General features: G+C 33.9%; 32 protein-coding genes and 2 pseudogenes (2 of these 34 cut by a window edge). 22 read left to right on the forward strand and 12 right to left on the reverse strand.

What is annotated here, in order from left to right; translation table 11 throughout:
- Positions 1–79, reverse strand: partial view of an oxygen-dependent coproporphyrinogen oxidase gene (hemF, locus tag AAGD84_RS03245; RefSeq protein WP_264723038.1) — the 5' end (the start) only. Its footprint begins 746 nt before the window's first position; only the first 79 of its 825 coding nucleotides appear in the window; it begins with the start codon at positions 77–79; its stop codon lies beyond the left edge, outside the window.
- 160 nt (positions 80–239) lie between these two features.
- On the opposite strand from hemF, the gene AAGD84_RS03250 reads away from it, so the two are divergent.
- The 6 genes from AAGD84_RS03250 (at position 240) to AAGD84_RS03275 (ending at position 5965) form a co-directional block, all read left to right on the forward strand.
- Complete coding sequence (locus AAGD84_RS03250; RefSeq protein WP_264723039.1) at positions 240–2720, forward strand: response regulator; 2481 nt, start codon at positions 240–242, stop codon at positions 2718–2720.
- Positions 2721–2810: 90 nt separating this feature from the next.
- Positions 2811–3653, forward strand: a complete 843-nt coding sequence (locus tag AAGD84_RS03255) for a ParA family protein (RefSeq protein WP_006280226.1) — start codon at positions 2811–2813, stop codon at positions 3651–3653.
- Positions 3650–4501, forward strand: a complete 852-nt coding sequence (locus AAGD84_RS03260; RefSeq protein WP_265029912.1) for a ParB/RepB/Spo0J family partition protein — start codon at positions 3650–3652, stop codon at positions 4499–4501. The genes AAGD84_RS03255 and AAGD84_RS03260 overlap by 4 nt, the downstream gene beginning before the upstream one ends.
- Positions 4502–4822: 321 nt before the next feature.
- Positions 4823–5682 (forward strand): IS630 family transposase gene (locus AAGD84_RS03265; RefSeq protein WP_341817957.1). Its coding sequence is split into 2 segments (ribosomal slippage): positions 4823–5147 and positions 5147–5682, totalling 861 coding nucleotides; the frame shifts between segments, so codons are not numbered across the junction.
- Positions 5679–5825: a hypothetical protein gene (locus AAGD84_RS03270; RefSeq protein WP_264722807.1), complete on the forward strand. Its 147-nt coding sequence runs from the start codon at positions 5679–5681 to the stop codon at positions 5823–5825. Before AAGD84_RS03265 ends, AAGD84_RS03270 begins: the two co-directional genes overlap by 4 nt.
- Before the next feature lie 11 nt (positions 5826–5836).
- The gene (locus tag AAGD84_RS03275) at positions 5837–5965 is read left to right on the forward strand and encodes a hypothetical protein (protein WP_341818140.1); all 129 of its coding nucleotides are present in this window, start codon (positions 5837–5839) and stop codon (positions 5963–5965) included.
- On the opposite strand, the gene AAGD84_RS03280 is transcribed toward AAGD84_RS03275, so the two are convergent.
- Positions 5942–9199, reverse strand: a complete 3258-nt coding sequence (locus AAGD84_RS03280) for an ankyrin repeat domain-containing protein (protein WP_341818141.1) — start codon at positions 9197–9199, stop codon at positions 5942–5944. The two genes, AAGD84_RS03275 and AAGD84_RS03280, sit on opposite strands and share 24 nt — an antisense overlap.
- A gap of 689 nt (positions 9200–9888) precedes the next feature.
- On the opposite strand from AAGD84_RS03280, the gene AAGD84_RS03285 reads away from it, so the two are divergent.
- Together AAGD84_RS03285 and AAGD84_RS03290 are read left to right on the forward strand one after the other, a co-directional pair.
- Positions 9889–11160, forward strand: coding sequence for a hypothetical protein (locus AAGD84_RS03285; RefSeq protein ID WP_264723279.1), 1272 nt, complete (start codon positions 9889–9891; stop codon positions 11158–11160).
- 24 nt (positions 11161–11184) lie between these two features.
- Positions 11185–21384 (forward strand): ankyrin repeat domain-containing protein, encoded by a 10200-nt coding sequence (locus AAGD84_RS03290; protein ID WP_341818142.1) that lies wholly within the window; start codon positions 11185–11187, stop codon positions 21382–21384.
- Between the two features lie 3 nt (positions 21385–21387).
- Here AAGD84_RS03290 and AAGD84_RS03295 read toward each other — a convergent pair whose 3' ends face one another.
- A complete protein-coding gene (locus tag AAGD84_RS03295) occupies positions 21388–22311 on the reverse strand; it encodes an Rpn family recombination-promoting nuclease/putative transposase (protein ID WP_265037930.1) in 924 nt (307 codons plus the stop codon).
- Between the two features lie 393 nt (positions 22312–22704).
- Here AAGD84_RS03295 and AAGD84_RS03300 point away from each other — a divergent pair, with 393 nt between their 5' ends.
- From AAGD84_RS03300 to AAGD84_RS07515, 6 genes and pseudogenes are all read left to right on the forward strand, one after another.
- Positions 22705–23622 carry a helix-turn-helix domain-containing protein gene (locus AAGD84_RS03300; protein WP_341818143.1) on the forward strand — a complete coding sequence of 306 codons (918 nt, stop codon included), beginning with the start codon at positions 22705–22707 and terminating at the stop codon, positions 23620–23622.
- Between the two features lie 170 nt (positions 23623–23792).
- On the forward strand, positions 23793–24458 hold the full coding sequence (locus AAGD84_RS03305) for a RadC family protein (RefSeq protein ID WP_341818144.1): 666 nt from the start codon (positions 23793–23795) through the stop codon (positions 24456–24458).
- Positions 24459–24608: 150 nt separating this feature from the next.
- Positions 24609–25772, forward strand: a complete 1164-nt coding sequence (locus AAGD84_RS03310) for a hypothetical protein (protein WP_406833383.1) — start codon at positions 24609–24611, stop codon at positions 25770–25772.
- A gap of 89 nt (positions 25773–25861) precedes the next feature.
- The gene (locus AAGD84_RS03315) at positions 25862–26794 is read left to right on the forward strand and encodes a helix-turn-helix domain-containing protein (RefSeq protein ID WP_265037936.1); all 933 of its coding nucleotides are present in this window, start codon (positions 25862–25864) and stop codon (positions 26792–26794) included.
- A 43-nt stretch (positions 26795–26837) separates the two neighbouring features.
- Entirely contained in the window at positions 26838–27836 is a 999-nt protein-coding gene (locus tag AAGD84_RS03320; RefSeq protein ID WP_265037938.1) for a helix-turn-helix domain-containing protein, read from the forward strand.
- A 109-nt stretch (positions 27837–27945) separates the two neighbouring features.
- Positions 27946–28062: pseudogene (locus tag AAGD84_RS07515) on the forward strand (transcriptional regulator); the annotation flags it as partial.
- Positions 28063–28113: 51 nt separating this feature from the next.
- Here AAGD84_RS07515 and ligA read toward each other — a convergent pair.
- The 4 genes and pseudogenes from ligA to AAGD84_RS03340 form a co-directional block, all read right to left on the reverse strand.
- The gene (ligA, locus tag AAGD84_RS03325) at positions 28114–30093 is read right to left on the reverse strand and encodes an NAD-dependent DNA ligase LigA (protein ID WP_341818162.1); all 1980 of its coding nucleotides are present in this window, start codon (positions 30091–30093) and stop codon (positions 28114–28116) included.
- Positions 30094–30256: 163 nt separating this feature from the next.
- Positions 30257–30613: a hypothetical protein gene (locus AAGD84_RS03330; RefSeq protein WP_341818145.1), complete on the reverse strand. Its 357-nt coding sequence runs from the start codon at positions 30611–30613 to the stop codon at positions 30257–30259.
- Between the two features lie 267 nt (positions 30614–30880).
- Positions 30881–31478 (reverse strand): annotated as a pseudogene (locus AAGD84_RS03335) (patatin-like phospholipase family protein); the annotation flags it as partial.
- 111 nt (positions 31479–31589) lie between these two features.
- A complete protein-coding gene (locus AAGD84_RS03340) occupies positions 31590–35777 on the reverse strand; it encodes a lipase family protein (RefSeq protein ID WP_341818146.1) in 4188 nt (1395 codons plus the stop codon).
- A gap of 426 nt (positions 35778–36203) precedes the next feature.
- On the opposite strand from AAGD84_RS03340, the gene AAGD84_RS03345 reads away from it, so the two are divergent.
- Together AAGD84_RS03345 and AAGD84_RS03350 are read left to right on the forward strand one after the other, a co-directional pair.
- The gene (locus AAGD84_RS03345) at positions 36204–39731 is read left to right on the forward strand and encodes a DEAD/DEAH box helicase (RefSeq protein ID WP_265037844.1); all 3528 of its coding nucleotides are present in this window, start codon (positions 36204–36206) and stop codon (positions 39729–39731) included.
- A gap of 342 nt (positions 39732–40073) precedes the next feature.
- Positions 40074–43949: a DEAD/DEAH box helicase family protein gene (locus AAGD84_RS03350; protein WP_341818147.1), complete on the forward strand. Its 3876-nt coding sequence runs from the start codon at positions 40074–40076 to the stop codon at positions 43947–43949.
- Here AAGD84_RS03350 and AAGD84_RS03355 read toward each other — a convergent pair.
- Positions 43936–45261 (reverse strand): IS4 family transposase, encoded by a 1326-nt coding sequence (locus AAGD84_RS03355; protein WP_341817859.1) that lies wholly within the window; start codon positions 45259–45261, stop codon positions 43936–43938. The two genes, AAGD84_RS03350 and AAGD84_RS03355, sit on opposite strands and share 14 nt — an antisense overlap.
- A gap of 110 nt (positions 45262–45371) precedes the next feature.
- On the opposite strand from AAGD84_RS03355, the gene AAGD84_RS03360 reads away from it, so the two are divergent.
- Positions 45372–45815, forward strand: coding sequence for a hypothetical protein (locus AAGD84_RS03360; RefSeq protein ID WP_341818148.1), 444 nt, complete (start codon positions 45372–45374; stop codon positions 45813–45815).
- 529 nt (positions 45816–46344) lie between these two features.
- Here AAGD84_RS03360 and AAGD84_RS03365 read toward each other — a convergent pair.
- Positions 46345–47204, reverse strand: a protein-coding gene (locus tag AAGD84_RS03365) for an IS630 family transposase (RefSeq protein ID WP_341817957.1) whose coding sequence is annotated in 2 segments (ribosomal slippage) — positions 46345–46880 and positions 46880–47204 — 861 coding nt in all. Because the reading frame shifts where the segments join, the coding sequence is not laid out codon by codon here.
- A 417-nt stretch (positions 47205–47621) separates the two neighbouring features.
- Here AAGD84_RS03365 and coxB point away from each other — a divergent pair.
- The 5 genes from coxB (at position 47622) to AAGD84_RS03390 (ending at position 54578) form a co-directional block, all read left to right on the forward strand.
- On the forward strand, positions 47622–48386 hold the full coding sequence (coxB, locus tag AAGD84_RS03370; protein ID WP_264723432.1) for a cytochrome c oxidase subunit II: 765 nt from the start codon (positions 47622–47624) through the stop codon (positions 48384–48386).
- Positions 48387–48401: 15 nt separating this feature from the next.
- Positions 48402–49952 carry a cytochrome c oxidase subunit I gene (gene ctaD, locus AAGD84_RS03375; RefSeq protein ID WP_341818149.1) on the forward strand — a complete coding sequence of 517 codons (1551 nt, stop codon included), beginning with the start codon at positions 48402–48404 and terminating at the stop codon, positions 49950–49952.
- A gap of 1 nt (position 49953) precedes the next feature.
- Positions 49954–50841, forward strand: coding sequence for a heme o synthase (locus tag AAGD84_RS03380; RefSeq protein ID WP_174515960.1), 888 nt, complete (start codon positions 49954–49956; stop codon positions 50839–50841).
- Positions 50842–51016: 175 nt separating this feature from the next.
- Complete coding sequence (rnhA, locus tag AAGD84_RS03385; RefSeq protein ID WP_151807582.1) at positions 51017–51454, forward strand: ribonuclease HI; 438 nt, start codon at positions 51017–51019, stop codon at positions 51452–51454.
- Positions 51447–54578 (forward strand): AsmA-like C-terminal domain-containing protein, encoded by a 3132-nt coding sequence (locus tag AAGD84_RS03390; RefSeq protein WP_341818150.1) that lies wholly within the window; start codon positions 51447–51449, stop codon positions 54576–54578. Before rnhA ends, AAGD84_RS03390 begins: the two co-directional genes overlap by 8 nt.
- 105 nt (positions 54579–54683) lie before the next feature.
- Here AAGD84_RS03390 and AAGD84_RS03395 read toward each other — a convergent pair.
- The 3 genes from AAGD84_RS03395 to groL all read right to left on the reverse strand — a co-directional run.
- Positions 54684–55543, reverse strand: a protein-coding gene (locus tag AAGD84_RS03395; protein ID WP_264705388.1) for an IS630 family transposase whose coding sequence is annotated in 2 segments (ribosomal slippage) — positions 54684–55219 and positions 55219–55543 — 861 coding nt in all. Because the reading frame shifts where the segments join, the coding sequence is not laid out codon by codon here.
- Between the two features lie 174 nt (positions 55544–55717).
- Positions 55718–57043: an IS4 family transposase gene (locus tag AAGD84_RS03400; protein ID WP_341817859.1), complete on the reverse strand. Its 1326-nt coding sequence runs from the start codon at positions 57041–57043 to the stop codon at positions 55718–55720.
- A gap of 489 nt (positions 57044–57532) precedes the next feature.
- On the reverse strand, positions 57533–57671 hold the 3' portion of the coding sequence (groL, locus tag AAGD84_RS03405; protein WP_264723435.1) for a chaperonin GroEL. 1511 nt of this gene lie beyond the right edge of the window; 139 of the gene's 1650 nt are visible here — the last part of the coding sequence; the start codon falls outside the window, past its right edge — the gene reads right to left on this strand; the stop codon is at positions 57533–57535.

The raw sequence follows: 57671 nt of genomic DNA on the forward strand, positions 1-57671 counted from the left end.
CAATTAATAAGAAAGATTCTATGATCTTATCTCTTAGTGCACAGAACCATTTAAATGCTTGTGTTTTTTGTTTTTCCATAATATCCTCTTACTAGCTTATTAACATTGTTGTATCTGATATTTAAGGAACTTAATTAGATTTGGATGATAATTATCTATCAAAGACGTTAATAAATCTATAATAATTAAATCAATATAATAGAACATTTTCGTATGTACAACAATGCCAAGTAACAATAATGAATAAGAGATACATAGATAACAAAAAAGAGAACAGGGTTGATTTCATACTAAGAAATTATGGAATGTCAATTGTTGTGATGGCAGTTATTATGCTCTTACCACCAGTAGCAATATCGATACTCTACTTTTTTGATATATATAGTCAGCATATTAATATAGAGATTAATTTATTAGTTAGCATTCTAACAACTCTCTTTATGATGTATAATGTAAAACGCTACAGATACCTACTTAATACTATAGAATTTCAAAATGCAATATTTGCAAATGCACTAAATCATAATACAGAATTTTGCCTTATTTTACATAAAGATGAAGGTATTATTTATGCTGATGCAAGGTTCTACGAAAGGTTTAAAGATCATATAGATGATGACATTACGTTAGGCAAGATTCTTGAAATAGGAGATGTTTCAGAAGCAGACAAAAAAGTACTCTATCATGCACTAAAAAATAACTCTTCTGTACAGGTATGCATTTCCTTAAACAAGAAGAATAGAGTATCTAACTTTCTTTTGCTCTTTGAGCCAATACCAGATAATCCCCAAATTGCTATAAATAGTAATAAGATTTTAAATTTATCATTAGTGCCAATAGCAAGGCCAGATGGGTATTTTGTGTTAAAAGCAACACAGATAAACAAGGAGCAGATATATGAAGAGTTAATAGAAAAACACAGTATAGGAACTTACATTGCAAATGCCAAAGGAGTGATTTTATCTGTAAATAAAAGATTTTTAGACATATTTGAACTGAAAAAACTGGAAAAAGGTAGCTCAATCAGTGATTTTATATCTCAATCTAAATATAACAATACAATAACCGATAATGAAATTTTGTTTTTTACTATAAGTGGTATTCCATTCAAGGCTTATATGAGCACTGCTATATTTTGTGATAAATACAACCATAGCTATATATATGGCTTTATAACACCAACCGAATCAAATCTTGTTGATTATCAATTACACCCTTGTTTTGCAAATTCATCAATTGCTATTGCACAATGTGACATAAACGGCAACTTTGTAAAGAAAAATACGGCACTAATAAAGCTTGCAGGGTCAGATAATAATTCAATCTTTACATTGATATTGGATAGTTATCATGTAAAAATACGTGAATATTTTTCGAGTAATAGAATAAATAATGCGTCCTTTGATGTACAGCTCAACGGCGGTAATAACATAAAAATATATTTCAATAAGTTTCTTCATAATAAAATGATCTTCATACTTTGTTATTTTATTGACAATACTGAACACAAAAACCTAGAGATAAAGCTTGAGCATTATCAAAAGATGCAAGCTATAGGGCAGTTAGCAGGTGGTATTGCGCATGATTTCAACAATATATTGACTGGGATAATAGGATTTTGCGATTTGCTTTTACTCCAGCATTCAGCTGGTGATCCATCTTTTGGAGATATAATACAGATACAGCAAAATGCAAAGCGTGGATCAAATTTAGTAAGACAATTGCTTGCTTTCTCAAGAAGACAGACCTTGCAGCCAAAAATTATTGATGTAAATAATACTATAGCTAATCTTTATGAAATGATAAAAAGATTAATAGGTGAAAATATAAAATTTAATATTTATTATGGTAGAGACTTGGGTGCTGTTAGGGCTGATCAAGGGCAATTAGAGCAAGTTATACTTAACTTAGCAGTCAATGCTAGTGCTGCTATGGAAAAGGGCGGAGAATTAACTATACGAACCTTTAATCAAAAGATTGACTCATTAAATTCTACACCTCAGGATATGTTTTCTCCAGACAAGGAAGCGATTGAACATGGAAATTATGTTGTGATTGAAGTAATTGATACTGGATGTGGAATGACGAGTGATACAACTGAAAAGATCTTTGATCCATTTTTTTCTACTAAAGATATTGCTTCCGGTACAGGTCTTGGCCTCTCTACTGTATATGGCATTATTAAACAAACTGAAGGATACATCTATGTTGCTAGCAAAGTAAATCATGGAACTAAATTTAGCATATTTTTGCCCATGGTTTACATATCAGATGAAAATGATAGAGAGGAAGATAGTGAAGAAACAGAAAAACCGGTAGTAAGTGAAATTAAAGGTAATGGTATAATTTTATTAATCGAAGATGAAGATTCAGTAAGGGAATTCATCTCTAAAGCACTCAAAAGAAAAGGATTTGATGTAATAGAAGCAAGCATAGGCAGCGAGGCGCTAGAAATAATCAGTAAAAAAAGTCAACATATAGATCTTATAATCACTGATGTAATCATGCCAGAGGTGAGCGGCCCAGAAATAGTTAAAGAAGCATTGATCCATAGGCCAAGTATCAACGTTATTTTTATTTCTGGGTATGCAGAAGATGCTTTTTTAAAGAGTGATGACATCAATATAGAAGATTTTCACTTTTTGCCAAAACCATTCACTCTGAATGAATTAGGAAACAAGGTTCAAAGTGTGTTACACAAAGCAAAAAAGACAGTCTAATTTTAGTGTGATTAGCAACAAAAAAATTTTCTAATGCAAAAGTTTCTTGCATATATACAATAGAATTATTTTATACATAAGATAAAAGGCGTGAGCAAGATTATTGCAATAGTAAATCAAAAGGGTGGAGTTGGCAAAACCACAACTAGTATAAATTTGTCGACAGCCTTTGCTGCTGTGGGAAAAAGCACTTTATTGGTAGATCTTGATCCTCAAGGAAATGCTAGCACCGGACTCGGGATTTCTTATCGTAGTAGGGAAGAAAAAAACATATACAAAATACTACTAAGCAGCGAAAATAAATTGATAGAATCGGCAATTTTCAATATAAAGGAAATTCCGAATTTATCGCTAATTTCGTCAGTAGTTGATTTGTCAGCTGCAGAAATTGAATTATCGCAACTTGAGCGAGGAAAATTCGTACTAAAAAGCGCATTGGAGAAGATACGCGATAATTATGAGTATATAATCATCGATTGCCCTCCATCACTTGGGCTTCTGACCATAAATGCTTTGACTGCTGCTAATTCTATTATTGTTCCTCTTCAGTGTGAATTTTTTGCTCTGGAAGGATTAAGCCATTTAGTTAAAACTGTGGAGCTAATAAAAAGGAATAACCTAAACCCTTTTTTGGCAATAGAAGGGATAGTGTTAACAATGTATGACAGGCGCAACAAACTCAGTGAACAGATTAAAAACGATATTTGCCAGTATTTAAATGATAAAGTATACAAAACTATCATCCCATTGTATGAGACTGTTATTCCACGTAACGTACGGTTATCAGAAGCGCCTTCTCATGGAAAACCCGCTATTGTGTATGATCTTAAGTGTCCTGGTGCACAAGCATATATAAGTTTGGCAAGGGAAATTTTAAAAAAGCACGCGAGCAGTTGTAAGGAGAAGAAGCTAGTAAGCGAGGGCGTAGTATGAAGGATGATAGACGCCTCGGCAGAGGTCTTGCCGGTCTCATAGGCGATAATTATGATAATAAAGAAGATCGACAAGAGTATTTGCCTATTTCATTACTGCACCCAAGCAAATTTCAACCGAGGAAACATTTTGACGAGGAATCATTAAGAGAGCTTGCAAATTCGATAAAGAAAAGTGGCATTATACAGCCTATCGTGGTACGCAAAGATTCAAATGATGATGGTTACGAAATAATAGCTGGGGAACGTCGTTGGCGAGCAAGCAAGATTGCAAATCTTGATAGTGCACCGGTTATCATAAAAGATCTGAGCGACAAGGAATGCTTGGAAGTATCCATTATTGAAAATATACAAAGGCAAGATATTAATCCAATAGAAGAAGGTGAAGCTTACAGAAAACTGATAGATGAGTTCTTCTATACACATGAGGAATTAGCTTCAGCTATAGGCAAAAGCCGCAGCCACATAACCAATATGATTCGGATGTTGTCACTTCCCTATAGTGTAAAAATGATGATCAATGAAAAAAAATTGTCTATGGGCCATGCAAGAGCGTTGATTAATGTTGAAAATGCGGAAGATATTGCAGAAAAAATAGTTTCTCAGGGCTTAAGTGTTAGACAAACTGAAAAATTGATAAAAGACTTACACCAAAATAATAATCAAAAAGAACAGAAATATACTAGAAATCAAGATATGACGGTAATAGAAGGCGCTATATCTTCTCAACTTGGTTTAAAGATCAAAATTAATGACAACAATTCTAAGGGTAAAGTTATGATACGGTATAATAATCCAAATGAATTGGATCTAATATTGAAAGTTTTGAATAGGAAACTTGAGGCATAGCTAGTAGCTGCCAGTAAAGCAACAAACCAATATCAACTGTTGGTGTCATGAAAGTAGCTGACACTGGAATCCAGGAATTTTATTAAGTTGGTAAGCATAAAAGTATAACCTCTACGTCATACCGCCGCGGTATCCGCTAACAAGCAGCGGGATGACGATTGTCAGGGTAGCTGTCATCCCAGTGCCCTGACTACTTGGATCCAGGAAAAAGAATGGTGTCATCCCAGTGCGTGACACCCTAGTAGAAATCGTTTTTGTATAGCTCTTTCCATAAAAGTCCGGATGTGATAGGATAAGGGTAGATGATGATAAGGAGGTTGAATGCCAGCAGCATATAGTTATGATTTAAGAAAAAAAGCAATGGAAGCGCTAGACGAAGGAGAAAGCAGAGAAACAGTGGCAGCAAGATTTAAGATTGGACGAACTACTTTATGGGAGTGGCAGCAAAGAAGAAAAGAAACAGGAGACTTTCAATCAAAAAAACTTGGAAATGGGGGTTACAATCACAAAATTACCGACTGGGATACCTTTGCCAAATTTGCCAGAGAACACGGAGGAAAGACTCTATCGGAAATGGCTAAACTTTGGAACAACATTAGTATCCAAACGATCTATCGAGCCCTTAAAAAAATTGGATTTACGCGCAAAAAAAGACATATGGATACAAGGAAAGAAACGAAGAAAAACGTGCTGAATTTTTGAAAATTATAGCGACAAAAGAACCTAAAAACTTAGTGTATATAGATGAGTCTGGCATTGATAACACCGAAGACTACCCCTACGGATATTGCCAGAAAGGACAGCGGTTTTATGCCTTAAAATCTGGAAAGAAAACTCAACGAATCAGTATGGTTGCAGCCTTAAGTGGAAGAAAGATAGTTGTTCCGTTAACCTTTGAAGGCCACTGTAATATGGATGTTTTTAATGGATGGTTTGAGCAATTTTTGACACCGATCTTGGAACCTGGACAGACTGTCATTCTTGACAATGCTACTTTTCATAAGTCTGATAAGATTATCGAGCTTGCTAAAGGGGTTGGTGCAGAAATTTTGTATCTGCCGCCTTATTCTCCAGATTTCAACAAAATTGAGCATCATTGGTTTGCTATAAAAAACAGAGCCAGGAAAAACATTCCTCTATTCGAATCCTTTCGTCGTGCTGTTGATTCTGCCTTCCTATGACCTGTTCGGACTATTATGAGAAATGCTATAAATGGATAAATCGGCGTAGTCAGAAAAAGAGTATGACCTGGGAACAGTTTGTACACTACGTAGAAGTAAATCCATTACCAAAGCCAAAAATACATTTTTCTTTATATGCATAAGAGGGACGACTGTGAAAACTAATATTGATGAGCCGTGTGCGGGAAATCTGCAAGCACGGTTCTTTAGGGGGAGTTGTAGTAATAAAACTCAAACGAGAGGAGTAAAGCTACAGCTTCTACCGAACAAACCTAATAGATGAGGCTACTGTTTTTTTATTTTCACCTTCACTACTGTTGCTTTCAGTTACTATAACTTCAGAATGTGCTTTACTACTATCACCTTGCGCATTCGACCCAGTTGTATTGTCTAAAGAGTTACAACCTAAACTCAAATCTTCCATTTTAAGATCTTTATTCTTCTTGCTCAACTCTTCTGAAAACTCTTTTGCTTTTTTAACTTGATCATACAATATTTCCTTGAAATACTTACTAAGCTCATCACCTTGATCAGTAACGAATACACGATGTTTAGCATTATACGAAAAAGTCTCATTGAGAATGGAAAATTTTATACCGTGATGTGCACTTAGAGCCTTGTTTAAATCTCCTACTTGTTTGTCTATTAATTGCTCAATCAGTGCTTTACTTTCTTCTAAGAATTTGCACATATTACCCAATTCTTCTGACAATTTACCATCATCTACTAACTCTGCTAAAACTTCTTTCAACAAGCCATCTACTGCTGGATGCCCGTGCTGTTTTCTTTCTTGCAAATAAAACTTCAAAATCCCTAGACAATCACTTGATGAACACTCCTGATCAAAGCGCTGATATTCAAATGACAAGCCATGATCAATTTTTGCCCATTTTCTTTCTGCTATGCCTGTGTCATTTGTTTCCGTCATTCCAAAATTTCCTAAATGAAAATCAAATTCCCTAAATATTAAACATGCAGCTAAAAACTTAGCGAAGTATTTGGAATTTTCTACGCTTTTTTGCAACTCCTCTTTGAATTTATGTTGAGCTTCATCTGAATATTTTTCTTGTTTGATATTGCTTTTGTCACGTGCTTCTATATATAGATGGTTAAATGCATTAAAGTTAGGCAGAAATTCCGAACCCAAAAAGATTTGATCCTGATCGTCTTCAATTAGCCAAATTTTTGGTGATTTGCCAAACAGTGCTAGTCTATATAGCGGACCAGCAATAACTTCTGTTACAAATGATCGTACAGAGTCGTCATTGTCAACATTCAATGGCTTAATAAAAAAATCTACTCCTTTGCGCATAGCAAACCACCCACGAGAAGAAGCCTTAATATCTCTGCTTTCGATTGCTTCGAACTCTGAGTATTTGTGAGGGATTCTACTTTCTAAACATTTTTCTAAGGCCTTTTGTATTTCCTCTCTAGGTTCAACGTCACGTGGCACTTCTGTAAACTTAGTCATATCTTTATACTTTTGTAATTGCTCAACAGTTGTAGGAGAAGCATTTTCTGAAATAGTAGCAAAACTTTCACGAAAAGGCTTTGTATTACCTTTAACTAAATTCAATACTTTTCCTAAAAATATAATGTTATCAGCACTCGATGCAGTTTTCAACATTAAATCGTAAATTTCCCTTCTACCGCGAGTTCCTATGCTTTTCAGGATTTGTTTCTTTAACGTCTCAATAATCTTATCATCTGTAAATGCTTCTTTGTAGATTGTTTGAATTGCTTCATTTTTGTCCTCAATACATTTTTTGCATAAGTATTCAACAATCGGGAAACACTCTTGACTTATTGCAGCTTCTAATAAAGTAATACAACTCTCCTTCAACAGAGTTTTGGTAGCTGGATCATTGATATTCTGTTTAGCATCTCTTTCAAACACATCTAATACTTTCTTGATAAATTCCTCATTTTGTACTAATGACGCTGCTTCAAGTACACCATACGTAGGATCAGAAGTATTATTTTTCAAAATTTCTTTTAGATTTTGAAGAGTATCTTCATTAGCAAAAACTTTATCCAGTAATTCTTGTTCTTCCCTTAGCACTATAACTGAGAAAAACCCAACTTCACCATTTTCAAGTCGGATTGCTTGATTTTTTAAACTTTGATAAAGATCGGGAAATTTCCCTATAAAGGTTTCAATATACTTTTCACCACCAACAAGCAGATGTAAAAGATTCAAGTTTCCTTTAGCAAAAAGCATATCATGGTATTTCTTTGTTAGCTCATCATTAGCTGCGATTGCCAGCAGTAACAATTCTTTTACTGAGTACCTGCTACCATTTTCTTGAGATTGAAGCACCATTAATATACGGCTTAGTACATATTGGTCTCTAACTTGCGATTGTAAATTCAAAACCTTCTTAGAGAATCCCACGAAAAGCCCTGCTTCTTCTGGATCATCAAAATTGCAAATCACCTGACTTTCGTAATCCTGAATATTATTTACAACCTCAGTCAATTTTGCATCATCATTTTCATTTGCTGCTTTATCTAGAATGTCCTGTATTTTATTCAAAGTTAAATTGTCAGGAATAATGACAAATGAATCCTCTAAACTTTTAGACTCTCTTCCCAATTTTTGATTAAATAAATTCATAAGCTCAATATTACCTTTATCGGTAGCAATTTGCATTGCATCAGGTTCTCCTATATTAGGATCAGCCCCTTTATCTAAAAGCAACTTTACAATTTCAGTACTTTCCAGGGTTACATTGCTTGAAAAATGTTTTAGCATCTCGGTATTTTGTTCAGGAGAAGTATGCTGCAACAGAATCCCCATCGTCTCCTTTTCATATTCGCTGTAGCTATCAGCAATAATTGCTTGTTCTAATTCAGGGGTAACATCAATTTTTGCTCCATATCGAAAAAGCAAACTTGCTAGATCGTGGTCATTGTTTTTTAGAGCAATAAGAATTGGTGTTTTACCCGACAGGGCACTCACTTTATTAATATCAGTTCCATGCTTTAATAGTAATTCTGCAACATCTTTGTTCTTTTCTCTGCATGCATAACTTAAAGCTGTACCACTAGAACAAACATCGGCATTAAGATCAATTTTACCACCTTCTGACAAGACATCTTTGTAAAATTCGAACCAGCCAGCATCTTTACATGCGTTTGTAACAAACAATCTTAATAAGAGTAGTAGTTTGACACCCTGTACCCGATAAGATATATTAAGGTTCTTCATCTCCCTTACTAGCTCTTTTGCTGATACCAAATCTTCACCTTCAAAAGCTTTTAGTAATTTAAAGTACAAATCTTTTTGCCCTGTATTAGCTTGCCTAAGCTGTTTCTCTATTTTGGTGAATTTCCTTGCATCTTTACACGCTCTTCTTTTTCCTGTAGATGGAATGTCTTTAACTTGAACTTTTGGCTCAAATTTTAGCTTTCTTTTTTGTTCTAATTCCTCATGAATAGAACCCTTTAATTCTTCATAGCGCACAGGCAAACTAGTATTAACTTGTTGATTTTCACTATTAGTACCAAGAACCATATTTCTCACTCATTGCAATTAATTTAGTCTATCACTAAAAAAAGATTATGTCAAACAAATTACGAATTTTGGTAAAATGCTAATACCAACCTTCGTTATTGGTTTTGCCCTATTACCTACGAGATTTGGTATTACCTGTCCATTTTTCCATATCCTACAATACAGGCAACATTTTTTAGGCAAAACATTGCAATAACTAGTAGCAGCAACAATTTAATTGTTTACTCTTTATGAAAAATCGTAAAGAAGGTACGTATCTTTGTGAGAACTTTTTACGTAAAAGCGGTGTTTCAAAAATAAAAACGCAAAATTATTACAACAAAGTTAGGCAAATTAGTTCATATGTAAATTTAGTTAAAGTAGGCTAAAATAGCTGCTTTTACAATATAGTAGAATTATTATAAAGAAAAGTTCGAACAGGTTATTTGGTAGACCAACTGATTCCAAAACGAACAGTTCTCGCGCTAGCTGGTTTTGGTTGCTGAAAGTGGTTGGATTATTTAAGTTTTTAACAGCATGTATTGCCAAATTAGTAATAGCTTATCATTAAAGACTTCCATCAAAAATTATTTCAAAAAATTTTAAATTAGGGGTTGACAAGTTTTAAAGATGGAGTAGCATGTCCAAAATACATTAAACCTTTATGGTATGTAAGGGGTTAAAGTCTATTCATTTCAAGGGGGGTAGACATGTTGCGTTCAGACATTCCGCAAGTTTTATTTTCTTGCATTAAAGAGGATGATCCTTATAGGGCATCTAAGGTCTTTCAAATTGAACGTTGGTGCTATGCAAATTGGGATTTACATGAAAGAAGTGGTCAAAGAAGGCATAATTTTCTTGCACAAATACTGTCTAGTGAAGATTGCTGGAAAAAGGTAGATGGTTTACATGGAGTCAAGCTTGATAGACAAATGGTAGGCAAGAAACTGATTATGCCACCAGATTCAGATAATCCTTTTAGCACTAAGAGATACAATATTGCTTGCCGGTGTTGCTTAGAAGAAGATATCATTGCCTTATTTGAGGAAAGAAAAAAAAGGTTATCAGCCCAAGGTAAGGCTAGTTTGCTAGAGTATAACCACTTGGTTAAGTGTTTAACAGGTGATCCTTTAATAATTTTTTGGTCACATTTTGTTAGTGGTTACATTTCTAAATTAAATTTAAATGGTCGTCATCCATATGAATATGGGCTTGACTGTGCTATGGGTTTGAAACAAGCAGAGGCAGTGGAATTCTTCTGGAATAAGATAAAATCATTACCTGAAGATGAATTAAGTGCTCAGCAAAAAGATGAGATCTTTATGAAAACTGCAGTGCGTGCAGCAGGAAGTCGTTGTAATAGTTATCCTGAGATATTTGAGTTTTTCTTTAGTCAAATAAGTCCTGATAAATACCTAGAGCTTCTAAAAAGAGATTTGGCTGAAAATCGTTATTACGGTAGCTTAAATGCACTACAGGGTGCGCTTTGCTTTGATCAATTCCAGAAATTATTTGATTGCTTAAAGCCAAGTAGTATTTCAGAAGATTATTATTGTATTTGGTTAAAATATATAAGAAAAGTGGAAAATTATTCAGAATGTTGCGTAGATGAAGGAGTAAAGCTTTTTATGCATATGTGGATGAAGGAGGGATTTGATAGTCATCGTGCCTTATTATTAAATGAAGAAATGACGAGTAATCCAGTACTTCAAGGGAGATTATTAGTGCCTCTAGTTAATAGAGGTTGTATGGAACCAGTATGGGCAGTATTGGACAAAGCTGGTTCTGATCAAATTAAAGAATTTATGGATTCTAGACACGCAAACCACATCTGTTCTATATTAAAGGGAAGAGGAGATGAAGATTCATTAAATAAATTTTTATCATACGGTAAGCCCATAGTTGAAGAGCTGGATAGAGGGGATTTAAGTACTGACTTAACTAAGGTCAAATTAAGTAAGGCTATGGGGTTAAGTAAATAAACTGTATATCACAAAGGAGGGCTTATGCCAAATCCAGAAGAATCATTTACAAAAATTGGTGTACCAGAAGATGGTAGTTGCTTATTTTGGGCTGTCACTCTGGCTTATTTAACACCTGTTAAAAACGACGATGCTTTATTTCGACAAAGATATGAAACTTTGTTTGGAAATGAAGAAACCGCAACACAAAACTTGAATCATAATAGAAATTTGGTTCAGAATTATAATACGTACGATAATACATTTGTAGGCTTAGTGAGAAATACATTTCGTAACCGGGTAGCTGATCACATACGCTCCAATGAGAACGAACTCAGGGCTTTTGTTGAAGGTGAAAGTGGACGCAGTTTCGACGATTACTTACAAAATATGAGAAACCCTAATACTTGGGGAGGTGAACCTGAAATAAGAGCAATGAGTGAGATGCTTGGTGCAGACATTAGTGTCTCTGGAGCATCTAATACACGCTATGCTAATGGTGATGTTCAAATACAATTATTTCATGTTGGCACTTTAGGTGTACGAAATCACTACAATTTTGGTCTAGAGCAACATATTGTTAATGATAATGAGGTGGGTCGGTTGCAAAACAGTTTAAAAGAATCGATAAAACATTATCAAGGAGGACCACAAGATTTTGAGCTAATACAGCTACTTATTCAAGAAACAGATTCTTCAAAGGCAAGCACTTCAACTCAGCAAAGGAAAGATTTTGAATCTTTTCAAGCAAGGTTTCAGTCATATATTGACCAGATTCCATCCTATTTACATTCTGTAAAAAAGCCAGGATTCTTTTCACACTTCTTTTTTGGAAGCTTTTCTGTTTTGCTTGATACAGAGATTGCAGAGAAGTTAAATATTAAAAAGATTTATTTTAGTTTTGCTAATTCGAAAACTTTAAAGGTAGTTGTTATTAAAAATGGTCAAATTGGAAATGGTGAAGATGCTATTAATAATATAAATTTATTTTCCATTTCAGAAGGTGAGCTTGGCCATCAATTTACTCCTGATGAGTTGGAGAAAATATTAAGGGAGAACATAGATAAGAGTAAGATTAAAGATCAAGATGTTGAGAATAAGATCCAAAATATTAAGAATGAAATTCAAGGTGAAATAGAATCCAGGTTAGTACAGATCTTTAAAGAAAAAGATGGTATTTTTGTTAATATGGAAGTTAAAAAAATACTTGATTCTGCTGCTGGCCAAGAATTTCATGAAATAAAAAAGGGACTGTGGAATAATCCGGAAGGTGATATAGCTGGGCTAACTGGCTCTGATAAGACAATAGTTGAAAGATCTCTTGAGAGAATTCTTGGGGAGGTTAGTAAAGTTCACTCTAAATACGAGAAATCACTTCAGTATGGTAGCAAGGCACGTGAAGCAGCACATCATGGGTTTGTAGCAGGTGCTTTGAACAATTTCCGCTATAGACATAACCTTAGAGTTTACTTAGAGCAATTTGCAGAAAGAGGTTATGCGGATATTGTATTACTGCCTCGTGGCCCTAACCGTGCGCTGGATTCCATTCCTATTATCATCGAGTTAAAGGCAGGGAAGGGTCCTAACCTTACTCCGGATAAAGCCTTGGAACAAGCAGAAAAATATGCACAAGGTTTTCAACCAAATGTTCAGCGAGTTTTAACTACTTCTGATGATATTCTTTGTGTTGGTGTAAATCTTGATTATCCATCTCCTATTTCCAATATTAAAGCACCAAGTCGCAAGACAAAAATTGTTCCTTTTTTGCAAGATATGTTAGAGTCTACTGATGAATGGAATAAGAACGATATTGATAAAAGGATATTAAAAACACGGATTCTGGATAATATGGAACGTATTTATCATACGTTTCCTGGCACAGGAGAGAAGGGAGATAATCATTATTTTAGTAGATTTTTACTAGGACAATCGTTGTTGTTAAATGAAGTTTTAGGAATCGGCTTTGAAAAGCATATTTTCATTTACAAAGAAAACATATCTACTGAAACTCATCCTAAACCTAGTAAACCTCAACGTCCGGTAGCTCAGAAAGCCAAAGATGAACTGTCAAAAGGTCTTGACAAAAGCCATGCAATTGTATCAATGGTGCTTATCCCAGAAAGTACTGAAAAGTTAGTTTATGTGATAAATATTGTTGAAGCTAACAGAAAAGATGTGCTGGAAAAAGTGCTTCCTCTTGATAGATTAAATCAGAAAATAGGGGATAGAGAAATAGTTGAATTAGATCTTAATTTTGATACTAGATACAAGTCAAACTTTCAAAAATACCTTACTGTAAAAGCTAGTGATCCTGTTTCTCTAGAACAGTATAGTCACAGAGTAATTGATGAGTTTCAAGGTACTTTCAGAGAAGTTCCTTATCCTGATCAGTTAAAAGAAACATTTGATAGAGCATTAGATTCTCAACTTACTTCTGCTCAGTCTTCATCAATAAATGAGTATAACGAATTGTTTAAAAAAATTGGAGAAGGAATATGGTCTTTTAAGGCTCTTATTAATAACGAACCTCATCTCCAGGGGGTATTGAATGGAGTGTCTAGTTATTATAGTGATTTAAAGTTACAAGAATCACCAGAAGCTAGAGCATTAGTTTTAACTGAGTTTCAAACTGGTAGAGGGGAACGTATTGATATGCTGGTTCACGGTATTAAGTTTGAAGGTGATGATAAAAATGCTAAAGAATATACTCCTATAGGGTTGGAGCTTAAGGCATCAAGGCAGGGCAAAGGAGCTCAAGCATTATTAAAAGAAGCAAATGATCAAATAAATAAAGAATATAAAAAAGGCGTTACTTATAAAACACTTACAGATGGTGATGAGGTGAAATTTATCGGTGTTGTTTTCGACAAAGGAGCTAAAAAGGCAGATTCTCTTATTCTAACAAGCGAAAAATCTATTCCTGTTAAAGTAGTTCATAGCTCAACACTCGTTTTGCCTACTGTAGGGCAATGTTCTAAAGAAAGGGAAAAACGTAATATAGATATGGCCTGCGTAGACTCACGTGATGAGGAAGATATTACAAAGGAAGAAAAAGAACGACGTATTAAAGAGCTGCTTAGTGATCAAATGATGATGAAGATCAAGCTCAAAAAATTAGAGAGTGAAATAAGTGATGAGGTTTTAAGTAGACATGAAGAAATAGAAAGTGTTGCTACTTACGATGTAAATAAGAGTGATGTGTTAAGTAACGCGTTACAGTCTTTAAAACTAAGTAAAATGCTATTATTGATGAGCCAAAAAAGTGAGGTATCTACAGAATTACAAGAAAAGGCATATTACAATGCATTGACTGATCTTGGTGCACTCATTCATGATCACAAAAATCATGTTCATGGAGATCATTTGAGTGCACTAGAAAGTAGGGTTCATGGTAATCAGTTATTTAGTGTAGCACATGACTTATATTACTTATCGAAAAGTGAAGGTAATGTTGATCAAGATAAACTGTATTCTGACCAAGTAAAAAGTAAAATTAGTTCCTATGTGGAAGGTGAAAATGGATTAGACGATATATATAGTGAATTCAATATCATAGACATAAAGGGTTACTTTAGCGATAGTGATATTAAAGACTTTTACGCAGAAGCTGAGGCTTATGATAAGGAAGTAATAACTATACATTCTACTCAGGTATTTGCTGATGGGGTTGAAGTATATGTGGAAGTGAAAGATAGTAATGGCGATTACCAAAAAGTGGTGATAGGTGATGTTGCAAGCATACAAAACACAGAAAATTATATATTAGATGAGGAAACCTCTGAGATCAAACTCAGAATAGATGATGATAAAGAGTATACCACAACACAAGAATTAGAAGAAGGGCACGTTAAACATTATTTGAGTATTCCTGGAGGGTATAAAGTAAAGGTTGGTAATATAATTAGCAGCTTTGCTGAAAATATAAAAAAAGCGATTCATAGTAAATTACATAGCCTAGAGTTATCGGCAAGTAAAAAAGATGTTGAAGAGATAAGCAATGCTGAAATAACTGACCGGAATTACGATAACGTTGTAGGTGAGATTAAACAAAATTTATTACAAAAAGGAGTAAGTGAAGGTACTTTCAACCAACTAAAAGATCATCTTGACAGCCTGGGTAAGAAGGTTTTTGCAGAGTACATTAGCGATGTAGAAAAAAAACTTGAGGGACATGAAATTGAATTTGATCGCAGTAAGTTTGCTTTGGCAAAGGCAAATATGTCTAAGGGAGGAAAATTCTTCTTTCTCATGGCTATCTATGATCTTTTTGACAGTATAAATGATGTACCAACACTTGGACGACATGATAATGATGCTTTGAAAAAAATATTTGGTATAAACGGTATACTGGATGCTATGGATGACGTAAGAGAAAGCCTTAGTGCTAGCTACATACGTTCTGATGGTAAGGCGGTAACAAAGATTCCTCGTGATAGCGCAATAGGGAAGGTAATTAGTAAAATACCAGACTCTACACGTAAAACTTTCGTTAAAATTATCAATAATCCTGTAGTTCAAAGCATTACATTTGCAACCATTGCTTATCAATTTGGATATAGCATAAATGAAATAGTAAAAGGTAACCATCACCCATTAAACTATTATTGGACAGCTAGTAGCGGTATAAAACTAGCAAGTATGAGTATAAAGCCTATAAGTGTAGGAGTTAGTTCTGCAATGAAGGGTATCAGTTCTGCTACTAAGATTTTAAGAGGGTTATCTACTGCAAGCAAAGTTTTAGGCAAGGTAGCAGTAGTCACTATGGTTGCTGATGTATTTATAACAATTGGTGTAGAAATTCATGAAAGAATGGAGTATACTAAAGCAATAGCAGAACAAGTACCTCTACTACCTGGTAATGAGCAGGCAGTAGTGTTTTTTAATTGGAAAGATGCGGGACAGAGGTATGAAGGCATAATAAGGGTAAAAGGGTATCTAAATTATATAAAAGATAGAGCTGTTCATCTGTTAAGTGCATATAATATAGCTGCAGTCGTACAACATGTAGCTAATATTAAGGAAGGATATTTTATCACTTTTGATATTAATACCCGCAATTGGGAAAAAAGATATTTGAATATCTCTTTTGATAGTATTGGCATGAATTTTGGTACATGGGTCAATTTATCTTCACTTGATATATCCAAAACGTTACCTATGACACTTCATGCTCTAGTTATGGATGAAGGTTGGGAAAGGTTTAAATGTGAATTCGCCTTTAGTGCCAGACTTGAATGCCACCGAAAAATTAATGAAAAGGTAGTTTATATTGTAAATACAGATGCAAAACATGTTCCTCATCTAACTAAATGTGAATATGAAAACCTTGGTTTAAGAATTGTAAGTGCACCATTAGAATGCCAAGTACGAAAACCTCAATGTGATCCTCAATCTGCTGCTGCAAAAGATTCAGCAATCAGTAAGGCAAGACGTTTCATGGTTAATTATAACAATGAGGCTTATACGGATTGTACAAATACTTTTACTCTTTCAAGCGAACCTTTTATTTTCACTAAAACAACAATAGGTAGTTCTTCTCCAATACTGTATCTATTAGGGCCTAATCGGTTAACAGCAGCAAAAAACTATCCAGCAGTGATGGTTGTTCCGGAAGGTGGGGTAGATTATAGAGGTTCAACAGATCATGATAATGTCTTTATTATCAATTATGATACTTATGGTCATCTTATTGGAGGAACGAAAAGCAATAATACTGTAGTAATGAATTATAATGCCTCTACCATTTCTGTTGCATTACATCAATATGGAACTATTCGTGTAGAAGATTCAGTAATAGGATTACTTAATATACCTAACTACATTTCTCATTCTACAGCCAATCAAAACATTACTACTGGTTGCAAAACAAGGCGCGTTGATGCAGGAGAAGGTGGAGGAAATAATTCAATACAACATTATGATGTTCACTGCCAAGACGAGGATTATGAAATAAGAAAGGTTAATAAAAAGGATACACACTTTAGAAGCGCAAAACAGACAACATTTATTGTTGATAAAAACAGTGGTAATGGTGCTAGTATAATAAGTTCTAATAATCTTGAATCAAAGAAGAATTTAGACACTATTTTGATAAAAAATATTGACATTGCACAATTAAAAATAAATGAGCATCAAGCTGATTACAGTTTAGAGCTTTTAACTGATGATAAACGAAGCACAGTTACAAGCACTAAAATAGATAGTTTTGAAAATTTAGTAATTCAAGTAGAACATTATGGAATAAGAAAAACAATTACAGTACAGGATAAATCTCTGTTTGATATAATAAAAGATATGGAATATCAGAAGCTGAATCACTCAGGAACTGGTGTTAGTAACAAAATTATAGAAAACAGTAAAAAAAGATCAAAAGCGGTGATACTTACAGATATTACAGTTTCAGAGGGCCTAACGGCTTATGGAGTTGCAAAGGATATTATTAATAACAATAACCTAGATATTCCAATATCTTTAGTACAAGTAAAAAAAATTACGGGCGATGTTGCTCATGAAGCGGTAGTTGAAAGTATGTATTCTGGTGAGATAGTAGCTGATTTTAGTCATGAGAATATTGGTTGTAAGAAAATTATTACGATAGAAGCTGGTTCACACGAAAGTAAATGTGTTGTTAAGTTTCCTCAGGCTTACAAATGTGATTATCCAGTTGATTTTACACTTAGAGTAACAAATAATCCAACACCTTATGCTAACAACGCATATGATAAGATGGTTGATCTTACTGGGTGTGATATAAATCCAGAAGATGTTGAATACAGAGCAGATGATGGATGTGCTGCTGGAATAATACTTAGTAGTCGTGTTAACCAAGGATCTTTCCAAATTGTTTTAGATAATTATTTACGAGGTCCAAAATATCAACACGTTGCTTTTCAATTTAACAAAGGTGGTGAATTTTACAAAGTTAACAGTGTAAGTCTTAAGCTTGAGCCTGTATTGTATAATTATGAAAAAAAGGCAGAGGTAGACTATGATTATTTCAGATACTATGACCCTGATAAACAAGGATTAAGAATTTATCGTAATCAACTTGACAATGAAAATAAAATTGGTTTTATAGATTTAAGAGATAAGTCTATATTAGATTCTAATGTGGAAATTATTGATGATAGTTTATTGCTGTTGCACAAAAATAACACTCTTGCAAAAGTAGAGAATTGGAATACTTATCAGCATGCAAGAAAAATGATATTTGCTTTTAATAATACTATAGTCTCGAATGCAAAGTGTGTAATTTCTGCTTGTGACTCAGAAGATATTGTAGAAGAGTTCATGTTCATAAAGGAGATAAAAAAACTTATGAATAAAAAGGGTGGGTATGGTTACACACTACTACACTATGCTGTTCAAGAAGGTAATTTGAACTTAGTCACATTTCTTCTTGATAGCGGTGCTGATGCTAATGCTCAAGATGAAAGCTCTTATGGTAAAAAGCCTATACATATTGCCGCTGAGAACAATGACAAAGATATTATAGATCTTCTTATAAAGAAAGGAGCAAGAGTTAATGATACTGATAAAAATTGTTGGACACCATTGCACTATGCTGCATCGGGAGGTCAATTAGAAGCTGCTAGGTTTCTTGTCGATAGAGGGGCTGATATTAACGCTGTAGAGGCTTCAACTGATGGTAAAAAGCCTATCCATGTTGCTGCTATGGAAGGCCATGAAAATGTTATAGAGTTCTTCATCAGTAAGGGTATAAATGTTAACGATGTTGCCACTGGAAATGGACGGACACCACTACACTATGCTGCTTGGCAAGGTAAGTTAGATGCAGTTAAAACGCTTGTAGATAAGAGCGCTAGCATTGGAGCTAGAGATAAGGATGATTGTACTCCTTTGCACTATGCTGCATTGGGAGGTCAATTAGAAGCTGCTAGGTTTCTAGTTGATAAAGGGGCTGATATTAATGCTGTCTGTCATGCCGATCGCGGAAAACCTATCCACATTGCTGCTATGGAAGGCCATGAAAATGTTATAGAGTTCTTCATCAGTAAGGGTATAAATGTTAACGATGTTGCCACTGGAAATGGACGGACACCACTACACTATGCTGCTTGGCAAGGTAAGTTAGATGCAGTTAAAACGCTTGTAGATAAGAGCGCTAGCATTGGAGCTAGAGATAAGGATGATTGTACTCCTTTGCACTATGCTGCATTGGGAGGTCAATTAGAAGCTGCTAGGTTTCTAGTTGATAAAGGGGCTGATATTAATGCTATCTGTCATATCGATTGCAGAAAACCTATCCACGTTGCTGCTATGAAAGGCCATAAAAATGTTATAGAGTTTTTCCTTAGTAAGGGTATGAGCGTTAATGGTGTTGCTACTGAAAATGGTTGGACACCACTACATTATGCTGCTTGGCAAGGCCATTTAGAAGCTGCTAGGTTTCTTGTTGATAGAGGGGCTGATATTAATGCTGTAGAGACTTCCGCTGAAGGTAAAAAGCCTATCCATGTTGCTGCTGAAGGCAATAATAAAAACATCATAGAGTTTCTTCTCAGTAAAGGAGTAAGTGTTAATGATACTGATAAAGAGGGATGGACACCGCTACACTGGGCTGCATGGAACGATTGTTTAGAGGCTGCTAGGTTACTAGTTGATAGAGGAGCTGATATTAACGCTGAAAGTAGTGGAGGTACAACACCTCTAGAGATGGCAGAGACATGGAGTGGATCAGAAATAGTAAACTTTTTAAAGGCAAAAAAACAAAGTGAGTATGATTACAGATTACTTGCTGCTGTAAAAAGTGGAAATGTTAGTGAAGTTACAGATCTTCTCAATAGGGGAGCTAATATTGAAGCTAAAGATGAAGAGGGATGGACACCGCTACACTGGGCTGCATGGATCGGTCATTTAGAAATTGCTAGTTTCCTAGTTGACAGAAGAGCTAATATCAGTGCTGCAGATACTTCCTTTAATGGTGGAAAGCCTATACATGTTGCTGCTCGAGGCAATAATAAAAACATCATAGAGTTTCTTCTCAGTAAAGGAGTAAGTGTTAATGATACTGATAAAGAGGGATGGACACCACTACACTGGGCTGCATGGAGCAGTTCTTTAGAAGCTGCTAGTTTCCTAGTTGATAGAGGAGCTAATATTAACGCTGAAAGTATTAGAGGTACAACACCTCTAGGGATGGTAGAGACATGGGGTGGACAAGAAATAGCAGACTTTTTAAGGGGAAAACAAAATGAGTACAACCTCCTTCTATTTGATGCTGCGAAAAACGGGGATTTTGATAAGGTTAAGGACCTTACTGCTAGGGGTGCTGACGTTAAGGCTAAGGACAACAACGGTAAGACACCACAAGATGTTGCTGCTGATAAAGAACACAGTAATATTGTGAAATATTTAGAGGAAAAACTCAATGAGGAAAGAGGAAAACCTGTACACCGTAAGCGTCGTCATCACCATGGAGATCACCCTCGTCACTACAATCGCTCATCGCGTAAGCTTCCTGCTACAGATTTAAGTAATCAACCTGAGGTAGCAGCAAGTAGTGGAGCAAGGCCATCTTCATGGATAAATGATTTGTTTAGTTGGGCAAGAGAAAAAGGTAGTTTATTGGTGTCAGGAATAGTGAATTCGGTATGGCCTGCTTCTGTGGCTAAATTGTCCAAAGAAACATCTTATGGTTCCACAACCAAAAATAACTTAGAGCCAATAGATTATTCGCAGATCGATATGAATGGTACAATACTTCTAATTGATACATTTATAAGAAAGATTACAGGGCAAAAATATGTTTCTAGCAACACAAGAAGTATCCCTGAACAAGAAGTATTAGGTTATGTGCTCAGTATTACAGAGGGATTTGAGAAGGTGGTAGAGCAAGCTGCAAAGGATAGTAAAATATCGATATATCGATTAGGTATTGATTTTATGGGAATGCATAAAGAGATTACTGGAAAAATCATGGGTGGTAAATTTGATGAGGTTTCAGGGATTTTAAACTCATATGTAGAGAAAGCATGTCCTGACAGAGAAGCAGGATGTCCTGGTAAGTTAAGTTCGAAAAAGTTTGACAAGTTTATGAATGCACTTAACAACAGGCTAGATTTGGTGCTAAATCAATCAATGAAACAGATATTAAGCAGGAACAGTAGGTTAGAAGCGAGTGACGTAAAAGAACAACAAATAAGCTTAGAGCCTAAAAGTTATTTAAATAATACTTCTGTTCAAAGTTATTTAACCCAAGCTAGAGATTCAAGATTAAGGTAAAATTTAATTCCTTAATTTTTGAATTTCGTTGAGGGGAAGGCCGGTAATTTGAGCGATAACATCTATAGAGACACCGGCCTTAAGTGAATTTTTAGCCACTGCTATTTTAGCCTGTTTTTCGCCCTTTTCTTCGCCAATTTGAATACCTTCCGCTCTGCCTTTTTCATGTCCAATTAGGATGCCTTTTTCAGTAGCATCATCAAGTTTTTGAGCGAGGATGCCTTCTTCTTTCCGCAAATCCATTATCCTTTCTTCGTACGCTATCAGATCTTTCTCATTCCAGCGAAACTTGTCTAACTCATCGTATGCTAGCTTTATTATTGGCGATTTTTCTGCAATATCTTTTAGGTCTTCATCTGTAGTATCTTCTGCGTACTTGAAAAAAAAGCACCAGCGCTCTATTGTACTTTCTAGCTGCTCTACTTTGTTTTTTGCGAATTTAGGCAACTCAATAAAGACAAATTGAAAATCTTTTAAGTAATGTCCGTTAGTCTTTATATCACGTATATTGTGAGTGGAAATATACTCAACCTCCTCAGGAAATAGCGTATTATCGGAAATAGCAATAAAGAATACTGTTTTTAAATCGATGTACTCGCCACCTTTTCCAACCTGCCTTGAATAAGCTTTAGCAGCATATAGCTGAGCGCGTTTCTCAAAGCCTCTATCACGAGCGAGCTGCATCTCGATCACATATCTGAACCCACTAGAATCCTTGCAAAGGACATCAACGATGCTTTGTTTATCAGAGGCGACTTCAGGATCCATATAGGTGCTAAGAAACTCAACTTCTTGTATAGTATCTATCCCGGTAAATCCTAAGATATCATTGAGGAAGTGAATAAGAATGTTCTTATTTTTTTCGGTACCAAAGACTTTTTTGAAGGTTAAGTCTAATTTTGGATTGAGAAATTTAGAGAGAGCCATAGTAAGAGTACCTAAAAAGCATTAATAATTATACACAATTCTGAAGAAATATTCAAGTTTTTTATTTTTAGTTTATTTTTTAAGTTTTGAATGTGTTGATGAAAAAAATGTTTCCCATAGATGGCCCTAGAATGCTACTACGCACCTTAAATATCCTTTTATACATCTTTTATCAACCCTTCTGTAAAGTACCTTTAAAGCCCAGGAAATGGATATCACGAGTTTGGTGATCTCAAACATACCTATTTTAGATGTGAATTTTTAAAACTTACCATTTTAGCTTGTCACAGCATAGGCATTTAATATACTAGTTTTCAACAAAGGTAACAATATGCTAGTAAAATTTCTATCTAAAACTTCTAAAGGAGATTTTATGGCAGGTTACGAAAAAGAATGACCGCTAGCATACTAGACCACAAAGTAGGAGAGAAAGTAAGAAATCGTAGGTTAGCAAAGGGATATACTCAAAAAGATTTAGCAAAAGAAATCAGTGTAACATATCAAGTAGTACTACAATATGAAAAAGGAACACGAAAAATTTCGATTGAGAAGTTGTACGCTATAGCAGAGGCGTTGTCGATTGGTATCATAGATCTCATTCCTGTATCAAATAAAAAAATTTGCTTTGAAAGCGAAGAAGAAGAGATACTAAATCTAATAAGAAAATATAAAAAAATGAACGATCAAGAGTTACGTAAGATGTTTTGTTTATTAACCAAATTTGCCCGAGTGGGTGAAGAAAATAGTAAAAAAACAGAGAGAATAAAAATTGCAAATGGTCTGGTTAAAGCGGGAATTTCTGTTGACGTTGTTTCGAAAATAATTGGCATATCTGCTGATGAATGTGTTGAAGAAAAAATAGGTTCTATCTACTACCAAATAGGCAAAAAGATAAAAGAATGGAGGCTAGTGAGAGAGTGTACTCAAAAGGATTTAGCAGAGAAAATGGGTACAACACGTGACGAAATAAGCAACTATGAACAAGGAAGGACTGCTGTTCCACTTGATAAATTATATGAAATGGCAGAAGCATTATCGATTAATATTACAGATCTGCTAATAGAAGAAGATGAAGGTAGTAAAGTAGAAAATGAGCTACTTAATTTAATTGAAGAATACAAAAAGATTGAAAGCCAAGAACTACGTAATGCATTAATAAAATCTCTGTTTGAAGGCATACGGATTTGCGAGGAGAAAGTGAAAAGAGCAGAAAAAGTAAAAATTGCAAAAGATTTAGTAAAAGAAGGAATTTCTATCGATATTATTTTACAAACGGTAGACATCTCTTTAGGCGAAATTCAACAAGTTTAAAATAAAGAAATCGTATCTATTAATATCTTTACCACTTCATAAAAAAATAAATAAAAAAGATTGAAAAATTGATTTGACTTCACCCAAAAGCTATGGCTTTATGCCAATACTGCTAAAAAAACAGTAGTAAATATTAAAAAAAAGTTTGTTGTTAGTGAAAGGTAAATTATATGAATAATAATAAAAGTAAAGAAGAAATCGAATTCAGAATATTAGAAAGCAAAGGCAAAGCTCTACTTGATCGTGAAATAATGGAAACGTTTCTAAGTGCAGTACATGAAAGGCCACAAGCTCAAGAAATTGCTAAAAATCTGGTGAATACTTATACAGGAGTAGGAAGGATTTTAGGTCGAGAAATGTATGACCTGAAAGTTATAGAAGGAGTGACTGATTCTGCAGTAGCAATAATTATGTGCGTTAAGGAAACGCTAGAAAGGGTATTGAGAGAAAAGCTCAAGGGTGAGCCAATAATGGATAACTTACAAGGGCTAGTAGAATATTTAAACGTAAGTATAGGACACTCAGAGAGGGAATGTGTAAAAATACTGTATTTAAATAGAAGGCGTCAACTAATCGGAGAAGAACTCTATATTGGTGAAATGGAAAAGGCACCAGTATACATAAAGGAGATTACAAGAAAAGCATTAATAAAAAATGCAACATCAATAATAATGTCACATAACCATCCTGGAGGAAGTTTAGAGCCATCAGAAGAAGATCAAGCAGTAACGAAGAGCTTAGCAGCAGCGTGTAGTACTGTAAGCGTGAGATTATTTGATCACATTATCATCACAAGTGCAGGCTATTTTAGTTTTAGAGAAAGCGGATTGCTATAGCAGAAAGAAAGAATGAGCAGTTTTAGCTTCTAAACTGATTGAGCAGAAAGTATTTGCAAATCTGCTCACTATCATTTATAATGAGTAATAGAGTGTATAATAATAAAGTCTATTGTACGCTTGAAAGGCATTTTTAATATGGGGGTTCATATGGCTAGTAAAAAAAATACAATGGTTCGTAAAGATCCGAATAAAAAGACTAATATTAATCGCAAATTATTGAGCAAAATATTTGGTGCTCTTGAAGGTGTTGTTGTAAAAGGACTAGAGCCTGTAAGCATACCTTTCCTGCAACAAAAGGGCCTCGACAAGCCAATTAACTTCGGGAAAGGGTTTGATTACGTTTATGGCATAAAACCTGTAAGTGATCAAGAAGATAAAAATCCATTTGCTTCAGCCTTGAAAAAAATAAAGCCAAGTACAAGCGAAAGTAAAGAATTGAGCTGGTTTAAAAGTGCTGTAGTAGAGGCAAAGAACGTAAATGAATTACACAAAACTATAGACCAAGTACTAGCTGCTGGAGCAAGGCTAAATGCATGTAATGATGGGGAATGGAGCTTCGCAGAGTATATGATACTGGGCACACATTTTCACAAATTAGATAAGGGTAATCGAAAAAAGATAATACGAAAGCTAATGCTAAGTGGTGCAGAGTTTCATGATACTCTACTGCAGAATAAGCTTATAAGCGAAATCTACAACGAATTGCAACCAGAAGTTCAGCCACAGATAGATAAGCAACTAGAAGAACTTAGAAAAGCTGGCAAAAGTGCTGTTCAAGAAGGAGCCTTGGTAGATCTTGAGATAGATAATACAACATCGTATATGGAATTTTCTGAGGATAGTAAAGTAGAAGTTGCCAAAATACTGGAAGGTACGGGTCTAAACAGAGGTATAGGAAGTAACATTTTAAGAATGGGCAATAATGCAGTTGAGGTTAAAAGTGAGAAGGGAGGCGAGAGACACTACATCGATATGTCAGATGGCAGCTCTATTGTGTTAGAATTTCCTACAAGCGTTGGTAAGCTAAATATTATATTGTACCATGATGTAAAAAAATATGATCAAGTACAAGTGAGAGTAGCAAACAAGGAAATGTGGGCTGAATTACAAAAAATAGGAGAAGAAGTGGGCAAAGATTGCCTTTTTGGGGGAGTAAAACTTGAAGAAGTAGTAAAAAGTGGAAGCTTTACGAGATGCGGAATATGGAGTAGCAAACAGCTTATGAAGGAAGTTGATAGCTCAGGTGAAAAACTGTCTTCATGGGTAGATAAAGTACGTGAAAATAGTAAAGAAACTTTTAGGGAACTTTAATTCATCTATAGCCAATTTTAAGGTTCCAGAGTCTGCCATTATATCTGGAGCCTTAACAAAATTGAGCTATAGTAGAAAATATTATATGTATGGTTCTTTTTGTGGAAAGAAGTCTAGACTATGAAGTAGGGCAAAAAGTAAAAAGTTGGAGGTTAGAGCGAGGGTATACTCAAAAGGGTTTAGCAGAGAAAATTGGTGTAAAGTACTGGGTAATACTGCAATATGAAAAAGGGAATCGTAGAATTTCGATCGAAAGGTTATACTCTATAGCAGAGGCATTGTCAGTAAGTATTGCGGATCTTATTCCTGCATCAAAGGAAAAAAGCTGCTTTGAAGATGAAGGGGAAGAAATACTAAATCTAGTAAGAAAATATAAAAAGATTAATGATCAGGAGTTACGTAGAATGTTTTGTTTATTAACAAAATTTGTCCAAATGAGTGAGAAAAGTAGTAAAAAAGCAGAGAAAGTAAAAATTGCAAAGGGTTTGGTTAAAGCAGGAATTTCTGTTGATGTTGTTTCACAAACAATAGGCCTCTCTGTTGATGAATGTGCTGAAGAAAAAAAGGGTTCTATCTACTACCAAGTAGGAAAAAAGATAAAAGAATGGAGACTGGTAAGAGAGTACACTCAAAAGGATTTAGCAGAGAAAATGAGTACAACACGTCACGAAATAAGCAACTATGAACAAGGAAGGACTGCTGTTCCACTTGATAAATTATATGAAATGGCAGAAGCGTTATCGATTAATATTACAGATCTACTAATAGAAGAAGATGAAGGTAGTAAAGTAGTACCTGATTTGATTAAAGAATACAAAGAAATTGAGAGCCAAGAACTACGTAATGCACTAATAAAATCGTTGTTTGAAGGCATACGGATTTGCGAGGAGAAAGTGAGGAAAGCGGAAAGGATCAAAGTTGCAAGAGATTTAGTGAAAGGAGAAATTTCTATTGATATTATTTTGCAAGCGGTAGGTTTATCTGTTGATATAGTTTTAGATGGGCAGCAAAACATTTCGTGAAAAAATTATAGCAATAAAGTTTGTTTTTTAAATTGAGGTATATATGTTTGTTTCTGTAAGAGATATTGGTTCTATAAGCTGCAAAATAGGGCAAAAAATAGAAGATTGTAGATTAATGCAAAGGTGTACTCAAGCAGAGTTGGCAAGTAAAATCGGATTAGCATATCAAGAAATAAACAATTATGAAAATGGCTATAGCGCTATTCCAGCTGAAGTATTATATATAATAGCAAAAGCATTATCAGTTAGTGTTACAGATCTACTACCTGAATCAGTAGTAGTAAGGGAAAGTGAAAATGAAGACGAGGAAATACTATATCTAACGAAAATATACGAGGATCAAAAGTTAGGCAAAATAGTACCTTCATTAGTCAGGTTTGTTCATATTAGTGAAAAAATTAATCAAGAAGAGGCAAGATTAGAGGTAGCAAAAAATCTAGTTAAAGAAGGAGTTTCAGTTGACATAATTTCCCAGGCAACGGGCTTATCTATTTACGAATATAATGATACAGGGCAAGAAATTTGCATTGATTCTATATACTACAGAATAGGGCAAAGAATAAGAGAATGGAGACTAATAAGAAGATATACTCAAAAAGATTTGGCAGATAAAGTTGGTGTAACACTTAAGGAAATACACGAATATGAAAGAGGATACGCTACCATACTATTTGATAAATTATATGGAATAGCAGATGCATTATCAGTGAATATAAAAGTTCTGCTACCTAAAACAAGAGAAAGTAAAGAAGAGAATAAGCTATTGAGTTTAATAAAAGCTCTGTTGCCTAAAATAACAGAATGTGAAAATGAGGATAGCAAAAAGCTATTGAGTTTAATGAAAAAGTACAGAGAAGATGAGGATCAAGAATCACTGGATGCGGTAGTCAGGTCCTTATCTGAAGGTATGAAGACTAGCAAAGAAAAGGTTAAAAAAGCAGAGAAAATCAAGGTTGCAAAAAGTCTACTTAAATTAGGCGTTTCTATCAATATTATCTCACGAGCAACTGACTTAACTGCAGAGGAACTTGAAACCAAATAGGCATCCATAGCAAGAATTTCATATAGAGCTTATGGATACGTGGAAAAAAATAATAGACTTTGGTAAAATTTTATGATATAATGTGTGTAGTTGTTTTTGTAAATAAAGTATGGTTTCAAAAAAAGCTAACAATAACACAAAGTGTACTACAAGGTGTGAAATAGCACAAAAAGTAAGAAGCTGTAGGTTAAAGCGAGGATATACCCAAAAGGACCTAGCAAATAAATTCGTAGGTGCCATTCTTAAAAAGTAGATACAAGAATTGATCGAGAAGGGCTTATTCTTTTCTAAGGATTAGTTTATTCCATTCCTCCTCGGTTAAAATTTTAACGCCCAGTTCTACAGCTTTTTTATATTTCGACCCAGGTTTTTCACCGGCAATCACAAAATGCGTTTTATCCGATACACTAGAGCTAACTTTTATACCTAAAGATTCAGCTTCTGCTTGCATCTCCTTTCTCTCCCTTGACAGCTTGCCAGTAAAAACCACTATTTTTCCGCTAAGAGGGGAATTACTAACATTAGCACTTACAGGCTCAATCTTTAGTTGAGAAGCAAGGTCATTTACCATTTTGATGTTGTCTTTCTCGCAAAAGAAATCTCTTAAAGACTCTGCCTTCTTTTCGCCAATACCACTAATTTCAGCTAACTCAGAGAAAGTTTTGCCATCGCTCACCACGCTTACGGTTAGCGATATCGTGATATCATTGTTAGCAGAATCTTTGGTAACAGGATTTAAGGAAATCTTACTTGTTTTAGATACACTAGATGATAATTGAGCCATGGCAGATTGCCAATTTTCATAAGATTGATAATGCTTTGCTAGTAATTTTGCTACGTGTGGTCCGACGTATCGAATCCCTAGAGAACATATAAATTTATCCAAACTCACAACTCTTCTGCTGTTAATGGATTTGAGTAAATTAGATATTGATTTTTCATCCCATCCCTTCAGCTTACTTAAGTTGAAATTTTTGAGTTTTTCTTCGAGAGCAAAAATGTCAGATATTTTCCTTATCAAACCAAGGTCATAAAAGAACTCTATTTGCTTATCACCAAAGCCGGTAATGTCAAAAGCTTCTTTCGAAACAAAATGTTTTAGTTTTTCTATTATTTGGGCTTTACAGGTAAATTCATTAGAACACCTTATGGCTGCTCCTTCAATCTGTACTTCACTTCCGCATTCCGGGCAAGTATTTGGAAATACAAACTTTGGTGCATTTGGAGAACGAGCATTTTTATCTACTGCCACAATCTTAGGAATCACATCGCCTGCTCGTGCTACGACTACCCCTCCTATATTTATCTCAACTAATTCAGCGACTGGAGTGAGTACACCAGTTTTGCCCACTTGTACTGATATCTTCTTTATCTTGGTTTTTCCTTGAGCTGCAGGAAATTTATGAGCTATGGCCCATCTAGGAGCTTTGTTGGTATTTCCGAGACGATTTTGTAATGTTAAATTATTTACCTTTAAGACAACTCCATCAACATCATAACCCAATTCATGGCGATTATCATATATTCTATTATAAAACTCCAGGATTTCGTCAACGTTTTTTGCTAAACACTGATGCTCATTTACGCAGAATCCAAGCTTTTTCAGCTTATTCAATACTTCAGATTGGGTCCTTTCTGTTCCGCCGATCAAAGAATAAGCAAAGTACTTCAGTGGTCTGCTAGCAGTAACTTCTGGATTTAGTTGTCTTAATGAACCGGATGCTGTGTTGCGCGGATTTGAAAATTGATTATCCTTATTTAACTTCAGAAAGTCATCATTTCTGATATAGACTTCCCCTCTGATTTCCAATCTACCCTTTATGTCAGGTAAAACTTGGGGAAAATCCTTTATGGTTGAGATATTGTGAGTGATGTCTTCTCCCACAAAACCATCACCGCGCGTTGCAGCTTTAATGAGCACACCATCTTCATAAATTGCAGTGAAAGCTAAACCGTCTATTTTCAGCTCACAAACTATTTCCAGTTCATGTACATTTAGAAGTTTTCTAAGGAATTCTTCAACTTCTTTTTTGTCATAAGCGTTAGCCAATGAGAGCATAGGCACGACATGTTGTACTTCTGAAAACCTTTCATCAGGTGCAGCACCTACAACCTTTATACCTGCTTTTCTTACCAACTCATCGTACTCTGCATCAGTGATTTCTGGTTTGTTTTTCCGATAGTATAGCTCGTTGTGGCGTTTTATTTCCTTTTGTAATTTTAATGTATTTTCAGTCATAATTTTTACCTCAACCACTGTTTCAGTATACAGCGTCAGTGATAAATTAATTATTAACTTGCGCACTCACTTTCGTATTATTTTGCAAATAAAATTCCCGCTTTGCTAGTGTTTTTTATTAAATATATAATATTTAAGTAGAAATAGAAAGATATTTAAGCAAATCTATTAATATAGAAATCTATTCTTTGGAAACTTGCTTGGATTCTTCTTTTATTGATTCGACTGATATATCTTGAATTTCTTCTTCCGGCTTGTTTGGTTCAGCTACTTCTTTAGATTCTGCTGCTAATTTGCGTTGTTTGATAAACTTCTTTAATGTTTTGACTGCAATAAAATTAATACTGAAAACACATGCCGAAGTTATTGCTAGTGCTGGCAAGGGAGCTAAACTGAATGTTGGTAAAATTGCCACAATCGTACTAGCTGTCAGTAAAAATGCTAATCTTTTGCTCCCGATTATCTTATTTTTCTTAACCTTTATGGGGTTTAATTTTTTTACTTTTCCTTTTAGCTTTTTGAAGCCTTTTTTGAACACGTTGCCCTTTTTCAGCTCTTTCTCTACGGGTTTTGCTTTCTTTGTTTTTAAGCTTTTTATTTTTTCTTTTATTCCTTTTTTATCTTTTTTGACATTTTCTGCTTTAGAGGAGCATAGGTTAGGTTTCACCACAATTTCAGAGAGCGGTTTTGGCTTATCGTTTGAAATTTTAGCTTCTTGCCCCTTAGTACGTTTTTTGGGCGAAACTATGTTTTTTAAACCTTTCTTTGCTTTATTTCTTTAGTTTGCTTGGCATTTTTATGTAAATTAAGATACGATATCGCAAAATTTATCGATTACTTTTTGATTACCTTCTATCATTGCATTTGCCTCCTGCTGCAGACATTTAATATTTTTAGGTGTTACATTATCCATCTCAGCCGACGCTATTGTCAGTTGTGATTGTATTCTTACGTATCTGTCGTCCATTACGTTACCTAGCTGGTAATTTACTACATCAAGGCTCGATGCAAACATCACATTTAATAGAGCAGGCTATCTTTCCTAATTTTCTGTATTTTATTCGATTAGATAGCCGACCTGTGCCAATTGATACCAGCACTATTTCTTCATTAGGGAAAAGTTTTTTGCTATTTGCATATGCACAAGCCGCTGGGTTATTGGCAAATACCCCTCCATCGACTAATACTCTTTTTTCTTGGCTAACTTCTAAGTACTTAGGTGCAAAGTATGTTGGTGCTGCTGTTGTGGCTCTGAGTGCATCTTTTAACTTGATGAAATTCCTGTTTTCTCTCCAACTTTTAAGGAAAAATGGACAGTTGTTGTGTATATCATAACTGGTAAGCAGTAGATTACTTGAAACATCAGCAATAGTACTTTCGCCGAAGTATTTATCGAGTACGCATTTTAAATCAGGCTTTGGTTCTTATTTTATGATAATTAACATAATGATAATAAATTATTAAATGGTAAACTATAATATTTATTCCTTAATTTACCGTTGTGTAATAAGCCCTTACACAGTAAGCTCTTCGCGATCTGTAAATTTATTAACACTACTTTCTTCAAGTGAATTTAAAGGTTTATTACAATAGTATATGACCGCAGCAGCAACTAGACAACAAGCTCCAACTGCTATTCCCACTGCTAGCATTTCCAAGTAAACTGCAATAGCTATCCCTATAGCAACTCCGGTTATTGCTAACATAGAAGCAGCTATCACAGGCAACTTACTTTTTGCATTTTGTAGAGCAGGGTTGTTTTTGCCTGGATAACTAGGTTGTTTGCTGTTACCTTGAACATTATTTACTCGGTTAGAGTCTTTACTAGCTACTAAAGGTACCCCTGTTGGTATTAGTTTTGGTTGTGTATCTTTTTTACCACTATTCTTATCTACACTTTTAGGTGGAGCTAGTTGAACAGATGGTGCAGTAACACCTCCATTGTTTGGATTAGTAGACTGCTTGCTGTTGGTTTGGGTATCACTTTTTTGTTCTAGAATTGGCATTTTAACATTTTCATTTGTAACAGCTATATTATTAGGATTGCCATTGAGCACTATAGGTAAAACTTCTGGTTGTGGATCTTGTTGATCACTTTCAAGCTTAGAATTACCCTCACTGAGAGGAGCTTGCTCATTATCCATTTTTGTTATATGTCCGGTAGATTGATTGGATACTTGATCGCTACCAGTTCGTGATTCATCTAACTGAATTTTACTTGAATCACTATGATTATCATCGCTACTAATAGAAGCTACTACATTATCATTCTGAATTGGTTGATCACTTTCGTTTACAAGTTGAACATTATTATCCCTAATATTTACTAAACTTTTCGGCTGTACTACTTGTATGGAATCCTCTCGTATTACATGTCCAGCTAATTGAATAGGAGCTTGTTCATTCTTACCACTTTTTTGTTCTAAAATTGGCATTTTAACAGTAGAAAAATCATTAATAGCATTAGCTAGAACTGAATTTTCTTTATTAAATAGTACTTTTAGACTTTCTTCATTAATCAAATGCAAATTAAGTTCATAGGTATTACCATTAGAGAAAGAAAATTCGACCTCTCGATCAGACTTTTTAAAAATTTGAGCAACACTCTGATCATTAAGGAGAAAAATTTTGATTGTTCTGTTATTAGGCAAATTCTTTAATGCTTCAATAGTACTAACAGTCCCTCCACGAGGAACAACCTGTTGAGCACCCAAAGTCGCAACACGCAAATCTCCTGCATTTCCTGTTTTGGTAATGACATCTCCCATACCGTAACCTGTACTTGCTACAAGCTCTTTTTCATTACTTGGTACAAGTATTTGTTCAGGAATTCCTGGAGTGTTACTGCTACCAGCTTTTTCAGAATTCATTTGCTGATTCTCATCACTCTGCACTGCGATTTGTACATTATTATTGCTATGATCACCTAAAGATGAATTTGTTGAAGAAACTTCAGCTATTGTTAACGTTGAGATAGCTGCGGTAGAAGAAGAACCTCCATTAAGTTTATTACTCTTTTTTTCTTTCTTCATAAGTGCCAAGCTTCCTGGATAGTTATCAACTAAGGTTTTCAATAGCCTCAGACTAATAGTGTCTCCACTGAGATAATAATTATTGTTAACAAAAAAAGCAATATCAGGAACGTTAACTTTTAACCCTTCACCTCTTCCATGTCTAGGTAAAGATAGCATCATGGCTAACAAGTTATCAAGTGTGTGAAAGATTATAAACCCATCTCCACCAGGTTTAGAATCCTCATAAATTACTACTTTCTGTTCATTACTAGATCCAGAATATTTCATCATTTCAGAAAGTGAAGCATTTTTATGTTTGTTCTTTACTTGTTTAAAATATTGCTCATCACCATTTGAATGGGTATTTGGAATGAGGTAACTTGGTGAAGTGAGTACATTATACAATACTGTAACAGGGTAAGAAAAATAATAGTATATAGATACACTATTATCAGACTTAAATTGGCCAGGTTCAAGATTTGCAATAAGATTGCGATACACGTCCAATGAATGAGCATAAGAACTACTACTTATTCTTAATTGTTCACCCACGTGCTTATAACCCATAGAACCAAGCGGTAATGAAGGTATGAAATCTGATTGATTAACTACTCTAATAGTTTTCTTTCCAAGGCGCTCTTCATAAACCTCAGCAACAGAAGAGTCGAAAACCCTTGGAGAAGCAAAAGTTGCAACATGCAAATCTTCTGCACCCTCTCTTACACTTAAACATAGAGCAGCTATGTTGGCAATAGCACCTCCCATACTATGACCTGTAAGGTTAATTTTAAAATCTTTAATTTCTAACTGTTGATCATTAGCATATCCTTTTAATATCTTGTAAACACTTTCCCAAGAGTCTTTAAATAAAGAGTAAAAACCTGAATGGATTTTTCCACCTTCAGGCAAAAGCTCACCTGAACTAGTCAAAATCATTTCAGCATCTTTCATGTAGTCAAACCAATTACGACTACCGCGGTAAACTATAGTTATTTCCTTATCTTTTATAAAAACATAACCAGCATGTCGATATGGTTGTTCATTATCACGCATATTATAGAATTGAATTATTTTATAACCTTCTTCCTTAAGTTTAGCTGGAACTCTATAAGATCTTTCCTCTAACTCAGAAAATTTTTTATTATTAAGGTTACAATCACTAACATAATAGCCTATCTTAACAAAATTGATGATTTCTAATAACTTCTCTTGGCTAAATCCTGCAATTTCAGTTTTATTTGGTCCTAAAATACCTGGCCTTTGCTCTTCTTGAATATCAGTTATTTCAAATTCATTTTGTTCTAGACTTGAATCATCTCCATTAGGTTCCTCATTAAACTGACTGGCGACATTATTATTTACACTTATAGAAGTATGACAAGCGTTTCGATATCTTTGTTGGATGGTTAAAAACTCCACTCCTGAATTTTCAGCGAGTTTCAATATAAAATTTGTGTACACATTTTGAATAATTGAGAAATGTTTTTCACGTATAACATTGTCTAAAATAGTAACTAGACTATTTTGCAAGAAGGTCTGCCTATCCGTATCACTTAAAAATTTGGGATCATCTTTAATTAAATTTAGTACTTTTATTATAAAATCCGTACTGCCAGTGTGTAAAGCAGCTTTTAAAATTAGGCCGTAAATCTTTTGTTTTTTCTCCTTACGTCCCACACCAGCACTATGAATATTTTTCAAAATTTGTTTATCAATCTGTGCAACAATTTTCTCATCTGCAAATGCCTCTTTATAGGTTTCTTGAATTATTGGACCTTTCTTTTCAATACGTTCTCTGCACAAGTACTCAACAATTGAATCATGCTCCTGACTTATTGCAGTTTCTAAAAAAGTAACAATACACTTTTTTAATAGATCTTTTTTAGCCTGATCATCAATATATCTTTCAAGTGAGTCCAGTACTATCTTCATAAAGTTTTTATTTTTAGCAAGAGATGCTGTTTCAAGAATATCATATGTGTGATCAGGGCTAGTTGTTTTTAACGCTTGTTCAAGATCTTTTAAGACGTACTCAACAAGAACTGTATTTAGTAATTCTTGCTTTTGTCTTAGTGCTATAACTGAGAAAAACCCTACTTGACCATTTTCAAGTTGGATTGTTTGATTTTTTAAACTTTGATAAAGATCGGGAAATTTCCCTATAAAGATTTCAATATACTTTTCACCACCAATAAGTAGAGGTAAAAGACTCAAGTTCCTCTCAGTAAAAAGTATATCTTGATATTTCTCTGTAAGCTTGTCATTAGCTGCAATTGCTAAAAGTACCAGCTCTTTTACTGGATAATTACAGTGGTATTCTACTTGATCAAAACTATATCGTGACAGTATATTTGAATATATATGCTGGTGATCACTTCTATTTTGTAAATCTAAATTAAGTTGATTTAAACAGAAGTCTTTGAGATTTTCATTATCTAATGTAATAGATTGGCCTTCATAATCTTCAATGTCTTGTACGATCCTATCTAATTCTTTATAATTATTACGCTCTATTGCATTATTTAGAATATATATTATTTTAGTAAAAGTTAAACTTTCAGAGATTATAACAAATGAATCTTCGACTTCAATACCCGAATCCCCAGAATTTTTCCTACTTTTAACTTTATTTTCTTCTGTGGTACCTTCTTCTGATGGCGTAAGCCTGCCCAATAAGTTCCTAGCCATCTTTACCTCATAAATATAAATTACTAGAGTATAGCACTAAACATTAATTTTGCCAAGCAAACCTTTTAACCCCAATTTATGTTGTATGGTCCCAGAGAGTGGTGAATTGTAAATAAATTAGGAGCACTGGTTACATATAAATTCATAAGGTTTTGAGAGTTTTAAGTCTTTTTGTATAGTCTTGGTTGCACTTTTATGCAGCTTAACATAAGTAAATTTGATCTATAGCAACAAACAAATGCTTATTTTAACTTATTTCTGTTGGCGTTTTATAGTAGTAATTGATGTTAATTCGTTCTAAAATTGGTAGCTTGCTCTGAAGAAACACTATAGTTGTTTTCTCTAAGGTGGGTTTGATATATTTAGAAAAATTATCTATAAGATTAATATTCAATTTATTTATATTGAGATATACGATTTTATAAAATGGCTATTTATGGAAGAACATGGTGGGGAGAGAAATGGCTTCAGTGCTTCAATAGAATTGATTATGATAACCGTCTTCCACGTGGCAGAACTTGTGCTAATACTGGTCGAGCTTTTGGTATTAAAATTAATGGTCACATAGTTACAGCTAAAGTTCATAGCTCAGGATCTTACCCATATCGTGGTTCAAAACCTCAACCATATAAAGTCAAAATTATACTCAATGAATTAAGCTCATCAGAACAACAGACCATTCGTCAAATTATTGAAACTTCACCTTCTATACTATCTAAATTAATAAATAGGCAATTACCAACCAGCTTGTTTGATAAGCTTAATGATCTTGGGATTAAATTGTTTCCTTCAAATTGGGAAGAGATGAATGCAAATTGCAACTGTCCTGATTGGGCTATGCCTTGTAAACATATTGCTGCTGTAATTTATCTTATTGCTGCAGAAATTGATAAAAACCCCTTCATGATTTTTAATATTCATAATTGTAATTTGTCAGCACTTATCGATGATTTTGGGAATGGAAAATTAGAAAATGCTCAAAACATTTTAAAGATAGATGATATATTTAAGGCATGTTCTAAAATTAGAATACATAACCAAGCAATTTTAAATGATATTGATTTATCAACTATTCCTAACCTTTTTGATTGTATCAGTAGTATTTTAACAGATAATCCACTTTTTTTTGAAAAAAACTTCCATAATATTTTACAGATAGCTTATAAGCACTGGCAAAAGTATCCTGCAGGAAAGTTAGTGTACTATCCAGCTTCTAAGAAGGAACTATCAGAAGAGGAGCTATTTATTAAAAGATGGGGAAATATTGAGAATTGGAAAACATTTCAACTATTCATTGATGATCAGCATTACCTTACTCAAGTGAGCAATGGTACAACTAATGTATTTATGCTAAGTAGAAATGTATTGAAAGATATAGCGCGATTTTTAAACGACATTCCTAATTCGTTACTTCACAGGCTTAATCCTGAACTTCGCTTCATGCATATGATTTCACAGTTTGCACATATGCTGATGGAAAAGTCAGCGCTAATACCACAAGTATTACAAAACAAAAGAGGAGAAATTATAATTAGGTGGATTCCGGCGTTGTTTAATGAGTCAGTTAAGGAAATTCATAGCAAGATATCATCTATTTGTCCGCCTCTATTGATTAAATATCAAGAAATCGCTATGGAACCAGAGGAACAAGTAAATGTTGCTATCTCTTTCATCCTTTTAGGGTATATAGAAGATAACTTTCCTGCATCTCTGGATAAGTATGGAGATAAGGACATCTTTGAATTATTCTTTACTGGAAGACCATACAAGTTTACTGAGTTTAGCAACAAGGAAATACCGCAAGCAATTAATCTCTGGCTTTCACGTCTTTATTTAGCAGATAAGCCTTACAAATTCTATCTAATGATAAAAGATCACCATGAAAAATTTGAACTTGAGGTACAGTTATCACTGGATGATGAGAAGTCATTCATAAAGCTGGAAAAAGCATTTTCTAATCAAAACGTAAAGCTTAGTATTTTATCTGATCTTGCACTCTTATCTGAATACATACCTGAATTAGAAAGATCGATTGATAGCAATAGCAAGTTATCATTTAATTTAGATGATTTTGCACCTTTATTCCTGGGTATTGTACCAGTACTAAGAGCAATAGGTATAACGGTTATCTTGCCGAAATCTTTGCAAAAAATCTTCAAACCACAATTAAGTCTTAGTTTGTCTGCCAAGGATAAAATAAAAGAAGATCGCGAAAGTTTTTTAACGCTGGAAAATTTATTGAAATTTGATTGGAAAGTAGCAATAGGAGATAAAAAATTAAGCGTTACAGAATTTAAAAAATTGCTAAAAGATTCCCGAGGGCTTGTGCGAATAGTCGATCAGTATGTGCTTTTGGATGATAAGGAGGTAGAAGCTTTATTAAAAAAACTTGATAAACTGCCTGATTATTTAAGTCAAGCAGAGCTTATGCAAGCTGCTCTAACAGGAGAAGTAAATGAAACTAAAGTAGCATTTGACCAGCAGCTTACAAGCTTATTTAATAAACTTAATACTTACACACCTGTTACTACACCAAATAATCTAATAGCACAACTACGCCCATATCAAGAACGCGGATTTAGTTGGCTTATACAGAACATAGAAAACGGGTTTGGTAGCATAATTGCTGATGATATGGGTCTTGGTAAAACATTACAGGTTATAGCAGCTATTCTGTATTGCAAAAATATAGGGTTTTTGGATCGGGACAGAGTCTTGGTAGTAGCTCCCACAAGCATATTAAGTAATTGGCAACGAGAGATGGAACGTTTTGCACCAGAATTAAAGCTTTTCGTCTATCACGGACAAAATCGAGAATTGGCAAGTGATTATGATGTAGCTCTAACATCTTATGGTCTTGCACGTCGTGATAAAAAAGAACTTAATAAAATTCGCTGGTTTTTGCTCGTGATTGATGAAGCACAAAATATAAAAAATCCTAATACCGAACAAACCAAGGCAATTAAAGCTATTGAGGCAACGCATAGAATAGCAATGAGCGGTACTCCTGTTGAGAATAGGTTACTTGAGTATTGGAGCATTTTTGACTTTATCAACAAATCTTATCTTGGTACTCCTAAGCAGTTTAAAAGCAGCTTTGCAACACCGATTGAAAAAGCAAGAGATAAAATTTGTCTAGAAAGGTTTATGAAAATCACTAGCCCTTTTATGTTACGTAGGCTTAAGAGTGATAAAAGCATTATTCAGGATTTACCAGATAAAATTGAGAATAATCGTTATTGTTCCCTCACTTCAGAGCAAACAGCGCTTTATCAAAAGGTTGTTGATACAACTATGGAGAAGATAGAAAAAAGTGAAGGGATTGAACGTAAGGGACTAATCTTTAAACTTATCAATGCTTTAAAGCAAATTTGTAACCATCCATCACAGTTTGGCAAGAAAAAGCGTGCGAGTATTGAACAATCCGGTAAAATGCAGATGCTTGAGGAAATATTGATTAGTATTGGTGAAGTTGCAGAAAAATCATTGATATTTACTCAATACACTGAAATGGGTGAGATTATAGCTAGGCTACTTGAAGAAAGGTTTGAATCAAAAGTGCCATTTTTACATGGAGGACTGTCCCGTAAAGCACGAGACGAAATGGTTGATGACTTTCAAAATTCATTCCAATCAAATATTCTTATAGTATCTTTAAAAGCTGGTGGAACAGGGCTTAATTTAACAGCAGCAAACCATGTAATACATTACGATTTATGGTGGAATCCAGCAGTGGAAGCACAAGCAACAGATCGGGCCTATCGTATCGGGCAAGAACGTAATGTCATGGTGTATAGGCTACTTTCAACAGGTACATTTGAAGAGCGTATTGATGAGATGATTCAAAGCAAGAAGGAATTAGCAAACCTAACTATAAGTAGTGGCGAGAGTTGGATTACAGAATTTAACAACGATCAATTAAGAGATTTAGTTAATATAAAAAATGCACTATAGAACTTATAAAGTTTATATGTTGCTGTATTCAAAAAAAAATCAAAAATTTTCTGTTTTTTCTACTTACAACAGGTTATACAAAACTTAAGTAGAGAAATTTTTTTATGATGTACGAGATGATTTTTTGACTGATTTCAATACTGTAAAACCATAGCAGTTAGATGTATACACCCTATTATTGCGGCCTGTTTGTATGAGCTTATACCATATATTTATGCCTTTTCCTCTATCGAAGCGGTCTTGAATAGCAATGATTAGGATATTCTGTAGTATTAATTGACTTTTTATACTATTTGCATATAATTGTACATAAATAATGTTGTTAATTATATAAAATCTATTATGAGTATTGAAAAGCAGAAGCTAGACATTGAAAATATTGTTAAAGCGGGAAAAAAAGTATATCTAGGATACCTTTTGCTAGATATAATTAATGATAAAAAAAACAGTTATTTTACTATAAATAACAAGAGGGGCTTATCATTAAATGAATACGTAACAGAGTCAATTAAGGAAGAAAAGGCAGATAAATTTTCTAAGCAAGTAAAGATAGGAAAAAAGAATTGCAAAATTCATATAGAAAAAAACTCTGATGATAAATATGATGTAAAGATTACTGGTACTATAGTATCTGACCGTGAAGATTCAGGTTATGAAAGTGATAGCAGTCAAGGAACTCAGACTCAAAACATTGAGTTTAAACCGAAAAATAAGTATAATGACGATGATTTCCTTGATTTATGTAGTTCACATGAATTGACGTTTAGTTGTGATAATAACGGTAATTATGCTTTTAATACTAAAATAGATGAGCATATTATCGGTGGACCAGACAAAATTGATCTCTATCCAATACATATATCCAACCTTTATCAAATGATAAATTATGTAAATGGTGATACAAAAAATCCTGATGTATTAATTGCTATGGCAACAGGATCTGGAAAATCATTTACACAAGCACTATGGACTTTTGTATTAGATTTAGCAGGTTATCATGGAGTCTGTGCAGTTCATCAGGATGCTTTAGCACATCAACTAAGAGAAGATTTTTGTAGGCTATTACCAAAAAGTATCACTGATAAAGTCAAATTAGGTGATAAAGGTAAAATTGATAATATAGATCCTAATTCACATATCATCACTACTCATGATATTCTATTCAAAGAAAAATCAAGTGAGTTTGAAACTATATTCATTAAAAATAATAAATGGTGGATTAGTGTTGATGAAGCACATAAGGCAACTGAGATAGAACTATATAAAAGAAATATTGAAAATTTAAAAAATCCTATCGCATTTTTAACTGCTACACCTTCAGAAGTCATTGCTAAACGAGTTGGTTGTATTATAAATCTTTCTCTTAAAGAAAAAGAAGAGCAGGGTATTTCTAAATCACCTGCTGTAAAAACTAGAACAGCAAAAAGCCGTATCCAGGCAGCTAAGAAGAGATCCAAATTTAATTTTGGAGAAAGGATAGCACTATGGTTTGCTAGTATTATCGAGAAAGAAAGATTGAGCTCAGCACATGAATGCATTGGTAGCATTGAGGAATGTGTAATCTATAGAAAAACTACTGATCCTTTTTATGTATCAGATGGTAATGAAGGTGATATTAGAAAAAGCATAAGATGGAATGTTCATCTTCCAATAGGGGAAAAGTTTCTAGGTTTGGTCGGACGCGGTAGTCATGACTCAGTAGTAAATTTTCATCTTATGCTAAATGGTAATGAGGTTGGTAGTGCATACGAAAACGGAAATAAAGTTTCTCGTGAAAATGTATATGATTTTTTCGGATTAAGTCTTTTATCTTCTCATGGAGCAGAGTTAGATGAAGCTATATTTAAAAAATATGAAGAATCAAAACAAGAATTGAGAAAAGCAGGCTTACGTAATTATTTGATTGATTATCATGGGTATGATTCAAATAAAGCAGAAAATTTTATAGAAAGTAACGTAGATTATTCCAGTAATGCTGCAAAATATCAAGAATTTCATGTTCTACATGGTATCATTGAAAATACTATCTCATATCTCACTGGTTATGATAGTATTACTTTAGATTACAAAAGACGCCACGATTTAGACTCATTAGTTAAAGAAGTTAAGGCAAAATTATCATCCAAAAATATCGGAAATACTGAAGAGCACATGGATCAAATATCAAAAGATCTGATTAGTGAAGGTATTCCACAAGATATAGCTGAGAGTATAGCAACTCAAGAAATAAGAGTTTTACAGGCTTTATTACAAACCAGGAATGATGACGATGAATTCTTTAAAATGATTGTTGATAATTGGGCACTTGATAAAAGAATTCATAACCAATATTTAGGGACAGATAACTGCTCCTATAGTCCTCTTTTAGCATTACAAGAATTTTGTCAAAAGCATAAAACTATCTTTTTAGTTAATGGTTTACAAAAGAGTGCTACAAAAGTTGAGGATAATAAGCCATTTTTTAACTTAAAAGAAAAAAGCTTTAAACTATCTGATGATAATCATGATAAAGAGAAGAATCTTACAAAACATAAATTAAGTACTATAGAGGCGTTAGATGATACAACGAAACAATATTATTATGAACCTAATTATTGTTCTGCAGAATACACTGAAAAAGTAGTTGATAAGCTATGTAAGAAGGGGCTTATAGGCTCTTATATTACTAGCGAAAAGACTACTGGATTTAATGATCTAAATTTATGTAGTGTTGGCCTTATCACAGACAAAACAGATGACAATATTAACGATCCTGCTGAAATTATACAGGCTTTTGGTAGAAATAGAGGGTTAAATTGGGCAAAACAGCCAATTTTTTATCTTGTTACAAAATCAGGAGTAAAAGTAAGTTTTGATGTTAATGAGCTAACAAGAAATGGCTACATTAAAGCTCTAAATAAAGCTGATAAGAAACATCATAAAGAATTAGTGAAAAGACTTGGATCTAAGATTGCAAAACAAATACAAGATTATATTGATATAAATACTGAGCCATCAGGAGAAATTCATTCTAATCATTTAGAAAATAAATTAATTGAAATTATCTGGAATGAGTATGAGGATTTATACAATCAAAATAATCACGATAATCAAAAGACAAAAAACGATTTTATTGATGTTCTAAATGATACATATAAGATACTTTATTCTTATAGAGATAATATAAAAAAGAATTATCATCTGCCTACTTCAGCTCACGTGATAACTTTCATTTTAGAATTTATCACAAAAATTGTCTACTGGTTCAAAACGCATTCTTCATACAAAGAGTTTAAACAAGAAGTAAAAAAACTAGAAAATAACGAAAAAAAAGATGAATTGATAAATGAAAGAACGTACGCACATATAATTCAAAATTATAAATATAAAGATATTATTAGCAATGGATTGGCATTGAAGAAAATCCTTTCTTTAACAGGAGATAAGGTTAAAAGTAGCACAGATTTTATAATGGAAAATCTACATGAATTCGTAAAAGAAGAAAGAAAAGAAGAATTGAACCAACTAAACCAGACTATAAAAACTTTATTAAATAAATTAGTTGTAACTACTGGTCTAAGTAAAGAGCAGAAAGAACAAATAACTCAGTACATTAATGAGAAAAATTCATGGGCTAAAGAAGTATATGATCACGCACAGTCATTATTTTCGAATGATCAAAAGATTGGTTCAAATGATATATCTAGTATAATATTTAATCTGATTTCAAGTGACTCTACAATTAAGCAGTATTTAGAGAAGGAAAAAATTACAAAAGAGAAATTTTATGTTAATGTTCTTAATGACCTATCTATTTTTACAGAATTGCAAAATTCTCCTCTAATAAAAGAGTTAACTAGTTGTAATTATGAAAATGTTATAGATAAAGATAAGGCAGAACAATACGCTGTAAATAGTATAGCTCATTATTTTCAGTCTAAAGTTTACCAAAAATTACTTAATGATTTCATATCACCGCTTAAAGAAGGGCACTTACTTGCTATTTTAAATGCAGTTTATCCAGAAGATAATGCTAATAAAACAGAACTAAATAGTGAAAAATTGAAAAAAATCTTGGAGTTTAAGAAAGGTATAGATGATGAAGAACGATTTAGAGAAGTAGTTAAAAAATGTGGAGATATAGAAAAAATACAGGATATTCAAGAGAGTATATATAAAGTATGCTTTGAAATTCTACACTGTTATTGTTACCATACGCGTCAAGTTAAGAGATTGTGAGCAAATTTAGAGAGGTTAAAGTGGATACTCTAGCCCTTCTACGTTTGTCTTTTAATGAAAATCGCGACCAAGTTATAGTGAGTTTTTTAAGAAATACTTTTAAACTATTAATCTTGGTTAATACTAAAAATAACTCTCTAACCCGTCTTTTTAGCTCAATAAATGCCTTTGTTAAGCTAAGTTCTGTATTCTTTTTCACTTCTGTGCAACCAACTATGCCGTGAAATATAAGAATTGCGCACAATTTAGCATATAGTTCACATAATACTCTGCATGGCTTTCCTTTTAGCTTATCAAGTCTGATATGGCTTTTATACAATTTAAATAATAACTCAATTTGCCACCTTACTCTGTAAATCGTTAATACTTGCTCAGCACTAATTTTATTTTCTGGAACATTAGTTATAAATATTGACCAGTTCAACAATTTTTGATTTCTTTTAGAGGATGTATATCCCTGCGATCTTGCTAATCTATTAGCTTTCCTTCTTCTGGCTATAGACTGTTCTTCAGTTAGTTTCTGACATATAATTCTTACTCTAATTTTTGCTTCTTTTCCTAACAATACCTCGTTTTCTAAAAATAACTTATCCTCTAAACATTCTAATAACTCCATTTTTTGATTTGTTTCTACATCATATACGTTGGTATCGGATTTATAACGACTTATGAAATAAGCTCCTATTTCATTGATTTGTTTAAAAGAACTTGGCACAAAATAACCGAGATCAGATATTAGCAAATCATTGCTTGATATATTACTTAAATGTTTCCTATATCCCTGGTCTGATCTTATTCCCTCCGTTAAATTAAGTTGGTCTATTATCTGATTCATGTAATCGAAAACTAATTGTAACTTTATTCCAGACTTAGTATTGCTTTCATAGCCACTGTAGCTAGTACCATAACCTTTATACATCTCTTCCATACTGTTAGGTAGAGTAATATAGCTACTGTCCAATAATTTAACACTATTAAATTGCTGTAAGATTTTGCAATCAACTTGCAAGATATTTTTAAAGAGAACCACAGATTCATTATACATCCTTTTCATAAATTCCACTGCTTCTTCAGTAAATCTAAAATCCAAACCTTGTTTTGTTATATCTATCGAGTCCTCGTTTAGTAATTGACACATTGTTTCTACGCTACAATTATCAACTCCTATATTACCCAAGACCATGGCTTTTACGAATGATGAACCTTTTAGCTTTCTCTTTCTTTTTATAAACCTTGTTGTAATTGAGATTTTCTCTGCTTTTTCATTAAAAAATTCTTTGAGCTTTTTTGATAAGCAAGTTATTTTATTCATTGGTTCTCTCACTAAAAGTATATCTGGGAGAACTTATACCTTATTATTCTATCTCTTTCATACCTTTATTTCCTTAACTTGACGCGTATGGTTATTGTTACTATCAAAACATGTCTGAAAAGGGTGATCTGTATTGCAGTGATAAAAATGATATTATTCCTAGAGACAAGAATTTGGCAACACCGGAGTTATATAAAAGAACAAATAATAAGAAAAATTCAATATGGAGTTATAGCAGTAGAGGCTCTGATTTTGATATAGGCATGATGTGCAATAAGATTCAATTTATCAGTGGTAGTCTTAAGTCATTTGATGATACTAGTGAAATAGATCTTTTAGATCAAATACAGAAGGTTCAGCATGGACAAGAGGCTGCAGATAATCTTCAACTATTTAATAGAGCTCTTAAGTATCCTAAAAACAATACGACTAGTACAAATAGAGAAATAGAAAAAGTAGCATCAAAACTAGGTGATTTGAAGCCATTAACAAGTAAGGATTATGACAATGCTGTGCAACAGGTACGTTCAGCTTTTTCTCCCCCAGCTACTTAACTTGATCACGAAAAGTGTTCAATAAACCGTACGCGGCCAAGTTAAGGAAAAGTGTGACTTAAGGCTGAAAAACCAACCTTTGTACTCTTGCCGCGCTCTGCAATACCGGAAAAACTTTGTTTCTTATGATCTTTTTGGCTGGCAAACTGCAATAAAAGTTGAATCTATTGCATTTTTAGTATTCGAATAAACAGCATTAATTTTGATGAAGTAGATCTAATTTTAAAAATAAACGTTTTCGACCGGTAATTGCGTTTCTAAGACTATTCTGTGATTTTATGTACTCCCTTATTTAATGAACGGATGTGGCATACCTTAAACCCTAGCAAAAGGCGCTTCCAATTAACTCTTATTACAACAAACCTCTATGGTCTCTTGTGAACCCAAAAATAATCGTTGTTTTGTAGAGTGCAAATTTATATAGAAGTTAGATTTATGTAAGTTAGTTGAAGAAAATAGGAGATTACCATTAAATCCTTAATAGGTAGGCCAAAGATATTATAGCATTTCTCATAATAGTCCGAACAGGTCATAGGAAGGCAGAATCAACAGCACGACGAAAGGATTCGAATAGAGGAATGTTTTTCCTGGCTCTGTTTTTTATAGCAAACCAATGATGCTCAATTTTGTTGAAATCTGGAGAATAAGGCGGCAGATACAAAATTTCTGCACCAACCCCTTTAGCAAGCTCGATAATCTTATCAGACTTATGAAAAGTAGCATTGTCAAGAATGACAGTCTGTCCAGGTTCCAAGATCGGTGTCAAAAATTGCTCAAACCATCCATTAAAAACATCCATATTACAGTGGCCTTCAAAGGTTAACGGAACAACTATCTTTCTTCCACTTAAGGCTGCAACCATACTGATTCGTTGAGTTTTCTTTCCAGATTTTAAGGCATAAAACCGCTGTCCTTTCTGGCAATATCCGTAGGGGTAGTCTTCGGTGTTATCAATGCCAGACTCATCTATATACACTAAGTTTTTAGGTTCTTTTGTCGCTATAATTTTCAAAAATTCAGCACGTTTTTCTTCGTTTCTTTCCTTGTATCCATATGTCTTTTTTTGCGCGTAAATCCAATTTTTTTAAGGGCTCGATAGATCGTTTGGATACTAATGTTGTTCCAAAGTTTAGCCATTTCCGATAGAGTCTTTCCTCCGTGTTCTCTGGCAAATTTGGCAAAGGTATCCCAGTCGGTAATTTTGTGATTGTAACCCCCATTTCCAAGTTTTTTTGATTGAAAGTCTCCTGTTTCTTTTCTTCTTTGCTGCCACTCCCATAAAGTAGTTCGTCCAATCTTAAATCTTGCTGCCACTGTTTCTCTGCTTTCTCCTTCGTCTAGCGCTTCCATTGCTTTTTTTCTTAAATCATAACTATATGCTGCTGGCATTCAACCTCCTTATCATCATCTACCCTTATCCTATCACATCCGGACTTTTATGGAAAGAGCTATATAATGAAATAAAGAAACTTGTAAGACTTTGATCTTACAGATTATAAACTTGTCATAAAGTTTAATAGTGTCTGTTACTGCTTTTAGGTGTGAGGCTAGAGGGTTATTAGCAGTAACAGACACTATTAAACTTATTATAGAATTTACTTAAAGTAAATACTTAATTTAAAATATTATAATATTTTTACTTACAATAGATTTATGTAAATGCTTTTTTCCTCAATTAGTATTGTACTATTATACTTGTTGAATGCTAAAAAATTATTAACCATCACTAATCTCTATTTGCATAGTAAGTTTATATATACTATTATACAGTATATCACTTAGTTTTATAGCAAACAAACAAAAGATATGGTGAAGTTATTTGCACTATTGATAATATTTTACTCAAATATATCTGTTGCCTCTGCTCCTACTTCCTGGCAATTTGGATTTCCTGCTCCTGCAACTGAAGTAATGGAGGCTGTAGTTAGGTCACATTCGTTTGTGATGCTTGTGATGGTTACAATAATGCTTTTTGTGTGGGCGCTGCTTGCTTATATAGCGTTTCGCTTTCGTAAAAGCAAAGTAACAAACATAAGTAAAACTACCCATAGTGTTCCTTTAGAAATTATTTGGTTTGTTATACCAACTATCATTGTTGGAATATTAGCCTTTGAAAACGCTAAATTACTGAAGCTACAGGAAGAAATACCGAAAGCTGATATAACACTGAAAGTTATTGGCCATCAATGGTATTGGAGTTACCAATATCCAGAATATCAAGGTGTGTCATTTGATAGTTATATTAAGGGAAAAGAAGACTTTATCGAAGGAGATTTAAAGCTATTCTCTGTTGATAACAACATCGTTTTACCCATTAATACTAATGTTCGTTTACAAGTTACAGCAGGAGATGTGATACACAGCTGGGGAGTACCGGCTTTTGGTGTAAAAATTGATGCGATACCAGGTAGGCTGAATGAGGCGTGGTTTAATATCAAAAAGCCTGGTGTTTATTATGGGCAGTGCTACGAATTGTGTGGTCAAGGCCATGGATTTATGCCAATTGTTGTTGAAGCAGTAAGCAAAGAAGATTTTAATAAGTGGATTGAAAATAGAAAATTAGTGAGTTAAATTTGGAGTATAGATATGAGTGACGTACCAAAGGGCATAAAGCGTTGGTTGTTTTCCACCAATCATAAAGATATAGGGACACTGTACATTATTTTTTCCATATTAGCTGGAATTATTGGTGGATTATTATCGGTGATTATTCGCACTCAGCTAATGCACATTAATATACTTAACAATAACTATCAATTATATAACGTAATGGTTACAGGGCATGCGTTGATAATGGTGTTTTTTATGATAATGCCAGCCCTCATGGGAGGATTTGGTAACTGGTTTGTACCTCTCATGATTGGCGCACCAGATATGGCATTTCCTCGTATGAATAATTTGAGTTTCTGGTTATTAGTGTCATCTTTTATTTTGCTCATTCTCTCAGTGTTTATTGGTGAAGGTCCAGGTACAGGTTGGACTTTATATCCACCTTTATCACAGGTAATGTCCCATCCAAGTGCAGGAGTTGACATTGCTATACTTGCACTTCATGTTGCTGGTATGTCGTCAATTGTTGGGGCGATCAACTTTATAGTTACTATATTTAACATGCGCACAAAAGGCATGTCATTAACTAAGATGCCACTGTTTGTTTGGTCTGTCTTGTTAACAGCATTTATGTTGATTGTTGCCTTACCAGTGCTTGCCGGTGCTATAACTATGCTTCTTACTGATCGCAATATTGGTACTTCCTTTTTTGATCCTGCCGGTGGCGGCGATCCTGTGTTATTTCAACATCTATTTTGGTTTTTTGGTCATCCAGAAGTTTACGTAATTATTTTTCCTGCATTTGGCATCATAAGTCAGATTGTATCAACTTTTTCTCACAGATCTGTATTTGGTTACATAGGGATGGTTTATGCAATGATAGGTATAGCAGTATTTGGCTTTATGGTTTGGGCTCACCATATGTTCACTGTTGGGCTTAGTGCTGACGCTGCTGCATTTTTTAGCACTACCACAATTTTTATCGGTGTTATAACTGGTGTAAAAGTCTTTAGCTGGATTGCAACTATGTGGGGTGGAGCAATTGAGTTTAAGACCCCTATGCTATTTGCACTAGGTTTTATTTTCATGTTTGTTGGCGGTGGCATAACGGGAATAATTCTTTCTCATGGTGGAATAGATAAACTCCTGCACGACACCTATTATGTTGTTGCTCACTTCCATTATGTCATGTCACTTGCTGCATTATTTGGAGCTTTTGCTGGCTTTTATTATTGGATTGGTAAAATGTCGGGTAAACAATATAATGAGCGCTTAGGTCAAATCCACTTTTGGCTTACTTTTATTAGCACCAATATCACTTTTTTACCTCAACATTTCTTAGGATTAGCTGGTATGCCAAGGCGTATACCTGATTATCCTGATGCGTTTATCCCTTGGAATTATATATCCTCAATTGGTTCGTATATGTCCTTTGTTTCAGTTATGTTTTTTGTGTTTATAGTTATACATCTTTTTAAATGGGGCAAGAAAGCTGGAGATAATCCTTGGGGAGGTGACACCTTGGAATGGACGGTATCTTCACCACCGCCTTTTCATACTTTCGAAAAACCACCAGTGGTAAAATAGAATGTACACAAGTGTTTTGCTAAATGTTGAATCAACAATACTGGATTTTTGGCGTTTGCTGAAGCCAAGGATAATGTATCTTGTGGTATTTACTGCAGTTGCTGGTATGGTTACTGCACCAGGTAGTATGCACCCTTTTCTAGCACTAATATCTCTTATATGTGTTGCTCTTGGCTCAGGATCTGCAGGTGCTATAAATATGTGGTATGACAGAGACATAGATCTGCTCATGGAAAGGACAAAAAACCGCCCTATACCCTCAGGTAGAGTTTCTGCAGAAAGTGCGCTTGAATTTGGTATAACTCTTGGAATATTGTCAGTATTTATCATGGCAATAGCAGTAAACTATATTTCTGCTGCTTTGCTTGCTGTTAGCATATTATTTTACGTTTTCATATATACAATTTGGCTAAAAAGGCGTACTCCGCAGAATATCGTTATCGGTGGTGCAGCAGGTGCTTTCCCTCCAATGATTGGCTGGGCAGCTGTGACTAATTCTGTAAATTGGGAAAGTTTCATTTTATTTTTAGTAATTTTTATGTGGACTCCACCACACTTTTGGGCCCTATCTTTAAATAAGTCTGAAGACTATGCAAAGGCATCGATTCCAATGTTCAATATTGTTTATGGTCCGGAAAAAACAAGAAAATATATATTAATTTATAGTGTCTTGCTGGTGCTAACTAGCTTGCTTCCAGCTCTATTCTTGAAAAAGGCTTTACTTTATCTAAGCATGGCAATTTTTGCAGGTTGCATCTTTATTTGGTACGCTATATCAATTCTCAGATTCAAGAACCACAACTCACAGAAACAAATGTTTTCTTACTCAATTTCTTATCTATTTTCCCTATTCGCCAGTATTATTTTTTGTTCTATTGATTTATTTTAGTTATGAAAGAACGGCAGAAACATAAAAACTATTTTTTCCTTTTCCTTTTGGTAATGCTCGTTGTCACACTTTTTTTTGTTTCTATAATAAAATTTAAAGGTGCAGCTTAAACTACCTTTAGAAATTGTGCTTTCATAAAAGCAACTATATACTTTGTTAACCGATATAAACAAAGATGAGTAAAAAAGAAGTGACAATATATACGGATGGGGCGTGTTCTGGTAATCCTGGAGCGGGAGGATGGGCAGCTATCATATTATTTCAAGATTACAGAAAAGACATTTATGGTAGAGAAGAAAATACCACAAACAATAAAATGGAGTTAACAGCGGTGATCAATGGGCTGAAAGTATTGAAATTTTCTTGTAATATTAATTTATATACGGATAGTCTTTATGTTAAGCATGGCATAACAGAATGGATAAATAAGTGGAAAATGAATGGCTGGAAAACAAGTAATAAAAAATCAGTAAAAAATATGGAATTGTGGAAAGAGCTAGACAACGTTGCTTCACAACACGAAATTGATTGGAAGTGGGTTAAAGCACACAGTGGCGATAAGTATAATGAGGAGGCTGATAGTTTAGCAAGAAAAGCAATAATCGATGCTTAAAAAAATTACTATATTATTTTCCGTAGCTTTATTATTCATATTGTGCTTCTTTATTTTTTTTAAGCCTTTAGAAATCAATATTAATTATATTGATTTTTATGTTAAACATAAAATATCAAAAATATTTGTTGGCTCAAGCGTTAATATGGAGAATACCTCAGTTGTTTGGCAGAAAGATGGCAAAGATCCGTATTTAGTCATTACGGATTTGGCAATAGCAAACCCTAATTTTACTATAAAAGTTCCTGAGCTTTTTGTACATTTTAAGTTAAGTTCCTTATTTAAAGCTAGCACAAATCTCTCTCAGGTTTCAGCTGATAATGTGCATGTATGTATCAAGAGAGAAGAAACTAATGTTAATCCGCAAAACTCATTAGACCTTTTGGATAATCATTATTTAAGTAGTAACCGCCTTCCTTCGGTGTCATTCCAGCGCGTGACGCTGGAATCTAGAAAAAAAGAAACAAGTAGTCAAGCTACTTGGATGACAAGGACGAGTGCTGGGATGACAGGAAAAAAAGATACTGGGATGACAGGGAAGAATTTCAAGATGACAGAAAGTAGTGCAAAAAATCTATTAAAAACAATAAGGGAATTTTTTTTTGACTTAAATGCGGATTCAAAAATTGAATTTACTAACATCGCTATTGATAAAAGCACAGAAGATGAATTTTTTATTGATAAATTATATATAGGGAAGGGGGAAGATTTTAATGTTTTAGATATTCATGTGAATACAAAAGATGGAAAGGGATTTTTGGATGATTTATCAATTACGATAAAAAATCGCAACAATTTGCTAAATGTGTACGGGACATTTTATGATCTAAAATTGGGACTATTGAGCAAGTTTTCTACATTAGTTAAAAGCTACAATTTGGACAAAAATATAGGATTCAAAGGAAGCTTCTCAGTGAAAATTAATAAAAAGGATGAAATTGTAGATGGAAATATATACGTATTAAATACAGAAAATTATTTGAACAAAAATTTGGCCTTAACTAATGTAAATATAAATTTAACATATAGTAATGGAATTATTAGTGTAAAAAACTTCCATTTTAAGTTAAATGACACGTATCTCTCTTTAATAGGCAAAATGAACTTTGGTACAAGTCATGCTTTGCTTAGAATTAATATTAGTAAGTTTGCTGCAAAGGATTTATGTACTTATATACCAGATAGTGTAGTAAATAGTAAATTTAAAAGCTGGTATTGTGATAATATTGATGGGGATGTTTTAAATACCATTGTAAGTTTCAATGGCAAAATTAACAATTTGGTTGATGACGATCTGTCAGACATTGTAATTGTTGCTGATATAGAAAACGGTAGCGTAAAATTTGATGAAGATTTTGAGCAAGTAAAGGAATTAAAGGGTGATTTGATCATCAAGAATAACGATCTTGAAATTACTGTAAATAGCGCTAAGTTTCAGAATTTCACTGTTAATGGTGGTGATATTGAAATGAAATCTCTAAATAAGGAAGATTCAGTTCTAACCATTAATGGCAAAGCTGTAAGTGATGCGTATGGTTTATATGAGCCTATAAGATTTAAGCTGGATGATGTGGTGAAGGTTGAAAGGGATAAAGTAAGTGGAATGGCAAAATCCGTATTTAATTTTCGCATTTTTAATCTAAATGCTGATGACAAAAAAGTAGACTTCTCAGCAAATTTTCATTCTGAAATTGACAATTTGGCCGTCTATAATGCAAGTCTTGGTAAATATGATATTAAGCTTAGTTTTGGCAGTGACTTTATAGATTTAAATGGTAGTGGTATGGTGAATAACACACAGCTATTATTTGACCTGAAAAGTAGCAATAGGAATGAAAGTTTCGCCTGGAATTTGACCGGAGATTTACCCGCTCAAATACTTAATTTTGATGAAAATATAGGTGGCTATGTCAATACAAATATAGAATCGGTGATAAATCAAGATAAGACGGGGCATGTTAATGGTAATATGGATTTATCAGAGCTTGAATCACGTTCAAGTTATTTAGGATGGAAAAATCGTTTTGAAGATCACAATAAAATTTTGTTTTCTACAAGGTTAAAAGGAGCAGGTGAATTGTTAATAGACAAATTAGATGTTGTAGGAAATGACCTAGATATAAAATTCAGCGGAAGAGTAGAAAATGGAAATTTATATTTAAATTCTAGTAGTTTTAAATTGCCTGATAATGATTTTAGTATAGAAATTGAATCAGGTAAGGAAAAAAATGCCATAACTATTTATGGTGAGGAAATTAACTTAAGTGATATTTTAGGCTTGCTTGGCAAAAACAGTAATGGATTAAACAAAGATATAGAGATTAGTATGAATGTTGACAATGTAATCATGAAAGAAGGCATCGTTATCAAAAATGCTAAGCTGAATGTAACCTGTACTAAAGGTAATTGCGATGGAAGTCAATTTACAGGACAGTTTCTAGAAGATAGCAGCAACATACTAGCGGAATACAGTGGAATAGGGCTCGAAATATATGCGGATAATGCAGGTATACTTTCGCGTTCCTTAGGCATTAGTAAATCAATTAAAAACGGCAAATTGTCTTTTTATATCTCTCCTCAGAGAGAAAGTGGAGAACATTATGGTACGTTATCCATTAGCAATTTCTACATCAAAGATGCTCCACTACTTACTACTTTATTGTCGATGTCTTCATTGCCTGGTATCGTAAATGCCATAAAGAACGAAGGTGTATACTTTTATAAATGTAATGCACCTTTCTCATACAAAGATGGCACTATTGAAATTGAAGAATCTTGGCTTGAAGGGGCGGAGTTAGGTATTAGCACTGGTGGTAAGCTCGATATTAAAGATTATAAATTCCAGGTTGCAGGACAAGTAATACCAGCATATTCAATTAATAAATCTTTGTTAAAAATTCCTATAATTGGAAAACTTCTTACTGGTGGGAAAAGTAGGGGAATCGTTTCAATAGACTATAAAGCAAGTGGTGATGACAAAAACAATAACGTATCTGTTGATCTTATCTCTTCGCTAACTCCAAACCTATTAAAGAGGTTATTGGGAGTGTTTGATCGCATTATGACAAAAACTAACGAAAGTGGCTTAAAAGGTGGTGTGAAAAAGAAATTTGGTTCGATATGACCAAAAGGGAAGTTATTTAACAAAATTATGGACAAAAATGCAAGAATTTCAGAATGATCTACCTGGTTTTTTATTTATAGCATTTCTCATAATAGTCCGAACAGGTCATAGGAAGGCAGAATCAACAGCACGACGAAAGGATTCGAATAGAGGAATGTTTTTCCTGGCTCTGTTTTTTATAGCAAACCAATGATGCTCAATTTTGTTGAAATCTGGAGAATAAGGCGGCAGATACAAAATTTCTGCACCAACCCCTTTAGCAAGCTCGATAATCTTATCAGACTTATGAAAAGTAGCATTGTCAAGAATGACAGTCTGTCCAGGTTCCAAGATCGGTGTCAAAAATTGCTCAAACCATCCATTAAAAACATCCATATTACAGTGGCCTTCAAAGGTTAACGGAACAACTATCTTTCTTCCACTTAAGGCTGCAACCATACTGATTCGTTGAGTTTTCTTTCCAGATTTTAAGGCATAAAACCGCTGTCCTTTCTGGCAATATCCGTAGGGGTAGTCTTCGGTGTTATCAATGCCAGACTCATCTATATACACTAAGTTTTTAGGTTCTTTTGTCGCTATAATTTTCAAAAATTCAGCACGTTTTTCTTCGTTTCTTTCCTTGTATCCATATGTCTTTTTTTGCGCGTAAATCCAATTTTTTTAAGGGCTCGATAGATCGTTTGGATACTAACGTTGTTCCAAAGTTTAGCCATTTCCGATAGAGTCTTTCCTCCGTGTTCTCTGGCAAATTTGGCAAAGGTATCCCAGTCGGTAATTTTGTGATTGTAACCCCCATTTCCAAGTTTTTTTGATTGAAAGTCTCCTGTTTCTTTTCTTCTTTGCTGCCACTCCCATAAAGTAGTTCGTCCAATCTTAAATCTTGCTGCCACTGTTTCTCTGCTTTCTCCTTCGTCTAGCGCTTCCATTGCTTTTTTTCTTAAATCATAACTATATGCTGCTGGCATTCAACCTCCTTATCATCATCTACCCTTATCCTATCACATCCGGACTTTTATGGAAAGAGCTATAGTTGTTTAAGTAATACCACTCCCTTTAACCTCTCTATATTTGCTGAACAACTAAAAAGGGTAGGGGGGTGGTTGTAAATTGTATCTGTTCAGCAGAGCATACGCGTCAAGTTAAGAGATTGTGAGCAAATTTAGAGAGGTTAAAGTGGATACTCTAGCCCTTCTACGTTTGTCTTTTAATGAAAATCGCGACCAAGTTATAGTGAGTTTTTTAAGAAATACTTTTAAACTATTAATCTTGGTTAATACTAAAAATAACTCTCTAACCCGTCTTTTTAGCTCAATAAATGCCTTTGTTAAGCTAAGTTCTGTATTCTTTTTCACTTCTGTGCAACCAACTATGCCGTGAAATATAAGAATTGCGCACAATTTAGCATATAGTTCACATAATACTCTGCATGGCTTTCCTTTTAGCTTATCAAGTCTGATATGGCTTTTATACAATTTAAATAATAACTCAATTTGCCACCTTACTCTGTAAATCGTTAATACTTGCTCAGCACTAATTTTATTTTCTGGAACATTAGTTATAAATATTGACCAGTTCAACAATTTTTGATTTCTTTTAGAGGATGTATATCCCTGCGATCTTGCTAATCTATTAGCTTTCCTTCTTCTGGCTATAGACTGTTCTTCAGTTAGTTTCTGACATATAATTCTTACTCTAATTTTTGCTTCTTTTCCTAACAATACCTCGTTTTCTAAAAATAACTTATCCTCTAAACATTCTAATAACTCCATTTTTTGATTTGTTTCTACATCATATACGTTGGTATCGGATTTATAACGACTTATGAAATAAGCTCCTATTTCATTGATTTGTTTAAAAGAACTTGGCACAAAATAACCGAGATCAGATATTAGCAAATCATTGCTTGATATATTACTTAAATGTTTCCTATATCCCTGGTCTGATCTTATTCCCTCCGTTAAATTAAGTTGGTCTATTATCTGATTCATGTAATCGAAAACTAATTGTAACTTTATTCCAGACTTAGTATTGCTTTCATAGCCACTGTAGCTAGTACCATAACCTTTATACATCTCTTCCATACTGTTAGGTAGAGTAATATAGCTACTGTCCAATAATTTAACACTATTAAATTGCTGTAAGATTTTGCAATCAACTTGCAAGATATTTTTAAAGAGAACCACAGATTCATTATACATCCTTTTCATAAATTCCACTGCTTCTTCAGTAAATCTAAAATCCAAACCTTGTTTTGTTATATCTATCGAGTCCTCGTTTAGTAATTGACACATTGTTTCTACGCTACAATTATCAACTCCTATATTACCCAAGACCATGGCTTTTACGAATGATGAACCTTTTAGCTTTCTCTTTCTTTTTATAAACCTTGTTGTAATTGAGATTTTCTCTGCTTTTTCATTAAAAAATTCTTTGAGCTTTTTTGATAAGCAAGTTATTTTATTCATTGGTTCTCTCACTAAAAGTATATCTGGGAGAACTTATACCTTATTATTCTATCTCTTTCATACCTTTATTTCCTTAACTTGACGCGTATGGTTCAGCAGAGTGGCAAAATAAGGTAGACGAGAAAAGACAACTATAGGAACAAATGGGTGTCATGCCAGTGCGTGACACTGGTTTCCATCCAAAAGGGTGTCATTCCAGTGTCAGCTACTTTCATGACATCGTTTACTATGTGCCATATTGTAATGTTCGTACAGTTGTGGAATGAATCGCGGTATGACGTGTTGCTTGGGTCAGCTATAGTATAAATATACTAGGGGTTATAGTTTTCTTATGCTGCCTTTTTGTTATTAGACAACCACAATATAAAGGAGTGAAACGGATGCAAACAGTAGTGCATTTCTGCACCAAACGTATTACCTTTAACGAATAGTAAAATGTGAGATTTTTTGGAACTACCGTGGAGCAATTGCTCCACGGTTTCATTCTACTTAGAATCCACCCATGCCACTCATTTCTCCTGCACCCATAGGAGATGAAGCATTTTCTTTGCTTGGTACATCAACTATCATAGATTCAGTAGTAATCAGTACACTCGCAACAGATATCGCTGTTTCAAAAGCAATGCGC

The sequence above is a fragment of the Wolbachia endosymbiont (group A) of Andrena fulva genome, assembly GCF_964026815.1.
GTDB classification, from domain to species: Bacteria; Pseudomonadota; Alphaproteobacteria; order Rickettsiales; family Anaplasmataceae; genus Wolbachia; species Wolbachia pipientis.

Bases quoted from the DNA above. Each gene is read 5' to 3' on its own strand.
- AAGD84_RS03350 (WP_341818147.1), top strand. From the start codon at position 40,074: ATGAGTATTGAAAAGCAGAAGCTAGACATTGAAAATATTGTTAAAGCG.
- AAGD84_RS03315 (WP_265037936.1), top strand. From the start codon at position 25,862: ATGGTTCTTTTTGTGGAAAGAAGTCTAGACTATGAAGTAGGGCAAAAA.
- AAGD84_RS03355 (WP_341817859.1), bottom strand. From the start codon at position 45,261: ATGAATAAAATAACTTGCTTATCAAAAAAGCTCAAAGAATTTTTTAAT.
- AAGD84_RS03285 (WP_264723279.1), top strand. From the start codon at position 9,889: ATGTTGCGTTCAGACATTCCGCAAGTTTTATTTTCTTGCATTAAAGAG.
- AAGD84_RS03400 (WP_341817859.1), bottom strand. From the start codon at position 57,043: ATGAATAAAATAACTTGCTTATCAAAAAAGCTCAAAGAATTTTTTAAT.
- AAGD84_RS03260 (WP_265029912.1), top strand. From the start codon at position 3,650: ATGAAGGATGATAGACGCCTCGGCAGAGGTCTTGCCGGTCTCATAGGC.
- AAGD84_RS03300 (WP_341818143.1), top strand. From the start codon at position 22,705: ATGACCGCTAGCATACTAGACCACAAAGTAGGAGAGAAAGTAAGAAAT.
- AAGD84_RS03360 (WP_341818148.1), top strand. From the start codon at position 45,372: ATGTCTGAAAAGGGTGATCTGTATTGCAGTGATAAAAATGATATTATT.
- AAGD84_RS03310 (WP_406833383.1), top strand. From the start codon at position 24,609: ATGGCTAGTAAAAAAAATACAATGGTTCGTAAAGATCCGAATAAAAAG.
- AAGD84_RS03270 (WP_264722807.1), top strand. From the start codon at position 5,679: ATGACCTGTTCGGACTATTATGAGAAATGCTATAAATGGATAAATCGG.
- ctaD (WP_341818149.1), top strand. From the start codon at position 48,402: ATGAGTGACGTACCAAAGGGCATAAAGCGTTGGTTGTTTTCCACCAAT.
- AAGD84_RS03390 (WP_341818150.1), top strand. From the start codon at position 51,447: ATGCTTAAAAAAATTACTATATTATTTTCCGTAGCTTTATTATTCATA.
- AAGD84_RS03380 (WP_174515960.1), top strand. From the start codon at position 49,954: ATGTACACAAGTGTTTTGCTAAATGTTGAATCAACAATACTGGATTTT.
- AAGD84_RS03280 (WP_341818141.1), bottom strand. From the start codon at position 9,199: ATGGTTCTTGGTACTAATAGTGAAAATCAACAAGTTAATACTAGTTTG.
- AAGD84_RS03320 (WP_265037938.1), top strand. From the start codon at position 26,838: ATGTTTGTTTCTGTAAGAGATATTGGTTCTATAAGCTGCAAAATAGGG.
- coxB (WP_264723432.1), top strand. From the start codon at position 47,622: ATGGTGAAGTTATTTGCACTATTGATAATATTTTACTCAAATATATCT.
- AAGD84_RS03290 (WP_341818142.1), top strand. From the start codon at position 11,185: ATGCCAAATCCAGAAGAATCATTTACAAAAATTGGTGTACCAGAAGAT.
- rnhA (WP_151807582.1), top strand. From the start codon at position 51,017: ATGAGTAAAAAAGAAGTGACAATATATACGGATGGGGCGTGTTCTGGT.
- AAGD84_RS03295 (WP_265037930.1), bottom strand. From the start codon at position 22,311: ATGGCTCTCTCTAAATTTCTCAATCCAAAATTAGACTTAACCTTCAAA.
- AAGD84_RS03340 (WP_341818146.1), bottom strand. From the start codon at position 35,777: ATGGCTAGGAACTTATTGGGCAGGCTTACGCCATCAGAAGAAGGTACC.
- AAGD84_RS03345 (WP_265037844.1), top strand. From the start codon at position 36,204: ATGGCTATTTATGGAAGAACATGGTGGGGAGAGAAATGGCTTCAGTGC.
- AAGD84_RS03305 (WP_341818144.1), top strand. From the start codon at position 23,793: ATGAATAATAATAAAAGTAAAGAAGAAATCGAATTCAGAATATTAGAA.
- AAGD84_RS03250 (WP_264723039.1), top strand. From the start codon at position 240: ATGAATAAGAGATACATAGATAACAAAAAAGAGAACAGGGTTGATTTC.